At 72.1% G+C, this 57,671-nt stretch carries 37 protein-coding genes, 1 tRNA gene and 1 pseudogene (2 of these 39 cut by a window edge); 18 read left to right on the forward strand and 21 right to left on the reverse strand.

What is annotated here, in order from left to right:
- The 3 genes in view from R9X44_RS23590 to R9X44_RS23600 are tightly spaced (each overlapping or abutting the next) and all read left to right on the forward strand, a layout consistent with a single transcriptional unit that may run on beyond the window.
- Window positions 1-115: the end of an ATP-binding protein gene (locus R9X44_RS23590; RefSeq protein ID WP_319816437.1), read on the forward strand. 1,028 nt of this gene lie to the left of the window's left edge; 115 of the gene's 1,143 nt are visible here — the last part of the coding sequence; its start codon lies beyond the left edge, outside the window; it ends in the stop codon at window positions 113-115.
- The gene (locus R9X44_RS23595) at window positions 112-3,594 is read left to right on the forward strand and encodes a vWA domain-containing protein (RefSeq protein WP_319816438.1); all 3,483 of its coding nucleotides are present in this window, start codon (window positions 112-114) and stop codon (window positions 3,592-3,594) included. Before R9X44_RS23590 ends, R9X44_RS23595 begins: the two co-directional genes overlap by 4 nt.
- Window positions 3,591-5,384, forward strand: a complete 1,794-nt coding sequence (locus R9X44_RS23600) for an SWIM zinc finger family protein (RefSeq protein WP_319816439.1) — start codon at window positions 3,591-3,593, stop codon at window positions 5,382-5,384. Before R9X44_RS23595 ends, R9X44_RS23600 begins: the two co-directional genes overlap by 4 nt.
- Here the strand turns inward: R9X44_RS23600 and R9X44_RS23605 are convergent.
- The gene (locus tag R9X44_RS23605; protein WP_319816440.1) at window positions 5,381-6,394 is read right to left on the reverse strand and encodes a YafY family protein; all 1,014 of its coding nucleotides are present in this window, start codon (window positions 6,392-6,394) and stop codon (window positions 5,381-5,383) included. The two genes, R9X44_RS23600 and R9X44_RS23605, sit on opposite strands and share 4 nt — an antisense overlap.
- Before the next feature lie 75 nt (window positions 6,395-6,469).
- Between R9X44_RS23605 and R9X44_RS23610 the strand changes: the two genes are divergently transcribed.
- Together R9X44_RS23610 and R9X44_RS23615 are read left to right on the forward strand one after the other, a co-directional pair.
- Window positions 6,470-7,462 (forward strand): ATP-binding cassette domain-containing protein, encoded by a 993-nt coding sequence (locus R9X44_RS23610; RefSeq protein WP_319816630.1) that lies wholly within the window; start codon window positions 6,470-6,472, stop codon window positions 7,460-7,462.
- Between the two features lie 692 nt (window positions 7,463-8,154).
- Complete coding sequence (locus R9X44_RS23615; protein WP_319816441.1) at window positions 8,155-8,964, forward strand: ABC transporter permease; 810 nt, start codon at window positions 8,155-8,157, stop codon at window positions 8,962-8,964.
- A 339-nt stretch (window positions 8,965-9,303) separates the two neighbouring features.
- On the opposite strand, the pseudogene R9X44_RS23620 reads toward R9X44_RS23615, so the two are convergent.
- The 4 genes and pseudogenes from R9X44_RS23620 to R9X44_RS23635 form a co-directional block, all read right to left on the reverse strand.
- Window positions 9,304-10,026 (reverse strand): annotated as a pseudogene (locus R9X44_RS23620) (LLM class flavin-dependent oxidoreductase); the annotation flags it as partial.
- 193 nt (window positions 10,027-10,219) lie between these two features.
- Window positions 10,220-10,293 (reverse strand) — tRNA-Lys (locus tag R9X44_RS23625).
- 79 nt (window positions 10,294-10,372) lie between these two features.
- The gene (locus R9X44_RS23630; RefSeq protein WP_319816442.1) at window positions 10,373-11,176 is read right to left on the reverse strand and encodes an enoyl-CoA hydratase; all 804 of its coding nucleotides are present in this window, start codon (window positions 11,174-11,176) and stop codon (window positions 10,373-10,375) included.
- A gap of 22 nt (window positions 11,177-11,198) precedes the next feature.
- Window positions 11,199-21,194, reverse strand: coding sequence for a non-ribosomal peptide synthetase (locus R9X44_RS23635; protein ID WP_319816443.1), 9,996 nt, complete (start codon window positions 21,192-21,194; stop codon window positions 11,199-11,201).
- Between the two features lie 298 nt (window positions 21,195-21,492).
- Between R9X44_RS23635 and R9X44_RS23640 the strand changes: the two genes are divergently transcribed.
- Window positions 21,493-22,413: a chlorophyllase/cutinase-like alpha/beta fold protein gene (locus tag R9X44_RS23640; protein ID WP_319816444.1), complete on the forward strand. Its 921-nt coding sequence runs from the start codon at window positions 21,493-21,495 to the stop codon at window positions 22,411-22,413.
- 184 nt (window positions 22,414-22,597) lie between these two features.
- Window positions 22,598-23,785: a cytochrome P450 gene (locus R9X44_RS23645; protein WP_319816445.1), complete on the forward strand. Its 1,188-nt coding sequence runs from the start codon at window positions 22,598-22,600 to the stop codon at window positions 23,783-23,785.
- Between the two features lie 4 nt (window positions 23,786-23,789).
- Here R9X44_RS23645 and R9X44_RS23650 read toward each other — a convergent pair whose 3' ends face one another.
- The 9 genes from R9X44_RS23650 to R9X44_RS23690 all read right to left on the reverse strand — a co-directional run bounded on the left by R9X44_RS23650 (window position 23,790) and on the right by R9X44_RS23690 (window position 34,541).
- Window positions 23,790-25,001, reverse strand: coding sequence for a cytochrome P450 (locus tag R9X44_RS23650; protein WP_319816446.1), 1,212 nt, complete (start codon window positions 24,999-25,001; stop codon window positions 23,790-23,792).
- Complete coding sequence (locus tag R9X44_RS23655) at window positions 24,998-25,609, reverse strand: GTP-binding protein (RefSeq protein ID WP_319816447.1); 612 nt, start codon at window positions 25,607-25,609, stop codon at window positions 24,998-25,000. Before R9X44_RS23655 ends, R9X44_RS23650 begins: the two co-directional genes overlap by 4 nt.
- Window positions 25,590-25,946 carry a DUF742 domain-containing protein gene (locus R9X44_RS23660; RefSeq protein WP_319816448.1) on the reverse strand — a complete coding sequence of 119 codons (357 nt, stop codon included), beginning with the start codon at window positions 25,944-25,946 and terminating at the stop codon, window positions 25,590-25,592. Before R9X44_RS23660 ends, R9X44_RS23655 begins: the two co-directional genes overlap by 20 nt.
- Window positions 25,943-26,368 (reverse strand): roadblock/LC7 domain-containing protein, encoded by a 426-nt coding sequence (locus tag R9X44_RS23665; protein ID WP_319816449.1) that lies wholly within the window; start codon window positions 26,366-26,368, stop codon window positions 25,943-25,945. Before R9X44_RS23665 ends, R9X44_RS23660 begins: the two co-directional genes overlap by 4 nt.
- 17 nt (window positions 26,369-26,385) lie before the next feature.
- Complete coding sequence (locus tag R9X44_RS23670) at window positions 26,386-27,966, reverse strand: ATP-binding protein (RefSeq protein ID WP_319816450.1); 1,581 nt, start codon at window positions 27,964-27,966, stop codon at window positions 26,386-26,388.
- 285 nt (window positions 27,967-28,251) lie between these two features.
- Window positions 28,252-29,526, reverse strand: coding sequence for an ammonium transporter (locus R9X44_RS23675; RefSeq protein WP_319816451.1), 1,275 nt, complete (start codon window positions 29,524-29,526; stop codon window positions 28,252-28,254).
- Between the two features lie 34 nt (window positions 29,527-29,560).
- Window positions 29,561-31,237: a hypothetical protein gene (locus R9X44_RS23680; protein WP_319816452.1), complete on the reverse strand. Its 1,677-nt coding sequence runs from the start codon at window positions 31,235-31,237 to the stop codon at window positions 29,561-29,563.
- Window positions 31,230-33,539, reverse strand: a complete 2,310-nt coding sequence (locus tag R9X44_RS23685; RefSeq protein WP_319816453.1) for a hypothetical protein — start codon at window positions 33,537-33,539, stop codon at window positions 31,230-31,232. Before R9X44_RS23685 ends, R9X44_RS23680 begins: the two co-directional genes overlap by 8 nt.
- Before the next feature lie 12 nt (window positions 33,540-33,551).
- Window positions 33,552-34,541: a hypothetical protein gene (locus R9X44_RS23690; RefSeq protein ID WP_319816454.1), complete on the reverse strand. Its 990-nt coding sequence runs from the start codon at window positions 34,539-34,541 to the stop codon at window positions 33,552-33,554.
- Between the two features lie 185 nt (window positions 34,542-34,726).
- On the opposite strand from R9X44_RS23690, the gene R9X44_RS23695 reads away from it, so the two are divergent.
- On the forward strand, window positions 34,727-36,220 hold the full coding sequence (locus R9X44_RS23695) for a DUF4407 domain-containing protein (RefSeq protein ID WP_319816455.1): 1,494 nt from the start codon (window positions 34,727-34,729) through the stop codon (window positions 36,218-36,220).
- Between the two features lie 5 nt (window positions 36,221-36,225).
- On the forward strand, window positions 36,226-37,311 hold the full coding sequence (locus R9X44_RS23700) for a serine/threonine-protein kinase (RefSeq protein WP_319816456.1): 1,086 nt from the start codon (window positions 36,226-36,228) through the stop codon (window positions 37,309-37,311).
- A 1,002-nt stretch (window positions 37,312-38,313) separates the two neighbouring features.
- Here R9X44_RS23700 and R9X44_RS23705 read toward each other — a convergent pair.
- The 3 genes from R9X44_RS23705 to R9X44_RS23715 form a co-directional block, all read right to left on the reverse strand.
- Entirely contained in the window at window positions 38,314-41,451 is a 3,138-nt protein-coding gene (locus R9X44_RS23705) for an efflux RND transporter permease subunit (protein ID WP_413774977.1), read from the reverse strand.
- 120 nt (window positions 41,452-41,571) lie between these two features.
- Complete coding sequence (locus tag R9X44_RS23710) at window positions 41,572-42,234, reverse strand: response regulator transcription factor (protein WP_319816458.1); 663 nt, start codon at window positions 42,232-42,234, stop codon at window positions 41,572-41,574.
- Window positions 42,231-43,394, reverse strand: a complete 1,164-nt coding sequence (locus R9X44_RS23715) for a sensor histidine kinase (protein WP_319816459.1) — start codon at window positions 43,392-43,394, stop codon at window positions 42,231-42,233. Before R9X44_RS23715 ends, R9X44_RS23710 begins: the two co-directional genes overlap by 4 nt.
- A 185-nt stretch (window positions 43,395-43,579) precedes the next feature.
- On the opposite strand from R9X44_RS23715, the gene R9X44_RS23720 reads away from it, so the two are divergent.
- The 7 genes from R9X44_RS23720 (at window position 43,580) to R9X44_RS23750 (ending at window position 50,121) form a co-directional block, all read left to right on the forward strand.
- Window positions 43,580-44,458, forward strand: coding sequence for an alpha/beta hydrolase (locus tag R9X44_RS23720; RefSeq protein ID WP_319816460.1), 879 nt, complete (start codon window positions 43,580-43,582; stop codon window positions 44,456-44,458).
- A 569-nt stretch (window positions 44,459-45,027) separates the two neighbouring features.
- Window positions 45,028-45,627, forward strand: a complete 600-nt coding sequence (locus R9X44_RS23725; RefSeq protein WP_319816461.1) for a restriction endonuclease — start codon at window positions 45,028-45,030, stop codon at window positions 45,625-45,627.
- A gap of 44 nt (window positions 45,628-45,671) precedes the next feature.
- Window positions 45,672-45,980, forward strand: coding sequence for an MTH1187 family thiamine-binding protein (locus R9X44_RS23730; protein ID WP_319816462.1), 309 nt, complete (start codon window positions 45,672-45,674; stop codon window positions 45,978-45,980).
- A gap of 199 nt (window positions 45,981-46,179) precedes the next feature.
- Window positions 46,180-46,863 carry a Crp/Fnr family transcriptional regulator gene (locus tag R9X44_RS23735; protein ID WP_319816463.1) on the forward strand — a complete coding sequence of 228 codons (684 nt, stop codon included), beginning with the start codon at window positions 46,180-46,182 and terminating at the stop codon, window positions 46,861-46,863.
- Between the two features lie 34 nt (window positions 46,864-46,897).
- Window positions 46,898-47,677 (forward strand): hypothetical protein, encoded by a 780-nt coding sequence (locus R9X44_RS23740; protein WP_319816464.1) that lies wholly within the window; start codon window positions 46,898-46,900, stop codon window positions 47,675-47,677.
- A complete protein-coding gene (locus tag R9X44_RS23745; RefSeq protein WP_319816465.1) occupies window positions 47,674-49,800 on the forward strand; it encodes a hypothetical protein in 2,127 nt (708 codons plus the stop codon). The genes R9X44_RS23740 and R9X44_RS23745 overlap by 4 nt, the downstream gene beginning before the upstream one ends.
- 81 nt (window positions 49,801-49,881) lie before the next feature.
- Window positions 49,882-50,121 carry an EF-hand domain-containing protein gene (locus R9X44_RS23750; protein ID WP_319816466.1) on the forward strand — a complete coding sequence of 80 codons (240 nt, stop codon included), beginning with the start codon at window positions 49,882-49,884 and terminating at the stop codon, window positions 50,119-50,121.
- A 54-nt stretch (window positions 50,122-50,175) separates the two neighbouring features.
- On the opposite strand, the gene R9X44_RS23755 is transcribed toward R9X44_RS23750, so the two are convergent.
- Window positions 50,176-51,990 (reverse strand): ABC transporter ATP-binding protein, encoded by a 1,815-nt coding sequence (locus tag R9X44_RS23755; protein ID WP_319816467.1) that lies wholly within the window; start codon window positions 51,988-51,990, stop codon window positions 50,176-50,178.
- A 264-nt stretch (window positions 51,991-52,254) separates the two neighbouring features.
- Between R9X44_RS23755 and R9X44_RS23760 the strand changes: the two genes are divergently transcribed.
- Together R9X44_RS23760 and R9X44_RS23765 are read left to right on the forward strand one after the other, a co-directional pair.
- A complete protein-coding gene (locus tag R9X44_RS23760) occupies window positions 52,255-54,120 on the forward strand; it encodes a tannase/feruloyl esterase family alpha/beta hydrolase (protein ID WP_319816468.1) in 1,866 nt (621 codons plus the stop codon).
- A 157-nt stretch (window positions 54,121-54,277) separates the two neighbouring features.
- Window positions 54,278-55,426 (forward strand): acyltransferase family protein, encoded by a 1,149-nt coding sequence (locus R9X44_RS23765; RefSeq protein ID WP_319816469.1) that lies wholly within the window; start codon window positions 54,278-54,280, stop codon window positions 55,424-55,426.
- A gap of 37 nt (window positions 55,427-55,463) precedes the next feature.
- Here R9X44_RS23765 and R9X44_RS23770 read toward each other — a convergent pair whose 3' ends face one another.
- The 3 genes in view from R9X44_RS23770 to R9X44_RS23780 are tightly spaced (at most 48 nt apart) and all read right to left on the reverse strand, a layout consistent with a single transcriptional unit that may run on beyond the window.
- Window positions 55,464-57,068 (reverse strand): AAA domain-containing protein, encoded by a 1,605-nt coding sequence (locus R9X44_RS23770; protein ID WP_413774978.1) that lies wholly within the window; start codon window positions 57,066-57,068, stop codon window positions 55,464-55,466.
- Window positions 57,069-57,116: 48 nt separating this feature from the next.
- Window positions 57,117-57,434, reverse strand: a complete 318-nt coding sequence (locus R9X44_RS23775; protein ID WP_319816471.1) for a helix-turn-helix transcriptional regulator — start codon at window positions 57,432-57,434, stop codon at window positions 57,117-57,119.
- Window positions 57,431-57,671, reverse strand: partial view of a type II toxin-antitoxin system RelE/ParE family toxin gene (locus R9X44_RS23780; RefSeq protein WP_319816472.1) — the 3' portion only. 125 nt of this gene lie beyond the right edge of the window; only the last 241 of its 366 coding nucleotides appear in the window; its start codon lies off the right edge, out of view; the stop codon is at window positions 57,431-57,433. The genes R9X44_RS23775 and R9X44_RS23780 overlap by 4 nt, the downstream gene beginning before the upstream one ends.

The raw sequence follows: 57,671 nt of genomic DNA on the forward strand, positions 1-57,671 counted from the left end.
CCCCGCCGACCACGACAGGCTGCTCGGCTACTGGGACGGCCCGGTCCGCCGCCGCGCCGAGGAGGGCTCCGCCCTGTGGCGTCGCCTGTGGGACCTGCGGGAGACCCTGCGTTGACCGCCGAACCGCGCGCGGCAGTCGAGGCGCTCGCCGGGGGCGCGCGCCCGTACCTGCTGGGGGTGCGGCACCACAGCCCGGCCCTCGCGGCGGTGGTCCCCGCGCTGCTCGAGGCGGCGGCCCCCGACGTCGTCTGCGTCGAGCTGCCCGCCGACTTCCAGCCGTGGCTGACGCATCTGGCCGCCCCCGGCACCGTCGCGCCCGTCGCCCTGGCCGGGGCGCAGAGCGACGGCGGCCTCGGCTTCTACCCCTTCGCCGACTTCTCTCCCGAGCTCGCGGCGCTGCGCTGGGCGCGCGAGCACGGCGTGCCCGTCCTGTGCTGCGACCTTCCGCTGGGCGACCCCGGCTGGTCGGCGGGCGAACGGCACGGGTCGTCCGCCCGCCGTTACGCCGACGGCCTCCAGGCGACGGCCACCGGCCGCGAAGGCGACGACATGTGGGACCGCTCGGTAGAAGTCTTCGCCCCCGGTTGCTCCCCCGAGGAGGTAAGGCGGGCTGCCCTTGCCGTCGGGTGGGCGCTGCGCGCAGACGCCGAGGAGGGGGAGGTCTCGGCAGTCGACCTCGCCCGTGAGGCGCACATGCGGGCCGTCCTGCGGCACGCGGTCTCCGACGGACGCCGTGTCGTCGCCGTCGTCGGGTCGTTCCACGCTGCGGCCCTCACCGAGGAGGCTTGCGCGGGGGACACGGCGACGTTCGACCCCGCCGCCGAGCGACCGGGCGAGGGCGCGACCACGTCACTCGTGCCGTACGCGTTCGACCTTCTCGACTCGCGCTCCGGCTATCCGGCGGGCATCCGCGACCCGCGCTGGCAGCAGGCCGTCTACCTCGCCGGAGGAGACCCGGGCGCGCTGCGCGACGCGGCGGCCCGCGCGATCACCGACGTGTGCCGGGCGCTGCGCGGCGCGGGCCACCCCGCGGGCACCGGCGAGGCCGCCGAGACCCTGCGGGTCGCCGAAGACCTCGCCGCGCTGCGCGGGCTGCCCGCGCCGGGGCGCGGCGAGCTCGTCGAGGCCGTCACGACGGTGCTCGGTCAGGGCGAGACCCTCGGGCGCGGCCGCGCCCTCGCCAAGGCCCTGGAGACAGTCCTCGTCGGCGCGGAAAGGGGCAGGACGGCCCCGGGCACCCCGCGCTCGGGCCTCGGCCCGTCGGTGGAGGCCGAGCTGAAGGCGCTGCGCCTGCCGGGGCCGCACGAGCCCGAGTCGCGCGAGATCAGGCTCGACCCGCTGCGGTCCGACCTCGACCGCCGCCGCGAGATCCTGCTCCAGCGTCTCGACGTCTGTGGCGTCGGCTACGCGCGCGCGCTTGAGGTCTCGGGAACCGGCGACGCGTCAGCCCTCACCACCAAATGGCGGATGACCTGGACGCCGTCGGTTGCCGCCCGCCTCGACCTCGCGGGCGTGCGCGGAGTGACCGCCGCCCAGGCCGCCGCAGGCACCCTCGCGGAGGCACATCGCAGGCAGTCCGCCGAAGGAGGCGCGACGAGCGCCGCAGTCCTTAGCGGACTTGAGGCCGCCGCAAGGTGCGATCTTCCGGAGCTCGTTGAGGTACGGCTCGCCGAGGCGGGCGAGGTGCTTCCGGCGTCGGCGACGCTGCCCGAGCTGATCGGCGGACTCGACCTCACCGAGGGGCTGCGGCGCGGCCACCTGCCCGGCGCGACAGAGCCGCTGCGCGAACGCGCGACCGCGCTCGCCGAGGTGCTGCTGGAGACCGCCGTGCAGGCCCTGCCCGGCCTCGCGGGCGGCGACCGGCCCGAGGACGCGGCGGCCGTCGTGGAACTCGCCGTCCGGGCCGCAGAACACCGGCTCGGCCTGCGCATGCGCGCGGCGCTCGACCACCTGGCCCGCGAAGGCTCCCCGCTGATGCAGGGCGTCGCCCTGGCCGTCCGGGTGCTGCTCGAACTCGAGGACGCGCCCGCGCTCGGCGCGCGCGTCGCGGGCTGGGTCGACGGCGCGACCGCGCCGGAAGGCAGGCGGTCGCTCGCGCGGCGGCTGCGCGGCCTGCTGACGGCGGCGGGACCGCTGCTGCAGAGCGCGTCGGCGGCGCTCGACCCGCTGATGGAACGGATCGAGGAGCTGCCCGACAAGGCGTTCCTCGACCGGCTGCCCGCCCTGCGCGACGGCTTCGAGGCGCTGACCCCCGCCGCGCGCGGACGGCTGCTCGACACCGTCGCCGAGCGGCTCGGCGACCGCGTCATGACCGACCTCGACGCGCCAGCCGAGCTCCTCGCCCGGTGGACCGCCGCCGACGTGACGGCCATGTCCGCGCTCCGGTCACTCGGCCTCGCCCTCCCCGAGACGGCTTCCGCGCCGGATGAGGCGGTTGAAGGCGACGACGTCAAGGAGACCGAAGCCAAGCCCGTCACAGGGATTCAGCCCGCCGACCGGTGGAGGCTCCTGCTCGGCAGACAGAGCGAGAAGCTTCCCGACCACCTCCGCCGTCATGCGCGCGCGCTGGACGAGCTGTACGGGGCCGGTAAGGGCGAGGGCGCGTCCGACTTCGCCCCCGCGGGCGGAGGAGCGGGCAACGAGGAGTCCTTCCCGACGGCACGCGAGTGGGCCGACGAGCTCGAGGCGCTGTTCGGCGCTGAGGTGCGCGAGGAGGTGCTGGGCGAGGCCGTCGACCTCGGCCGCACCGACGTCGTCGCGCAGCTCGACCCGGCGTCCGTGCGGCCGTCGGTCGAACTGCTGACCTCGGTGCTGAACCTCGCGGGAGGCATGCCCGAGCAGCAGCTCGCCAAGCTGCGCCCGCTCGTGCGCAGGCTCGTGGACGAACTGGCCAAGGAGATGGCGACAAGGCTGCGGCCCGCCCTCACCGGCCTGGCCAGCCCGCGCCCGACCCGGCGTCCCGGCGGGCCGCTCGACCTCCCGCGCACCCTGCGCGCCAACCTCGCGCACGCCCGCACCCGCGAGGACGGGACGACCATCGTCATCCCCGAGAAGCCGGTGTTCGCCACGAGGACCCGCACCGAGTCCGACTGGCGGCTCATCCTCGTCGTCGACGTCTCCGGCTCGATGGAGGCGTCGGTCATCTGGTCCGCGCTCACGGCCGCCGTCCTCGGCGGGGTGCCCACCCTCTCGACGCACTTCCTGGCGTTCTCCACCCACGTCATCGACCTCACCGACAGGGTCGCCGACCCGCTGTCGCTGCTGCTCGAGGTGCGCGTCGGCGGCGGCACCCACATCGCGGCGGGGCTCGCGCACGCGCGCAGCCTCGTCACCGTGCCGAGCCGGACCCTTGTGGTGACCGTCAGCGACTTCGAGGAGGGCGCGCCCCTTTCCGCGCTCCTCGGCGAGGTGCGCGCGCTCACGTCGTCCGGCGTCCACCTGCTGGGCTGCGCCGCCCTGGACGACACGGGCAAACCGCGCTACTCCCTGCCCGTCGCCCGGCAGCTCGCCGCCGCCGGGATGCCCGTGGCAGCCCTCAGCCCGCTCGCGCTGGCCCGCTGGGTCGGCGAACGCCTTCGCGGAGACACCCGATGACCGATTCCCCGCTCCCTCCCGCCGCCCCCGGCGTCGTCGCGGAAGCCGTCGAGGCGCTGACGACGCGGCTGCGCAAGAAGCTCGACGCGGCGGTGGCGCAGTACGCGGCGTTCCCTGTGGCGTCGGACGGCGACGGCGTCGTCCGGATCGTCTGCGGGGAGGACACGACGGTCACCTTGCGGCCGGGGCCTACGGGCGTCGTGGCGGACGCGTCACAGGCGGAGTGCTCGTGCCTGCTGTCGCCGCGCTGCCTGCACCGGGCCGCCGTGCTCAGCCTGTGCCCGGTCGTTGAGGCCGTGGAGGCTCCGGCCAGTACGCCTGAGGTAGCCGAGTCGCCTAAGGAGGAGGCTGCCGCCGCGCCCGTTGCGGAGCCGCCCTCCGCCCGGCAGGTACGCGCGGCGCACGACCTCTTCCGCGCCGCCGCGACGATCCTCGCCGCCGGGGTCCCGGCGGCGGGGGCCGTGCCGCAGGCCGAGCTGCTGCGCGCCGCGCACACCGCGCGCGTCGCGGGGCTGCACCGGGCCGAGGCCGCCGCGCTGCGCGTCGTGCGGGGGCTGCGGTCGGCCCGCGCGCGCTATGACGGGCACCGCCTTGGCGATCTCGTTACGGCGTTGCGTGAACTGCTGCTCACGAGCGCGCTCCTTGCCGAGGCGCACCCCGATCCCGCGCTCGTCGGCACCGCGAGGCGCGCCTACCGGCCGGGCGGGAGCCTGCGCCTGCAGGGCGTCTTCCGGGAGCCGGTGGTCAGCGCGACCGGGTACGGCGGCGTCGTCACGCACCTGATCGGGCCGGACGGGGCCTGGTACGACCTCGGGGACGTGCGGCCCGGCGGGGTGGCGCGGGCGCGCAGCGCGGGCACCGCCGCCGTCGAGCTCGCGGGCGGGGTCCTGGACCACGCTCGGCTCGCGCGGACCGGCGTGCTCGTCACCGGCGCGACGGTCTCGCACGACGGCCGCCTCGGCGCGGGCAAGGGCGTGCGCGCCACCGAGGTGCAGGGCGACGGCTGGGACACGCCAGGACTTTTCGGACGGACCCTCGCCGAGTGCGTCGCGGAACGGCTCGGCGGCTCCGACGCCGCCGACCCGGAGGACGCCGAGCGGCGCGCCCGCACCCCGCTCGGCTGCGACCTGGTGATCCTCGGCCCGGACGGCGACCACGTCCTGGCCAGGGAGGAGCTGCCGGACGGCGCGCCGGGCACGGTCGTGCGGCTGCTGCCCGCGCAGCGCAGCCCGGAACTCGGCCACCTGGAGAACCTGCGCAGGATCGGCGACCATCCGGGGCTGCGGCTGCGCGTCGTCGCGCGGATCGAGCCGGGACGCGCCTCGGCGCTCGTGCCCCTGGCGGTCGCCCCCGCGCCGTCCGGGGAGGCGACCTTGACGCTGCCCAAGGAGTGGGAGGGCCACGCCGACCTCGGCTACGACCGTCTCCAGGGCAGGCACTTCCCCGCCGAGCTGCCCGAGCCGCCCTTCGGCGCGCCGCCTGCGGACCCGCTGGCCGACTCGCCTCTGTGGCGTATACGCCGCCTGGTAGAACTCGCCGTCTCCGGCGGCCGCAGGGCAACGGCCCAATCCCTGCGCGGAGACGCCGACCCCTCCCGGCTGCGCCGTACGGGCTTCCCGGGCGCGGCGACCCTGGCGGCTTCCCTCGCCGAGGAGGCCGACCGACGCCCACGCGACGCCTTCGGCCGCCTCACCGACCCCGACCCCGCCCCCTTCGCCCGCGCCTGGCTAGCCTCCGCCGTCCACCTCCACCTAGCCGAACGCACCCTAACCCGCACAGCCTGGAGCTAACCCTCCGCGCCCCCGCCCGCGAGCGGCGCGGGGGCGTCGAGGTGGGTCAGGGAGGTTTCGGCGGCGGCGAGCATGCGGGTGGCGTGGTCGCGGAGGAACTCGAGGTAGGCGCGGTCGGCTTCGATCTCGTAGGAGACGCCCTCGGGGATCCATACGAGGGCGGTGGTCATCGTGCGGTGGTCGTCGCCGCCGAACGGCCACGACGTGCGGGCGGCGTCGACCGCGACGGCGTTGCGGCCCCACGGGCCGAAGTGGGACAGCGTCTCCTCAAGCGTCATGTCGAGGATCGCGCTCGCGGTCTGCCTGACCTGGTAGGACGTCGACGCCATGACGAACTCGGCGGCGTCCTCCTCGGACAGCTCACGCGGCTCGGTCCGCACGCCCGTGCCGACGAGCTCGCTGATCCGGTCCACCCGGAAGGTGCGCCACGCCTCGCGGCCGAGATCCCACGCGACGAGGAACCACTTGCGGTCGCCCGACCGCAGCGAGTGCGGCTCGACATGCCGACGCGTCTCGTCGCCGTTCGCCGCGGTGTAGGCGAACCTGACCCGCTCGTGGTCGCGGCAGGCCAGCGCGAGCGCGCCGAGCAGCTCCGACGGCACGGGCCCGCCGCGCGGCGCGCGCGGCTCGATCGAGCGGCCGAGCGCGTTGACCCGCTCGCGCACCGCGGGCGGCAGCACCTGCTCGAACTTCGCCAGCGCGCTGAGCGCGGTGTTCTCCCCGTCGACGATCCCCGTCGCGGCCGCGACCCGCAGGCCGACGGCGACCGTCACGGCCTCGTCGTCGGTCAGCAGCAGCGGCGGCATGCGGGTGCCGGCCGCGAGCCGGTAGCCGCCGCCGAGGCCCGGCGTGGACTCGATCTCGTAGCCGAGCTCGCGCAACGCGTCGACGCGGCGGCGCACCGACCGCGTGGTGACGCCGAGGCGGGCGGCGAGTTCCTCGCCCGGCCACCACCGGTGCGCCTGGAGCAGGGTCAGAAGGCTCAGTGTCCGTGCGGTGCTCTCTCCCATGTCCCTCAGATTAGGCGTCATCGAGGACGTGAAGCGTCCGCGTCTCTTCCTACTGTTGCCGGCATGGACACACCGATCATCACGGCCCGTGGGCTCAGCAGGACCTTCACCGTCGCGCGGGCCACCGTCACCGCGGTCGAGGGGCTCGACCTCGACGTCGCGGAAGGGGAGCTCGTGGCGTTCCTCGGGCCGAACGGCGCGGGGAAATCCACGACGATCAAGATGCTGACGACGCTGCTGCCCGCCACGTCGGGCACCGCGACCGTCGCCGGGCACGACGTGTCCGCGCAGCGGGCCGCGGTGCGCCGCGCGATCGGGTACGTCGGCCAGGGCAACAGCGCCGGGCACAACCAGCGCGTTCGCGACGAACTGCTCAGCCAGGGCGCGTTCTACGGGCTGTCCGGCCGGGAGTCCGCGCGCCGCGCCGACGAGCTGATCGACTCGCTCGACCTCGCGGCGCTGGTGAAGCGGCCCGTGTCGGGGCTGAGCGGCGGCCAGAAGCGGCGCGTCGACATCGCGCTCGGGCTGATCCACCGGCCGCGCGTGCTGTTCCTCGACGAGCCGTCGACCGGCCTCGACCCGCAGAGCCGCGCGAACCTGTGGCAGCACATCCTCGACCTGCGCCGCTCCCACGGCACGACGGTCTTCCTCACGACCCACTACCTCGAGGAAGCCGACCAGTACGCGGAGCGGGTCCTGGTGATGGACCACGGCCGCGTCATCGCCGACGACAGCGCCGACCGGCTGAAGGCCGAACTCGCCGGCGACACCCTCACGATCGGCTTCGGCACGCCCGAGGACGCCGAGGCCGCCGCGCCCGTCATCGGCAAGCTGACCGCGCGCACCCCCGAACGCGTCGACCCGCTGACCCTCCGCGTCTCCGCGGACTCCGCGGCCCCCCTCGTCCCGGAACTCACCCGCGCCCTCGACGCCGCCGCGGCCCCGCCGCACCGGATCGCCCTCCGCGAACCCACCCTCGACGACGTCTTCCTCGCCCTCACCGGCCGCACCCTCCGCGACACCGGCGACACATCCCCCACAACCCCAGAACCCGCCCCAACCCCCTAACCCGCGCCCCCGTCCCGCAACCCCCGAGCCCCCGTCCCGCAACCCCCGAGCCCACGTGCCGCAATCCCCGAGTCCGCAGGCCGCGACCCCTGAGCCCGCGTAACAGGCGTTAGGGCGCCCGCGACGGAGGAGCCCGCGCGACCGCGTCACACGCGTCCGACGCGGGCCCGGGAGGGCGTAGCGCACGGCCGGGAAGCCCCGGAGCACGTGAAGCACGGTCGGAACCGCGATCCGGCGGTCCGCGCGACGCGACCCCTGAGCCACGCACGACCGCGTGGCGCACGCCCGGGAAGCCCCCGAGTGCGTCAAGCGCGGCCGGAACCGCGACCCGGCGGTCCGCGCGACGCGACCCCTGAGCCGCGCATGACCGCGTAGCGCACGCCCGGGGGAGCCACGGAGTGCGTGAAGCGTGGTCGGAACCGCGATCCGGTGGTCCGCGCGACGTGTGCCCGCGCGACGCGACCCCTGGGCCGCGCACGACCGCGTAGCGCACGCCCGGGGAGCCCCGGAGTGCGTGAAGGGCGGTTGGAACCGCGGTCCGGTGGTCCGCGCGACGGGTGCCCGCGTGTCGCGGCCCCTGGGCCGCGCACGGCCGCGTGGCGCACGCCCGGGTGCCGTGTTGCGGGGGCCGGGAGTTTGATCTTGTTCTTGTCTTCGGCGTCGCTTGCGACGCCCGGTGTGAAGGAGTCCTTATGTCTGTCGCCTCTGTCGCCTCTGTCGCCTCTGTCGCCTCTGTTGCCGTGGTGCGGGAAAGGCCGTTGCGGGACACGTGGCACGTGTTCGTGCGGGAGATGCGGCCCGTGCTGCGCGACCCGTTCTCGCTGATCTTCAGCCTGCTGCAGCCGCTGGTGTTCCTCGGGCTGTTCGGGCCGCTGCTCGTCGGGTCGGCGGGCGGGACCGCCGCCGACACGCTCGTCTGGTTCGTGCCGGGCATCCTCGTGATGACCGTGCTGTTCGGGGCCGGCGCGACGGGTTCGAACCTGCTGTTCGAGGCGCAGACCGGGTCGCACGAGCGCACGCTCGTCGCGCCGATCTCCCGGTCGGCGCTGCTGGTGGGCCGCGCGCTGAAGGAGATCGCCCCGATCATCGTCCAGTCCGCGCTGATCGTCGCGGTGGCCCTGCCCTTCGGCTACCGCGCCGACCCGCTCGGCCTCCTCGCCGGTTTTGTCCTGCTCGCCCTGTTCGGCGTGGGCCTGGGCAGCCTCAGCTATACCCTCGCCATGGCGAGCCGCAAGACCGACTGGATGTTCTGGGCGGTCCAGCAGTCCCTCATCTTCCCCCTCATGATCCTGTCCGGCATGCTCCTCCCGCTGGACGACGGCCCCGCCTGGATGCGCACCGCCGCCTCGATCAACCCCATCAGCCACATCGTCACCGCCGAACGCGCCCTCCTGGCCGGCGACGTCCTCACCACCAAGGTCCTCTACGGCTTCACCGCCGGCCTCGCCCTCGCCGCCGTCGGCCTCCTCGTCGGCATCCGCGCCATGCGCCGCCAGTCCTGACCCCGCACCCCAGGACGAGCCCGGCCACACCGGGCTCGTCCTGCCGCGGCATAAGGACGGGGACCAGCCGAGGGCGGGAGCGAGGCGTTCCGCCATGTCGGTGAGGATCTGGATGTAGTCCTCGTGGGCGAAGGTGAACGGGAGCGCGAAGGCGACCTCGTCGACTTCGGCGAAGGCGGGGTCGGCGGCCAGGCGTTCGGCGAGGTCGGCGGAGTGCCCCACGAGGTCGGGCGCGAACATCATGCGGGCCGGGCCCTGCGGCGACCTGGTCCGTGGCGTGCGGGCCTCGGCATAGGCGGCGTACTTGGCGCGCTGGGCCGCCGTCGCGGTGTCGGTGGGGATGACGACCAGCCCCTGCGAGACGCGGGCGGCCTCCCCGTCGGGATGGGCCGCGCGGAAGGCGCGGATGTGGGAGAGCTGGATCGCCGAGAAGTCCTCGGACTCCTCGGCCCGCACGACGCTGCTCGTGAGCAGGTTCATCGCGTTCTCGCCCGCCCACCTGGCCGACCGCAGGCTCCCGCCGCCGTACCACAGCCGCGAGGCGAGCCCCGGCGAATGCGGCTGCACCCGGTCGGAGAAGACCTCGAACCCCTGCGTACCGCCCGTGCCGAGCGGCTTCTCCCCGCGCACCAGGTCGAGGAACCTGCTCACCCGCTCATAACTGAAGTCCTCGATCTCGGCGGTATCCGGATACAGCGCCTCCTTGACGCTCTCCCACCGCATCGGCGGCCCGACGCTGACGCCCGGGTTCAACCGCCCCCCGGACAATACGTCGACCGTCGCCAGGTCCTCCGCGAGCCGAAGCGGGTTCTCCCACCCGAGCGGGATCACCGCGGTCCCCAACGCGATCCGGCTCGTCCGCTGCGACGCCGCCGCCAACACCGCCACCGGCGACGAGATCCCGTACTGCAGATGCCGGTGCCGCACCCACGCACTGTCGAACCCCAGCCGTTCCCCCAGCTCGATGATCTCCAGCGTCGCCTCATGCCCCGCCCGGGGATCATCCCCGTCGAACAACCCGATCGTCAGAAACCCTAGCTTCCGCAGCCTGCGCCCGCTCATCTCCAGCCCTCCCCGCCAGCAGCGAACCCCCGTGGACCCGCGACGGCCCCACCGTGGGCCCGTCCACTCGCGATTCTCGCACCGGCCGCCCGAACCCGGAGATCACGCCTGTGGATAACCCACCTGATGGGAAACCGAAGCCCGGAAAAGCAGTTGGGCCCGTTCCGAAAAGGAACGGGCCCAACTGAGAAGGTGCGCCGCCAGGGACTCGAACCCCGGACCCGCTGATTAAGAGTCAGCTGCTCTAACCAACTGAGCTAGCGGCGCGGGTGTTGAGCGGTGTGCCGCTCGACGTGGAGAACATTACCAGGAGGTGGAGGGGTGTGCGAATCGGTTCGGGGAGGGGTCAGTCCTCGAAGAGCGGGGGACGGGACTCGCGGCGGGCGCGGACGGCCTCCTCGAAGTTGCGGGTGGTGAGGCGGACGAAGAGCTGGGCGTAGGTCTCCTGTTCCATGTGGGACTGGAGGCTCGCGGCGTCAAGGGAGGACCAGAGGAGGCGCTTGGTCATCTCGGTGCCCACGCGGCTGAAGGAGGCCATGCGTTCGGCGAGGTCTTCGGCCGTCGTGAGGAGGTCGTCGGAGGGGACGGTTCTTGAGACGAGCCCTATGCGGTCGGCTTCGTCGGCGGTCACGTCGCGGCCGGAGAGCATGATCTCGAAGGCGCGGGAGGAGCCGACGGCGCGGGGGAGCAGGTAGGACAGGCCGAGTTCGGCGGCGGTGAGGCCGTTGGTGATCCCCGCGGCGCGGAAGACCGCGGTCTCCGAGGCGATCCTCACGTCGGCGGCCATGGCAAGGCAGAAGCCGCCGCCTATCGCGGGGCCGTTCACCGCGGCTATGACGGGCTGGTGGGCCTGGCGCAGGGCAAGGACGGCGCGGTCGAGGATCTCCATGGCGCGCCGGGCGATCGACGGGATCGTCAGACCGTCGATGCCGGGGGGAGGGCCGGGGTCGGTGAGGTCGGCCCCGGAGCAGAACCCGTCGCCCGCCCCGGTCAGCACGATCGCCCTGACGTCGTTGTCGGCGGACGCGCTCTCGATCGCGTCGCGCAGCGGGACCATGACGTCGAAGGCCATCGCGTTCATCCGCTCGGGCCGGTTGAGCGTGATCCGCGCGATCCCCTTGCGGGGCCTGTCCACCAGTACGTAGCTCACGCCCACCAAACTAGAACACGTTCTACCTATTGCGCCAGGCCGTCTGGAGGGCGTCGATCTCCCTCTGGTCGAGGTCCACGAGGAGGTCTGAAGAGGTGAACCCTCCGGCGTCGCCCTTACGGACGTGCTCTACCAGCCCGTACAGGGCGGTGGAGAGGTCGTCGGCGAGGGCGCGGACATCGGACGCGGCGAGTACGTCCGACGGCCAGGTCAGCGTGACGCGCAGTACGGGCCCGCCCGGACGGTCCTCGGTGACCGCGTTGATCTCCAGCACGTGCGCGACCGCCATACCCGGGTCCTCGCCCGGCGGCAGCTCCTCCGGCGCGGGGCTCCAGTCGTCCTCCGACGCCGCCACCCTGCCGAGGTAGTTGAACACGATCTGGGCCCGGGGAAGGTCGCGCAGTTCCTCTGCGGTCTCCTCGTTGAGGTACCTGAGGAGGCCGAAGCCGATCCCGTTGTCGGGGACCTTGCGCAGCTGTTCCTTGACGGCTTTGAGCGCGCGCCCGGCCGCCGCGCCGCCTGTGGCGACGTCCTGCCAGTCGGCCATGCCGGGGTCAAGCCGCACCGGGTACAGGCTGGTGAACCAGCCGACCGTACGGGAGAGGTCAACGCCGGACACGATCTCCTCGCGGCCGTGCCCTTCGAGGTCGAGCAGGACGCCGCTGCCGCGTCCGCCGCGCGTCCTGCGCCAGTGGCCGACGGCGAGGGACAGGCCGGTGAGCAGGACGTCGTCAGGTCCCGCGTGGAAGGCCGTGGTGACGTCGGACAGCAGCGGCCCCGTGGTGTCGGCCCCGATCTCGACGGTGTGCCGCAGCGTCGTCGCCGCGGTGTCCCTGACGGGATCGAGCGCGCGGGCCCCGAGCCGAGGGTTGGGCCCTTCGACGAGGTCGAGCCAGGTGTCGAGTTCGGCGGTCCGAGCGGGTTCCGCGGCCTCGGCGGTGAGCTTCCCTGCCCAGCGGCGGAACGAGGTCGGGACGGGCGGGAGCGGCCCGTCCGACAGCAGCGCGGTCACCAGGTCGGGCAGCAGGATCCGCCAGGAGACCCCGTCGACCGCCAGGTGGTGTCCCATGACCAGCAACCGTCCCTGCGCGGCTCCAGCGTCGAACCAGACGGCCTGGACGAGCGTTCCCGCGTACGGGTCGAGCCTCGACGCGGCAGCCAGCGTCTCGGCCTCCAGGGCGTCAAGGCCGGTCACGCGGCGGACGAGCGGGGTGGCGTCCACCGACCCGGGCGGCGCGACGACGAGCCTGTCGTCCACGAGCCTGGCCCGCAGCACGTCGTGGTGGTCGAGCACGGTTTGCAGCGCGTGGACGAGCCGCTCCCGGTCGAGCCCGGGCGGCACCCGCAGCAGCACCGACTGCTGGAACGAGGTGATGTCGCCGCCGCGCTCGAGCAGCCACGCGACGATCGGGGTCAGCGGGACGGTCCCGAGCCCCGCGCCCTCCTCCTCGCGCTCCACCGCGTCGTCCGCGCCGGCGGGCCGGGCCGCCGCGGCGAGGGCCGCGACCGTCCTGAGCTGGAACACCTCGCGCGCGGTGACGACGAGCCCGGCCTGACGGGCCCGCGCGACGAGCTGGATCGCGACGATGGAGTCGCCGCCGAGGTCGAAGAACGCGTCGTCCGCGCCGACCTCGGCCACGCCGAGCACCTCGGCGAACAGCGCGGCCATCGTCTCCTCCGCCTTGCCCGAGGGCGCGCGGCCGGAGACGCGTTCTGGCGCGGACGGCTCGGGCAGCGCGGCACGGTCGAGCTTGCCGTTCGCGGTCAGAGGCAGCCGGTCGAGCACCTGGAAGAGGGCGGGCACCATGTGCGCGGGAAGGGCCTCGCCGAGGGCGGCCCGCAGATACGCGACGTCAAGGGCGGCCCCCCTGGCGACGGCGTAGGCGACGAGCCTGTTGTCGCGCGCGACGACGGCGGCGTCGGCGACCTCGGGAAGCGCCGCGAGGGCAGCCTCGATCTCGCCGAGCTCGATCCGGAACCCGCGGATCTTCACCTGGTGGTCGGCGCGGCCGAGGTAGTCGAGGTTCCCGTCCGGCAGGTGCCGCGCGAGGTCCCCGGACCGGTACATGCGGCTTCCGGGCGGCCCGTAGGGGTCGGCGACGAACCGTTCGGCGCTGAGCGCGGGCCGGTTCAGGTACCCGCGGGCGAGGCCCGCGCCCGCGATGTACAGCTCGCCAACGACGCCGGGAGGCACCGGCCGCAGGCGGTCGTCGAGGACGTAGGCGCGCAGGTCGGGGATGCCGACGCCGATGACGGATCCGGGAGCGGTCGCGCAGGTGAGCGGGTCGAGGGCCGCGTAGGAGACGTGCACGGTCGTCTCGGTAATGCCGTACATGTTGACCAGGAGGGCGTCCCGGCCGTGCGCGTACCAATCGGTGAGGCGCTTCAGCTCAAGGGCCTCGCCGCCGAAGACGACGTACCGCAGGGGGAGCGGCCTGCCGTCGTCGCAGGCCATCAGCTGGTAGAAGGCCGAAGGCGTCTGGTTGAGGACGGTGACGCGTTCGCGGTCGAGGAGTTCCAGGAAGTCTTCCGGGCTCCGGGAGACCGCGTAGGGGACGACGACAAGGCGGCCGCCGTACAGCAGCGCGCCCCACAGTTCCCAGACGGAGAAGTCGAACGCCGTCGAGTGGAAGAGCGTCCAGACGTCGTCGGGGCCGAAGGAGAACCACCGCTCGGTGGCGGACATCAGCCGCAGCACGTTCGCGTGGGGCACGACGACGCCCTTAGGCAGCCCGGTGGACCCCGAGGTGTAGATGACGTAAGCGGGATGCCTCGGGTCGACGGGTACGCCGGGGTCCGCGTCCGGGTAGGCGACGGCCTCAGCGAGCACCGAGGGGTCCACGGTGAGGACTGGCGCGCTGTCGGCGACCGTGTACGCGATGCGTTCCGCCGGGTAGTCGGGGTCGATGGGCACGTAGGCCGCGCCCGACTTGAGGACGCCGAGGATCGCCGCGACGAGCTCGGCCGACCTGGGTAGCTTGACGGCCACGAACCGCTCGGGTCCCGCGCCGCGCTCGATCAGCAGGGCGGCGAGCCGGTTCGCGCGCCGGTTCAGCTCCCCGTAGGTCACCTCCACGCCCTCGTACGTCACCGCGACGGCGTCGGGCGTGCGCGCGGCCCACCGCTCGAACGCCTCGCCCACCGACCGGTCCCCGCCGAGCGAGGACCCCCGCCCGGTCTCCACGGGCGTAAGCGCGGAAGCGGAGGGCGCGCGGTTGAACGCCTCGTCCATCGACCGGGCCCCAGCAGGGGAGGACTCCCGCACAGTCTCCACCGGCGTAGAGGGCTCGTGGTTGGACGCCTCGTCCGTAGACCGGGCCTCGGCGGGGGAGGACTCCTGCGCAGTCTCCAGCGGCGCAAGCGCAGGGGTGGAGGGCGCGCGGTTGAACGCCGTAGACCGGGCCCCGGTGGGGGAGGACTCCCGCGAGGTCTCCAGCGGCGTAAGCGCGGAAGGAGAGGGTGCGCGGTTGAGCGGTTCGTCCGTTGACCGGGCCTCAGAGGGGGAGGGCGCCTGTGCGGTTTTTGCTTGCGTAAGGGTGGGGGTGGAGGGTGCGGGGTTGTTCGGGGGGAGGGGCGGGTGGGGGAGGGGGGTGAGGTTTCCGGTTGCCCAGGAGGCGAGGATGACGGTCTCCTCGGCGGGCGTCAGCAGCCGGTGGGAGGCGAGCGGCGCGTCCGGCGCGTCGAGAAGTGCCTCAAGGAGGAGCGCGAAGCGCGCGGCGAAGGAACGCGCGGTAGCCGGGTCGTAGAGGTCGAGGGCGTATTCGAGGTCGCAGACGAGCCCGTCAGGCGAGCCGTCGGGGGTGTGCGTCTCGTTGAGCGCAAGGAGCAGGTCGAAGCGGGCGACGGCGGCGTGCAGCGGTTCCACGCGCGCGGTGAAGCCGTCGAGGTCGAGGCGCGGTTCCGGGTTGTTCTGGAAGGTGAGCCCGTGCTGGAACAGCGGGTGGCGGCCCAGGTGGCGGGGCGGGTTCAGCGCCTCGACTATCCGCTCGAAGGGCAGGTCCTGGTGGGCGTAGGCGGCGAGGTCGGTCTCGCGGACGCGGGCGAGCAGTTCCCGGAAGGTCGGGTCGCCCGAGGTGTCGGTGCGCAGGACGAGCATGTTCACGAACATGCCGACGAGGTCGTCGAGGGCGGCGTCGGTACGTCCGGCGACGGGCGATCCGACCGGGATGTCGGTCGCGCCGCTCAGCCGGGACAGCAGCGCGGCGAAGGCGGCGCGCGCGACCATGAACTCCGAAGTACGTGTCTCGCGGGCGAGCGCGGAGAGCGCGGCGTGCAGGCGGGCCGGGAGGGTGAAGCGCAGGGTTCCGCCCCGGTAGGTGGCCTGTTCAGGGCGCGGCCGGTCGGCGGGCAGAGGCAGTTCCTCGGGAAGTCCGGCGAGGGCCCCGGTCCAGTAGGCGAGCTGGCGTGCGGCGAGGCTGTCCGGGTCGTCCTCCGCGCCGAACAGCTCGTGCTGCCACAGCGTGTAGTCCGCGTACTGGACGGGCAGGGGCGACCAGCCGGGCTCCGCGCCGGACGCACGCGCCGCGTAGGCGGCGATGAGGTCGCGCGCGAGGGGCGCGAGCGACCACCCGTCCCCGGCGATGTGGTGCAGCACCAGCAGCGCGACGTGCTCGTCGGGGGCGAGCCGGAACAGGTGGGCGCGCAGCGGGGGTTCGGCGGCGATGTCGAAGCCGCGTCCGGCCGCCTGGGCGAGCAGGACGGGCAACGTGGCCTCGGTGGCGTCCACGACGGCCAGGGCGGGCACGGCGGTGCGCGGGTCGAGGATCTGCTGGCGCGGCACGCCCGCGGTGTCGGGGAAGACCGTGCGCAGTGACTCGTGCCGCGTGACGACGTCGCCGAGCGCGCGCCGCAGCGCCTCGTGTGAGAGCTCCCCGGTGAGGCGCAGCGCCATCGGCAGGTTGTAGGTGGCCGACGGCCCCTCGAACCGGTTGATGAACCACAGCCTCGCCTGCGCGTACGAAAGCGGGATCGCGGAGGGCCGCACGGCGGGCAGCAGCGGAGGCCGTGCCGGGACGGCGTCGGCAAGAAGCCCGGCGAGTCCGGCGACCGTAGGCGTCTCGAACAGCGCGCGCACGGGCAACTCGACGCCCAGGGCAGCCCTCGCCCGCGACGTAACGCGCATCGCAAGCAGCGAGTTGCCTCCGAGCGCGAAGAAGTCGTCGTCCACGCCGACGCGTTCGACGCCTAGCAGCTCGCCGACTATCCCGGCGAGGACGCCTTCGGCCTCGGTACGCGGCGCGCGGTACGCGGTGGTGGCGAGCGCCGAAGGGTCGGGCGCGGGGAGGTTCTTGACGTCGACCTTGCCGTTGGCGGTCAGCGGCAGCGCGTCAAGGACGGTCAGCGCGGACGGGACCATCGACTCCGGCAGGTGCTCGCGCACGAACGCCATCAGCTCGGCAGGGTCGATGGACGCGCCCGGAGCGGGCACCACGTACGCGACGAGCCTCGGGTCGGCCTGCTGTGCGACCCGCCTGCGGACGGCGTCACGGGCCTCCGCGGCGCCGGGAAGGTCGATGTCCTCCACGCGCACCGAGGGGTCGGCCGCGACGGCGGCGAGGACTGCGTGCAGCCAGTCGCCGAGCCGGGCCGCGGTCTCGGGGGCGAACAGGTCGGCGGCGTACTCGACCGAGCCGAGCAGGACGCCGTCGGGACCGGGCTCGAACTGGACCTCGAGGTCGAACTTGGCGACTCCGGGGTCCACCGGCTCGACCGAGACGGCCAGGCCGTCCACCTCGACGCGGGCCGGAGGGTTGTTCTGGAGGGTGAGCATCACCTGGAACAGCGGGTGCCTGGCCAGGGACCGCGCCGGGTTCAGCACCTCGACAAGGCGCTCGAAGGGCAGGTCCTGGTGGGCGTACGCGGCGAGGTCGGTCTCGCGGACGCGGGCGAGCAGGTCGGTGAACTCGGGGTCGCCCAAGGTGTCCGCGCGCAGGACGAGCGTGTTGACGAACACGCCGACGACGTCGTCGAGGGCGGCGTCGGAACGTCCGGCGACGGGGGAGCCGAGGGGGATGTCCGTGCCCGCGCCGATACGGGTGAGCAGAGCCGACAGGGCGGCTTGCACGACCATGAACAGGCTCGCCTGCGCGCCTCGGGCGAGCGCGTTGAGCGCGGCGTGGAGGTCGGCGTCGATGGTGAACCGGTAGGTGCCGCCCTTGTACGACGCGACGGGCGGCCGGTCGTGGTCGAGCGGGAGGGGGAGCGTGTCGGGGAGCCCGGCCAAGGCGTCCCGCCAGTACGCGGTCTGCCGTGCGATCAGGCTTTCCGGGTCGTCGTCCGCGCCGAAGACCTCGTGCTGCCAGACGGCGTAGTCCCGGTACCGGACCGCGGGCTCTTCCCAGTCGGGGACCTTCCCGGCCGCGCGTGCGGTGTAAGCGGCGATGACGTCACGGGCGAGCGGGGCCATCGACCATCCGTCGCCGGCGATGTGGTGCAGGACGAGCAGCAGCACGTGCTCGTCAGGCGCGACGCCGAAGACCGACGCGCGCAGCGGTATCGAGGACTCGAGGTCGAACCCCCGCACGGCCTCCGCGTGCAGCTCCGCGCCGAGCCTTTCCGGCGCGGTCTCGACGCTGCGGAACAGCTCCCCGAACGCCGCGCCGTCCGACGCGGGGTGGACCCACTGGCGTGGCTCGCCGTCGACCTCGGGGAACGTCGTGCGCAGCGTCTCGTGCCGCGTGACGACGTCGCGAAGGGCCGCGCGCAGGGCGGCGATGTCCAGCGGCCCGGAAAGGCGCAGTGGGATCGGCATGTTGTATGTCGCGGCCGGGCCTTCGAGCCGGTTGAGGAACCACAGCCTGCGCTGCGCGTACGACAGCGGGGAGAGGTCGGCGTGCTCGATCCTGCGCAGCGGCGGGAGCGCGGCCTCGCGGGAGGCCGCCGAGGCGAGGCCCGCGACGGTCGGGTGCTCGAACAGGTCGCGCACGCTCAGCTCGACGCCGAGCGCGGCCCGCGCCCGTCCGACGAGCCGCGCCGCGATGAGCGAGTCGCCGCCGAGGGCGAAGAAGTCGTCCTCGACGCCGACCTCGGGCAGGCCGAGCAGTTCGGCGAAGATCCCGGCGAGGATCTCCTCGCGCGCGGTGCGCGGCGCGCGCGAGACCGTCGCGGCGAAGACGGGTTCGGGAAGCGCGCGTACGTCGAGCTTGCCGCTCGGCGTCAGCGGCAGCGCGTCCAGAACGACGAACGCGGCCGGGACCATGTGCTCGGGCAGTTCGGCCGCCAGGAACGCGCGCAGCGCCTCAGCGGCGATCTCAGCCGCCGGCACGAGGTACGCGACGAGCCGCCTGACCCCGCCGTCCTCGCGCACGACCACGTGGCCGCGCACGACGGCCGGGTGCCTGCGCAGGACGGCTTCGATCTCGCCGAGCTCGATCCGGAACCCGCGCACCTTGACCTGGGCGTCGGCGCGGCCGAGGTAGTCGAGCACCCCGTCGGGCCGCCGGACGACGAGGTCGCCGGTGCGGTACATGCGCGCGCCAGGCGTGAACGGGTCGGCGACGAACCGCTCGGCGGTGAGCGCGGGCCGTCCGAGGTACCCGCGCGCCAGGCCCGCCCCCGAGACGTACAGCTCGCCCGGCACGCCCACGGGGACGGGCCGCAGCGCGGAGTCAAGGACGTGGTGGCGCGCGCCCCGCACCGGCGCGCCGATGGGCGCGCCCGGGCCGTGCGGCAGCCGCCCCATCGCGGTGACGATCGTGGTCTCGGTCGGCCCGTAGGCGTTGAGCATCCGACGCCCCGGCGACCACAGCTCCACAAGGTCGGGCGGGCACGCCTCCCCGCCCACGGACAGCGTGCGCAGCCCGGGAAGCGGCCCCTTGGGCACCGAGGCGAGAACCGACGGGATAAGGAACGCGTGCGTCACCCGGGCCAGCCGCTCGCGCAGTTCCCCGCCGACGTTGACCCCCGCCGGCGCGACCACAAGGGTCCCGCCGGGCGCGAACGCCAACAGCATCTCCAGCACCGAGGCGTCAAAGCTCGGCGAGGACCCGCCCAGCACCCGACTGTCAGGCCCGACGTCGTACAACTCGACCTGATGGTCGGCAAGCGAAGCCAGCCCCCTATGGGTGACGACGACCCCCTTGGGCCGCCCCGTAGACCCCGAGGTGTAGATGACGTAAGCGGCCTCATCCGGCCGAGCCACATGGGAAACGAACCCTCCGGAAGAGGGAGCGGCCTCGTCGTGACGCGCCACGTGGGCGACACGGGTTGTGGCAGAAGGGGCTGCCTCGTTGGGACCCGCCGCGTAGGAAACGTGGGCCTCGTTAAGGCGCGTCGTGTGGGCCGTGGGCGCTGTAGGAGACGGCGTGTGGGAGACGGACCCTGCGGGGGAGGAGGTGGCCTCGTTGGGGGTGAGCCATTGGCGTGGGGGGAGGGAGGGGATGTCTTCGGGGTGGGCGAGGGCGAGGAGGGGGTGGCAGTCGTCGAGCATGTAGCTGAGGCGGTCGGTCGGGTAGGCGGGGTCCAGGGGGACGTAGGCCGCGCCGGTTTTGCCCACGGCGAGGATCGCGGTGATCAGGTCGGCTGAGCGCGGGAGCGCGAGGGCGACGAGTTCGCCGGGCCCGGCCCCGCGGGCGCGGAGGAAACGGGCGAGGGCGTCGGCGGCGGCGTCGAGCTCGGCGTAGGTGAGCGTTTCGGTGTCGGTCTCGATCGCCGGGGCGTCGGGGCGGGTCAGCGCGTGGGCGGCGACGTACGACGCGAGCGTGCGCGGCGGAGCCTCGGCGGGGCCGACGAGCGCGTCAGGCGACGGCCCGAGGGCGAGCCGCCCGAACGGGGTCTCGGGCGACGCGGAGGCGAGCGCGTCAAGGACGGCAAGGTAGGACTCGCGCAGGGCGGTGAGGCTTTCCCGGGTGTAGAGCGCGGGGTTGCCGTCGAAGTCGATGCGCAGGTCGGCTTCGAACCCGTCGTAGACGTTGATGGCGAGGTCCTGGGTGGGGCCCAGAGACAGGACCCGCAGGGTGAGCCGCGCGTCCGGCATCGTGATCGGCCGGTCGAGCCGCAGGATGTTCACGACGGGCCCGTACAGCGGACGCGGGTCGGCCGCGAGCCCGAGATCGCGGCGCAGCTCCTCGTACCGGTACTTCTGACGGCGCAGCAGCGCCCCCGCGTCAGCGGTGACCGACCGCACGAACCCCGCGACGGTCAGGCCGGGATCGACCGCCGTCCGCAGCGGCAGCACGTTCGACATCATCATCGGCGTCCGCCGCGCCACCGGCGTGGTCCGCGCCGCGACGGGCACGCCGAGGCTGACGTCGTCGGTCCCGGTCACCCGCGCGGTGAACGCGGCGGCCGCGGCCAGCAGCAGCCCGGGCACGTTGGTGCCCAGCGCGCGGGCGGCCCCCGAGAGGTCAGAGGTGAGGACCCCGCCGACCCTGTGGAACTCGGCCGAGGGCGCGACGGCCTCGGTCCGCCCGGACGGGCTGCGCACCTCGGGCGGCTCGGCGAAGCGCTCGGTCCAGTACGCCCTGTCCCGCGCGTGCCGCTCCGACGACGCGTACGCGACCTCCCCCGCGACGGCGTCGGCGAGCGACCCGAAGTCGACGACGGGTTCCTCGCCCCGCAGTACCGCCGCGTACGCCTCGACGGCCTGTCTGATGATGATCTGGCCGCCGTACCCGTCGACCCCGATGTGGTGGGACCTGAGGTAGAAGTACGCCCGCCCGGGGCCGAGGGTCAGCAGCGCGAGCCGGTACAGGGGATCGGTCCCGAGCTTGAGGGGGGCGGCGAGATCGGCGCGCATCCAGCTGCGCGCGGCGGCCTCGGGATCGGATTCTCCGGAGAAATTTACACGGGTCACCGAATTGTCAAGACAATGGCCTGGCGTCTGCCCGGGAACCCCGTCCACGGTCTCGATCCGCACATGCAGGGCCTCGATTTCGCTCAGTATCCGACCGGCCACGGAGCAGAGTTCTTCCGGGTCGAAGCCGCCCTCCAGATCCGCGTAAAGGCCGATCTTGACGGGGAGTTCCGGTGCAAGCTGCTGTGCCGCCCAGATGCTGAACTGCGCCGGCGAGAGGTCCATGAATTCAGGACCGTACAGCGGCCTAAGTCGCCTGGCAACCGCGCCAAATGGCGACATACGGCCTGCGCATCCGGCGACAAAACCGCGTGCTGTTTCTGTCGGTAATTGAGCTAGCGCCGCGCCCGTTCGCCGCCCTTCGCCCGCGCCCGCCCCGCCGTCGCCGGGCGGCGTCCCGAGATCTGTCACGCCCTGTTACGGCCACGTTTCCTCCCTTGACCGCAGCCGTATCCGTCAGGGAAACTTCGTATGCCCGAGTGGAACGCTGTTCCGCAAATGGAACTCTCTTCGGAGGAAGCCCGTGCGTCTTGGACGTACCTCCCGTCTCGCCGTGGCCGCCGCTCTCGCGGCCGGGCTCCTGTCCGCCTTCCAGGCCCCCGCGGCCGCCGACCCCGCCGTCGCCCACTACTCAAGCCAGGTCAAGAACGACGGCGCCGACGTCTACTACCCGGCCGGGGCCACCGGCCGCCTGCCCGTCGCGCTGCTCATGCAGGGCGCGAAGGTGCACCGCCAGTACTACTCCGACTACGCCGAGGCGATCGCCGCGTACGGCTTCATCGTCGTGGTGCCCAACCACAAGCGCCTCGTGTTCTTCGACAGCGACTACTACCCGTCGCAGAAGATGCCGGCCGAGGCCGTCGAGTGGATGGACGCCGAGGACGTGCGGGCCGGCTCGCCGCTCAACGGCAAGATCGACACCGACAAGCTCGTGCTGCTCGGCCACTCCTTCGGCGGCGCGGCCGCGCTGGGCGTCGCCGACGGCAGCTGCGGCATCCCGTTCTGCACCACGCTCGGCTACACCAGGCCGAGCGAGGTGAAGGCCGCCGCCCTGTTCGGCACCAACAACAAGCTGCCGGTCTTCGGCACCTTCGCCAGCATGAACAACGGCATCCCCGTCCAGCTCCTGCAGGGCACGGTGGACGGCGCGGCCCTGCCCGCCGACGCCGAGACCTCCTACACCAAGCTGCAGAACGGCCCCAAGCAGATCGTGCGGATCGCCGGGGTCAACCACTACGGCATCACCGACGTGCAGAGCCCGCCCGGCGCGGAGGCCGAGACCTCCACGCAGACCGTCACCCAGGCCCAGAGCATCGAGACCACCGCGCGCTGGGCCGCGCTGTTCCTCAAGGCGCAGCTCGGCGACGCGGCCGCGGCCCAGTACGTCTACGTGACCGGCGACGCCGCCGACCCCGGAGTGACGGTCACCAGCCAGACCTCCTGACGCCGCAGAGCTTTAATGCTCAACTTGCGTTAATCGCCGACGAGCCGTCATCCGGAGTCAAGGAGACTTCGGGTGACGGCTCGTCACTCAAGCAGATCTGGATCTTGGCCGGAAATGTCCTTAGGGTGAATCTCGGAAACTTCCCCGACGAGAGGCCAGATCCGTGACCGGGACAATTCCCGATATGCTGTCTCCGGAATTCGCCGCTGACCCCTACAGCGCGTACGCCGTCTTCCGCGAGCAGGCGCCCCTCTTCTACCACGAGGCCATGCAGTCGTACGTGGTCTCGCGTTACTCGGACGTCGAGCGGGTCTTCAAGGACTCGGTCTTCACGACCGCGAACTACGACTGGCAACTCGAACCCGTCCACGGCAAGACCATTATGCAGTTGAGCGGCCGGGAGCACTCCGTGCGCCGTGCGCTCGTTGCCCCCGCGTTCCGTGGAAGTGAACTCCAGGAAAAGTTCCTGCCGATCATCGAGCAGAACTCGACGGCGCTCATCGACCGTTTCCGGACGTCCGGATCGGCGGATCTGGTCGCCGACTTCGCGAACCAGTTCCCGATCGGCGTCATCGTCGACATGCTCGGCCTCGACAAGGCCGACCAGCCGAAGTTCCAGAAGTGGTACACCTCGATCATCGCGTTCCTGGGGAACCTCAGCGGCGACGAGCAGGTGACCGCCGACGGCATCCAGACCAAGACCGAGTTCGCCGAGTACATGCTCCCGGTCGTCAACGCCCGGCGCTCTGCCCTCGGCGACGACCTGCTGTCCACGCTGGTCAGCGCCGAGATCGACGGCGAGACGATGAGCGACGAGGACGTCAAGTCGTTCTGCAGCCTGCTGCTCGCCGCGGGCGGCGAGACCACCGACAAGGCGGTCGCGAGCATGTTCGCGCTGCTGCTCGCGCACCCCGAGCAGCTCGCCGCCCTGCGCGCCGACCGCAGCCTGATCCCCGCGGCGTTCGCCGAGACCCTGCGGCTGCGCCCGCCGGTCCACATGATCATGCGCCAGCCCGCCGAGGACGTGGAGATCGCCGGGGGCACCATTCCCGCGGGCAGCACGGTCACCGCGCTGATCGGCTCGGCCAACCGCGACCCCGAGCGCTACAAGAACCCGGACGCCTTCGACATCTTCCGGGACGACCTCAGCACCACCAACGCGTTCTCCGCCGCCGCCGACCACCTCGCGTTCGCGCTCGGCCGCCACTTCTGCGTCGGCGCGCTGCTGGCCAAGACCGAGGTCGAGGTCGCCACCAACCAGCTGCTCGACGCCCTCCCCGACCTGAAGCTGGCCGACGGCTTCGTCCCGGTCGAGAAGGGCGTCTTCACGCGCGGCCCGGCCGAACTCCGGGTGGAGTTCACCCCGGCCTGACGCCCTAGAAGTCCACCCTCGCGGTGGGCGTGAAGGTGACGGGCAGGGTGAACAGGCCGCGCATCCACAGCGACGGCCGCCACTGCAGCTCCTTCGCGTCCACCGCGAGCTCCACGTCGGGCAGCCTGTCGAGCAGCACCTCGATCGCCGTCTTGGCGATGACCTCGCCCAGCTCGGGGCCGGGGTAGGGGCAGCCGTGCTCGCCGTGCCCGAACGACATGTGCGCCCGGTTCGTCCCGGTGTGGTGGTAGGACGGGGACACCTGCGGGTCGCGGTTCGCCGCCGCGTAGCCCATGACGAGCAGGTCGCCGCGCTTGATGCGCCGCCCGCCCAGCTCGCAGTCGTGCACCGCCCAGCGGCCGATGAAGTTCTGCGTCGGGGTGTCCTTCCACAGCACCTCGTTCAGCGCGTGCGAGACGCTGGAGCGGCCGCCCTGCAGGGACACCGAGAACTGGTCGTCGATCAGCATCAGCCGCAGCGCGTTGCCGATCCAGTTGCCGACCGGGGCCTGGGCCGCGGCCATCACCACGAGCAGGTCGATGACGATCTCGTCGTCGGTCAGCGCGGCCTCGTGCTCGAGCAGCCGCGACGGGACGTCTGGGCCGGGAATGACCCGCTTGTCCTCGACCAGACGGCGCATCCGCTCCTGGATGCGGCCGTGCGCGAGCGCGGCCTTCTCGTCAACGTCCAGCGACTCCGCGACGTCCTGGACGAGGATCGGGATGTCCTTGTCGGGCAGGCCGAACAGCTTCGCGATCACGTGCAGGGTGATCTGCGACGCGAACTGCTCGATGAGGTCGGCCGAGCCGTCGCCGGAGAACTCGTCTATGAGCAGGTCGGCGGCCCGCTCGCAGATCGCGGCGACCTCGGTGCGGTCGAAGATGTCGAGGGCGTCGCCGATCGCGCCCGCGCGCCGCTGGTGCTCGGGGCCCTCGGCGAACATCACCGACGGCGTCCAGCCGACGTACGGCATGAGCGGCCAGCCCTCGTCGATGTGCTCCCACTGGTTCCAGCGCCGCGAGTCGCGCGCGAACAGCTGGGGGTTGCTGGTGATGTGGTGGGCCTCCCGGTACCCGATGACGAACCACGCGGGCACGTCGTCGTCAAGGAGGATCGGCGCGACCGGCCCGTAGGAGCGCCGGATCTCCTCGTACAGGTCGGTCGGGTCGGCCGCGATGTGCGTGCCGTAGAGGCGGATCGGCTCTTCCGCGGTCATGGCTTTGCCTCCGAGATCTTGGCCTCCGAGAGACGGGTCAGATGACGGACCAGCGTGATCAGGACGAGCTTGCACGACTCGCGCATGCGCGCGTCGCAGTCCAGCATGGGGACGTCGGGCGAGAGCGACAGGGCGTCGCGCACCTGGTCCAGGGTCGGCTCGTGCGGCTCGAAGCGGTTGACGGCGACCACGAACGGCATGCCGTGGTGCTCGAGCCGGTCGATCGCGTACCACGAGTCCTTCAGCCGCCGCGTGTCCACCAGGACGACCGCGCCTAGGCTGCCGGAGAACAGCTGGTCCCACAGGAACCAGAACCTGTCCTGGCCGGGCGCGCCGAAAAGGTAGAGCACCTGCTCGGCGTTGAGGGTGATGCGGCCGAAGTCGAACGCGACGGTCGTGGTCCGCTTGCTGGAGACCTTGCCGATGTCGTCAACGCCGACGCCGGCCTGCGTCATGATCTCCTCGGTGCTGAGCGGGCTGATCTCGCTGACCGCGCCGACCATCGACGTCTTGCCGACCCCGAAGCCGCCGACGACCACGATCTTGAGACCGTCCGTTGCCGTGCTGCGCAGCGGGGTGCGCACGGGGTCAGAGACTTTGGAGTCCAAGGAGCACCTGCTTCAGCGTTTCCATGTCGGGGAGTTCGGAGCGGCGGCGTGCGGCGGGGCCGCGCACCGACAGGCGTCCGGTGTCGATGAGGTCGATCAGGAGGATCTTGACGACGCTGATCGGGAGTTTGAGCTCGGCGGACAGCTCGACGACGGCGACCGGCGCCTCGGCAAGCCTCAGGATCTGGGCGTGCTCGGACTGCATGCCGGGGGTCGGCGCGGACTCGGTGATGACGAGCGTGACGATGTCGAGCCCGGTGTCGCCCGCGTCGGTGCGGCCGCCGGTCACCGTGTAGAACCGGTCGGGGTCCTCCGCGTCGAGCCGCCTGGGGGTCACGGCGCGGGATCGGGTCGGCGGGGCGCTGCGGTGAGGAACCCGCCGATCTGCTCGACGAGTTCGCTCATGTTGTGCCCGACGACCCCGACGTCGGAGTCCTCGTCGGCGACGACGGCGAGGTGCGCGCCCTCACCGGCGGGGACGATCAGCAGGACGCCGCCGAGGAACTCGACCATGGCCTGGCCGGGTCCGAGGCGCTGCCCGAACTCCGCGGACGCGCTCAGCGACAGGCTCTGGATGCCCGCGGAGATCGCGGCGAGCTGGTCGGCCTTGTCGACGCCGAGTCCGGTGGTGTAGCACATCTTCAGGCCGTCCTTGGACAGCACGAGGATGTGCCGGATGCCCGGGGTGCGCTGCCGCAGGGCCTCCAGGAGCCATTCCAGGGTCTGCTCCGTGGCACTTGTGGAGTCGATGGTGCTCATATCGGGGAAGCCGGTTCCTATCGTTCGTCCTGGTTCTGCGACGCGTCTTTCCCGGACCGCCGGAATGCGGCGAACCGGGCCCCGGACTCGCGAAGGTCCGCCGCGGGGGCGGGCTCGGCCGGGAGATCGAGGTGGCCCGAGGCGGCCAGGGCGGCGCCGCGCGGGCGCTTGGGCAGGTCGCTCCAGTCGCCCCCGGGGGACGCCGCGGCGGCCTCCAGCGGGCTCTGGGACGCGGGCGGGGGCGTCACCGGGCGGGAGGACAGCGCGGCGGGCGGGTTGTCCGGGCGCGGCTGGGTGACGAGCTGGCGCGGGATCATCATGACGACGCCGGTGCCGCCGCGCGACGAGGGCCGGAAGTTGACCTTGAGCCCGTACTTGGCGTTGAGGCGGCCGACGACGGCGAGGCCGAGGCGGGTGCCGGGCATCGTCCGCAGGTCGTAGGGGCCGGACACGAGGGACTCGGCGCGCTGCCGTTCGCGCTTGCGCATGCCGAGGCCGCTGTCCTCGATGGTGATGATGACGCCCGCGTCCTCCTCCTCGAGGTAGACGTGGACCTCGCTGCCGTGCGCGGAGAACGTGGTGGCGTTGTCCATCAGCTCGGCGAGCGCGTGCATGACGCCCTCGGCCGCGTAGCCGACCACGGCGGCCTTGCTCGTGTTGTGCAGGCGGACGCGCCGGTAGGCGTCGATCCTGCCCATCGCGCCGCGCAGGATGCTCTCCATGACGATCGGCTTGGTCCAGCGGCGGCCGGTGCGGCCCCCGCTGAGCAGGGCGATGGAGTCGGCGAGCCGGCCGAGCTGGGAGACCCGGTGGTCGATCTCCAGCAGGTCGGCGAAGACCTTGTCGTCGCCGTACCTGTGCTCCATCTCGCGCAGTTCGGCGAGCAGGCTCGTCGTCTGGGCCTGGACCCTGGCGGCGGCGTTCGCGCAGGCGGCCATCGCCGCGCCGCCGCGCCGCTCGCCGCTGGTGACCGCCTCGGCGACGGCTTCGAGCAGCCTGCCGAGTTCGGCGTCGCCGGGCCGGTCGACGGCGGCGAGGACTGTCTCGTAGGAGGCGCGCTCGTCGCGGGCCAGGCGGACGATCTCCGGCAGCGCGGCGTCGGTGAGCGCGCCGACCTCCGTGCGGTGGTCGGCCGCCGCGACGGCCGCGGCGGCGGTGCGCTGCTCGGCCGCGTGCAGTTCGGCGGCGACGGTGTGCAGCAGCCGCTGGAGCGTGACGTTGGCGGGGCGGTGGATCTCGCCGAGCATCGCCTCGAGGGCGACGCCGTCGCGGGCCCGTCGCACGAGGGTCGGCAGGGACTCCTCGCCGATCCGGTACAGCTCGGTCTCGATCCCGTTGAGCTCGGTCGCGGCATGCGCGACGCGGGCGGCGTCCCAGCGTCCCCTTGCGGCGAAGTACACGGTGAGCGCGCACGACAGGCACAGGACGAGGGCCGCGCCGCCGCCTCCCCACGCGGTGACCTCGCGGAGGTCGCGCGGCACGGCGGTGACCGCCCAGACCCACCCCGCCCCCGCGGCGAGGACACAGCACAGCCAGGCGAGCAGGGCCCGTTCGACCGGCGGACGGGGGGCTTTGGCGGGTGGGGAAGCCGTAGACATGGACCAGGTCCTCATCACGCGACGGACACGATTTCTTACGCAGGTGGCAGCATGCCGTATTCGGCAGCCCGAAGTGACATTTTCTGTTATCTGCCGGAGGCCGCAGGGGTCTAACGCGATGCAGTACTTCGGGGGTCTTGGGGTGAATTGTCACGTTCCACGGAGGGGAGGCGCAGGTAGGCGCGTCTTTGGGATTCGCGTGCCGGGCGCGCGTTAGTGTCGTAGGTCATACTCGGGGGTTTGCGTTATCTGTTGGACTTAGGGTGAAAAGTCCGATTGGTGGGTTTATGTCCGCTCGTCCTCGTGCCCCTGGCGGGCATAGGCGCGCTCGTTGTGCAGGGCGAGGTCGAGGCCCGTCCGCTCGTCCTGGGTGGAGACCCGGTTGGCGCGTGCGAAAGGCAGCCGGTCGAGCGCCTTCACCAGCAGATAGGTCGCGCCGAACGAATAGCCGGAAACCGCGCCGACCACCACGAGCTGGACGAGCAGCTGGTGGTATCCGCCGCCGTAAAGGAGGCCGTCGGCGCCCGCCGGGTTGATCCGGGCCGTCGCGAGCAGGCCGACCATGAGGGAGCCGACGAGGCCGCCCGTCAGATGCAGGCCCGCGACGTCGAGGGAGTCGTCGACCCGCAGGACGCCCTTCAGCGGCACGACGAGGACGCAGCACAGGCCCGCCGCGACGCCGACGGCGAGCGCGCCCCGGACGTCAACGAAGCCCGCGCACGGGGTGATCGCGACGAGTCCGGCGATCGCGCCGGAGGCCGCCCCGACCGTCGTCGGGCGTTGGGCGAGCGCGCGTTCGACCGCGATCCAGGTGAGGACGGCGGCGGCCGTCGCGGTGTTGGTGTTGAGGAACGCGTATCCGGCGATCGCATCGGCTTTCAGGGCGGAACCGGCGTTGAACCCGAACCAGCCGAACCACAGCAGGGACACGCCGAGCAGGATGAACGGGACATTGTGCGGGGCGGACTGGCGGCGCGGCCAGCCGTCCCTGCGGCCGAGCGCCACCGCGAGCGCGAGGCCCGCCGCGCCCGCGTTGCAGTGCACGACGGTGCCGCCGGCGAAGTCGAGCGCGCCCATCTCGTACGCCCAGCCGTACGGCGAGAACACCCAGTGCGCGATGGGCGCGTACACGATGAGCGACCAGATCAGGGTGAACGGGAGGAACGCGCCGAACCGCCAGCGTTCGACCGCCGATCCGGTGATGAGCGCGGGGGTGATCACCGCGAACATCATCTGGAAGACGACGAACGCGACGGGCGGCACGGTCAGGGCTTCCAGGCCGGGCACCGGGGCGTCGGGACGGGTGAGGAACGCCGCGTCGAAGTCGCCGACGAACGCGTCGCCCTTCCCGAAGGCCAGCGAGTAGCCCAACGCCACCCACGAGACGCCGACCACCGCCATCACCGCGAAGCTCTGCAGCATCGTGTTGAGCACGTTCTTCGCGCGGACCATGCCGCCGTAGAAGAACGCGAGTCCCGGCGTCATGATCAGCACGAGCGCCGCGCTGGCGAGCACCCACGCGGTGTCGCCCGCGCTCACCTCGGGGGCGTCAACGGACACGGGGGTCTCCTTTCTGCCGTCGTCTGGTTCGTCGCTATCCCTGCTCGTCCTGGCGGGCCCAGCCTCGGCCGACGCGGGGGAGCCTGCCGACGCGTCCGCGCCGGGACCTCGCGCGCTCCAGCAGGTCGTGGAGCAGCCGTTCGGCGTCTTCGAGCACCTCGAGTTCCTCGACGCCAAGGCGGCCCCCGCCTTCCTGGGCCGCGGCGAGCAGTTCGAGGTGGAACGCCAGGCCCGAGGCCGCGGCGGCGACCATGGCCGCCCTGCCCTCGTCCCGCTCGGCGAGCCCCCTGGCGAGCGCGACCGCGCGGCGCTCGGCGACGTCCGGCCGCACGCCGAGCGCCCGCAGCTCCTCGGGCAGCGCCCTGACCGCCTCGGCCGCCGCCTCGGCATCGGCCCGCCGCAGCCCCCGCAACACCGCGTCGACCGACGCCCCGCCCACAAGCCGCCCCGCCACCCCCGCCGCGCCCGACATGCCGGACGGGCGGCCTGTGTCGCCGTTCGAGACGGCCTCGCCCCGGCCCGACGCGCCGGTCGGGTAGGGCTCCGCCGGGCCCGATACGCCGCTGGGATCGGGCCACGCTCGGCCCGCCGCGCCCGCGACGTCCTCGGCCCAGCTTGACGGGCTGTTCGCGAAGGGCTCGGCCGGGCCCGACATGCCGGACGGGCGGCCTGCGACGCCGTTCGCGACGGGCTCCGCCCAGCCTGACGGGCCGGGCGGGTAGGGCTCGGATCGGGGTGGCGCGGCGGGCGGGTCGGGGCGGGCTTGGGGTGGTGCGGCGGGCGGGGTGGGATCGTCGGAGGGTGGGGGGAAAGGCGGGTATTCGTGGATGGGGAGTCCGGTGGGGGAGGGGGGCGGGTCGCGGTCCTCGTGTGGGAGGCGCCATCGGGGTTGTGCGGGATGTTCGGGTGTTCTGAGGGCCGCGAGGGCGGGGGCGGGGTCGGTCAGGTGGAGGGGGCGCGCGGACGCCGTCATCTTGGCGGTGAGCCGGACAAGGGCGGGTCTGTCCGGGATGCGTGCGGCGAGGAGTGCGGCGTACTCGCGGGCCGGGGGAGTGCGCGGGGCGGGGACGCGCGTCCCGTTCCAGTCGAGTCCGACGCCGCCGGCGGGCGCGAGCCGTCCGAAGCCGAAGGCGATGCGCCGGGGCGCGGCGTGGTCGACCCCCGTAGAGGCCGTCAGCCGGAAGCGGTAGCCGTACGGAAGGAGCGAGGTGACCGCGTCGAGGTAGTGCAGGCGCTGTACCGCACCCGTCCCTTCGGCCCCCGTGACGGCGACGTCACGCCCGTCGAGCAACAGCGCCGCCACGGCCCCGACGTTCTGCACCCCGTACTCGACGAGTTCGGCGGCCCTCCCCTTCGCCTCCTCAACCGGGACGCTGACGGGCTCGCCAAGGTCCACGTCACAGAGCGCCAGATACAGCGCCAGGTAAGACACGGGGTTGTCTTGGAGCGCGCGCCAAGGCAGACAGACGTATCGCGCCTTGCCGTCCCGCTCGATGAGCATCCCCAGGCGGGCTTCGCTCTCCCGTCCCACCCAGCTGACCGTGACGCGCGGTTCATCCTCCGCGAGCGGCCCCGGATCGAACCTCTCGAGCACCCGCGCGTACTGCTCCGCGCTCAGCCCCTGAGGCCCGCACTCCTCGACCTTGTACCCGCCGTCCCCGCGCCGGGTGGCGACCGCCCAATCCGCCAGCACGGTCAGCGTCTCACCCATGCCCGCCCCCGTCCTCGCGGCCCAGCCGGAGGAGTTCGTTGAGCAGCTCGGAAAGCCCGTCGTGCCGCTGCCTGACCTGCTCCGAGACCCGCATCCCGAGCATCTCCTCCGCGAGCCGCCTCACCGCCGCGGCTTTCGTCTCGAAGTCCTCGTCGGAGAAGACGCCGTGTCCTGCCTCGGCGAGGAGTTCCCGGTCCGTCGCGGGCCCGCCGAGCAGCGCCCCGGCGTTCGCGCTGGTGACGCCGCCCAGCCACGCGGTGTCGACGCCGTCGCGCGCGGTCGGCGCGGCGGGCAGGGCCTCCACCCGCGTCTCCGCCACCGGGTCGGGGTCGGCGGTCGGCTTGCGCGGGAGCGGCTCGGGGTCCTGCCCGTGCGCCGCCCGCGTGAGGGGACCGCCCGCCTCGCCCTCGATCCCGAAGGCGAGGCGCCGCAGCCCTTCGGCGAGTTCCGCGGGCAGGCCGGAGCCCGCGTGGCGCAGGTAGAAGACGAAGCAGTCGCCGTCCGGGCCGTCGGCGGCCTCGGGCGCGCACACGAGCCGCATGACGCCGAACGCCGCCGACGCCAGGTCGTTCCACGGGCTCTGCATGTCGAGGAGCGTGTGCCAGTGGTCCTCCCCGGCGCGCTCCGCCCGCGTCGCGACGAACCAGGCGAGCAGCTCGGTGACGGTGTGCGGCGGGAGCGTCAGCCACAGGTGCCGGGTGAACCTGAGCAGCGCGTGGACGCGCGGCGCGGCCGAGGCGAGCGGGCCGCGCACACAGTCTTTCGCGACCTTCGGCTTGCGCTGGAGGAGGCCGTCGAACGGGATGAGCCGCCCGTCGAACAGCGTTTTCAGGACATCTCTCACCTTGTCCGGCTGAGCGGGCCACCGCTCGGCGGCCTGCGCGGCGCACTCGCACGCGACGTCGAGCGCGTCGCCGAGCAGGGCGGCGCGCAGCTTCGGGAGGTCGGGAAGCCCGGGGACGTCGGCGAGCTCGAGCAGCAGCGCCCCGGCCCTCGGGAGGCCGGACGCGAACCGCGCGGGGTCGTCCGGCGGGGTGAGGAGGCGCGCGAGGTAGTCGTCGTGGGGCGGGATCGGGGGGAGCGGCGGTTCCTTGACCGTCTGCTCCGCGGGCCACAGGACGGGCCGGTAGCGCGCGGCGAGCGCCTCCCAGGGCTGATCCTCGGTGCGGGCCCACCCCGCAAGGATCGCCTCCTCGTCGCCTTCGTCGCCCTGCTCGATCAGGAGGGTGAGCGTCGCCGTCCGGTTGCCCGCCGACAGCCGTGAGAACGCCCAGAGGTCGTCGGCGAAGGCCGCGCGGGCGTCGGCCAGGGTGCGCGCGGCGGGCAGCCGCGCGGCCCACAGGGCGCGGCGGTGGCCGTCGAGGACGCGCAGGGCGTGGTCGTCGTCCGGCAGGCGCGGGTCGGTCTCCTCGGCGAGCCTGGTGACGAGCTCGCACAGGACGGCGCGGCGTTCGTCATCGGAAAGCCCGGGGAACGCCGGGGGGCCGTCGGGCCGGGGATATCCGAAGATCTCCCGCAGTATCCCGATATGCCGTTGCTCGCGCGAGTCCGCAAAAACGGGACGGGGTTGGGCCGGCGAGAGGTTCACCCGGTTGTCCGCCGTCGCGGGCCGGTCGGCGAAGAACAGCAGCAGAGGGTGCCGCGCGGAAGGCGACGCCCAGGTGCCGCCGGAGAAGTGGGCGCGGTACCCGTACGGCAGGAGCGCGAGGGCGGCGTCGAGGAAGTCGAGCCTGCTCCGCACGCCGAGGCCGTCCGGCGAAAGGCACACCTGACGCGGCCCGAGCAGCAGCGTCGACGCCGTCATGACGGCGGGCAGGGCGAAGCCGTCCGCCCAGCGCGCGGCGAGCTCCGCGACGCGTCCGGGATCAAGCGTCCTGACCGGCACATGCAGCGGCTCGGCGCGGCGGCCTTCGGTCACCTCGTCCGAAAGCGGGGCGAGCGCGTCGAAGAGGTCGGCGTAGGCGACGGGCCGCGCGCTCAGCTGCTCCCAAGGCACGCAGAAGTGGTAGGTCGGCGGTACGGGACGTCCGGCCCCGTCACGTACGCGTGACGCCTTCTGCACCGAGAACCCCACCGACGGCCGCTTCCCGCCGACCCAGCTCAGCACCGCCCTCGGCAGCGACCTGTCGGAGTCCGGATTGCCGGAAGCGAAGTAGCGGAGCATCTTCGCGAACTCCGCCTTGCTGTACAGCCCCCTGCTCGCGTTCAGCACGCTGAAGTCCTCACGCGTGCCCTGCTGCTTGCTCCACAGCGCCCAGTGGACGGTCAGCGTCGTGGTGCCCGCGCCCTCTTGCGGTGCCATGCTGCCCCCCTCCTAGCGGGCGGCCTGGCCGTCGTCGCCGAGCCACAGCAGCGGCTCGAGGATGTTGATCGGACGGATCGGGCCGCGGATGCGCAACTCGTCGTCGTGCTCGCCAGGCTGCACGTTGCTGAAGTCGCGCATCTGGAAGTGCTGCGCCAGCGGGTCCTTGTAGAAGCCGATCGCCGACGAAGCGAAGTAGCGGATACGGCGCCGGTGGAAGAACGTCTTGATCGTCTCGTGGACCTGCACCGCGCCGCCGCCCGACGACACCCGCAGCAGGTCGCTGTACAGGTTCTCGGCGTGCTCGGGGATCAGCACGGGGAACCTGTGCGGGTCGGCGGGGTCGTAGGTGAGGTACTTGCGCTCGTAGGCGGTGCGCAGCACGCGGACGTCGTCGAACTTGGTGACGCACACCGCGATCTTGTGCGGCAGGTACTGGCCCTGGAACATGCCCTTCTCCTCGCAGATCTGCGCGATCCGCTGGAGCACGTTCTGGAAGTAGCGGAACTCGTTGCCCATGTCCCGCTCGCGCACCGGGTCGTACAGGTACAGGATGCCCTCGCAGCCGACGAGCCTGTCGACGAGTTCGTCGAAGCTCGCCGCGGTGCCGCCGCCCTTGCCGTCCTCGGCGGGGTAGCCAAGGTCGTCCTCGTCCTCGGGCGGCTGCTGGCCGAGGCCGAACAGCATGCCGGGGGAGTCCATCAGGTCGAGCCGGATCGTCGTGGGGCGCGGCGCGGGCGCGCCGGGCAGGTGCGCGCCCCTGTGCGACGTGCCCCGCAGGATCCAGCTCATGTTGTCGATGACGAACGTCGGCGGCGGGAACCTCCGCTGGTACAGCAGGTCGGTGTTGGCCGTCATGAAGTCGGTCGCCGTGCTGTCGGTGCCCACCAACGCCCACTTCGCCCGCGCCGCCGCGATGAACAGCGACGCGAGATATGTCGTCTTGCCGCAGCTCGGCGCGCCCCAAAGGCCGATCCTGCGCATGGGCTCTGGACTGCTCAAAGGTTCACCTCTTGGGGGGAGCGGACGACGGGTAGGCGTGTCGCGCGAGAAGGATGTCGCGTTTGGGAGACCTGGAAACCCTCGTCTGAGGGGATGCGGACGCCGTCTCCCGTGAGAGCGTCGCCCGGCAGACGGGGGCGTCGGCAGGGCGCCGGGCGAGAACGAGGCCGCGAGGAAGAAGCGCTGTGAAGACTGATCTGATCTGGCTTTCCGGGGTCTCCAGGGAGGACCTCGAACGCAGCCCGGGCGACCGGGCGAGGTACGAGGGGGTCGGCGGCGCGATCCTCATCACCGCGTCCATGGCCGCGCTGTCGATGGCCGCGGCGCTGCGCATCGTGTTCGACGCGCCCTGGCCGCTCGCGGTGGTCGGCGGGTTCGCGTGGGGCTGGGCCGTCATGACCCTCGACCGGTGGCTCGTGACGTCGATGCGGCGGTCGAGCGGCGTCCTGCGGAACCTGTTCCTCATGGTGCCGCGGCTGTTCCTCGCGCTGCTGTTCGGCGTGATCATCTCGACCCCGCTGATCCTCGCGATCTTCGACGACGAGATCGGCCGCGAGCTCGACACGATGCGCGTCACCGCGTCCGACCAGTACCAGCAGCGGCTCAAGGAGGGCGACACCGGCAAGGAGATCGCCCGGCTCGAACAGCAGCGTGACGCGCTCAAGCAGGTCATCGCGAGCAAGGGCGACGCGCCCAAGGACGTCGAGGACGATCCCAGGCTCGTCGGGCTGCGCGCCGACCTCGACGCGGCGCTCGAGGTCCGCACGAACGCCGAACTCGACATGCGCTGCGAACAGCAGGGCACCGACCGCCAGGGCCGCAAGTGCGAGAAGGGCGACGGGCCGCTCGCGGCGGCCGCCGAGGACCGCTACGACCAGGCCGCCAAGCGGGTCAGGCAGATCGAGCGGGACATCGCCGACCGCACCGACGTCCTCACCGCCGACGACGCCGACAGCCGCGCCACAAGGATGAAGCACGCCCAGGAGGACCTTCCCGGCATCGAGGACAGACTCGACGTCCTCACCGCCGGACAGAAGGACCTGCTCGAGCGGTTCCAGGGCAACAACCAGCAGGAGGGCGGCCTCCTGCTGCGCCTCGAGGCGCTTGACAAGGCCACCGCGGGCAACGGCTCGCTCCAGGCCGCACGGCTCCTGCTGTTCCTGTTCATCACGACGATCGAGTGCCTGCCGATCCTCGTCAAACTGCTGATGACGATCGGGCCGCGGACCAACGTCGAGGTCATCGGGGAGATGCGCGAGCGCGAGGAGCTCCGCAAGGCCGAACGCGACATCTCCGGAGGATCGGGCCGTCCCGGGCATGACGACCTCGCCGACGTGTGGGAGGACGCGGGACCCGTCCAGCAGCGGAACCGGCGCGCGGCGAGCCCCCAGGCGAACCTCGCGGCGATCTGGGATCCGGAACCCGTCCACCGGCCCGCGCCCGCCCACGACGAGCTCGAGAGCGTCTGGGGCAAGGGGCCCGCCCCCGCGCCGCCCGAGCCGCGCACGCCGCGCTCCGCAGAACGGCTCGACCGGATCTGGGACCCCGCCCCCGTCGGCGACGCCGCGGTCCCCGACGACCTCGCCGACGTGTGGGGGCCGGCCGGACCGTCGATCCCCGCGCCGCGCGACGACATGTGGGGCGACGGGCCGGAAGACCGCCCGCTCGGCCGCGACTGACCGCGATGGGCGTCCCCGGACGGCCCGTCGCGGGCCGGTACCTCCTCGAAGAGCCCCTCGGACAGGGCGGCATGGGCAGCGTCTGGCGCGCCCGCGACCTCGCCCTCGACAGACCCGTCGCGCTCAAGGAGATCCACCTCGGCCAGACGAGGACCAAGGCCGAACTCGAGACCGCGCTCGCCCGCGTCCGCCGCGAGGCCCGGGCGGCCGCGCGGATACGGCACCCGAACGTCGTCGTCGTCCACGACTACGTCGAAGGACGGCCTCCAGACGACGGGCCGTGGATCGTCATGGAACTCGTTGAGGGACGCACGCTCAGCGACGTGCTCGACGCGTCGCCGGGCGGGCTGCCGGAACGCGACGCCGCGGTGATCGGCCGCGCCGTCCTCAACGCGCTCACCGCCATCCACGGCCAGGGTGTCGTCCACCGCGACGTGAAACCCGCCAACGTCATCCTGCGGGACTCGTCCGACGACCTCGGGGCCGCGGTGTGCCTCGTCGACTTCGGCACCGCCACCATCACCGGATACCGGACCATCACCGTCAAGGAGCTCATCGGCACACCCCACTTCATGGCCCCCGAACGCTTCACCTCCGCGGCCGGCCCCGCTTCCGACCTGTGGTCCCTGGGCGTCCTCCTCTACGTCCTCATCGAGGCCCGCTACCCCTTCCCCGGCCGCACCTTCGGCGAGATAGCCGCCTCCGTCCACCGCGACCCCCCACTCCCCACCACCAACGCCCACCTCCTCCGCCCCCTCCTCACCGCCCTCCTCACCAAATCCCCCACCACCCGCCTCCCCGCCCCCGCCGCCTCCCTCCTCCTCACCGCCGCCACCCACCCGCCGCAGCCCAACCCTCAACTCCCGCCACCGACCCCACCCCCAGAGCCCGACCCCCCAAAGCCCACCCCGCAGCCCACAGCCACCCGCGACCCCGTCGCGGTAATCCTCGACAAGGTCTTCGGCGGCATCGCCCCCACCCACCCCCACCCAACCCCCGGCCCAGCCCCAGCCCCAGCCCCAGCCCCTGGCCCAGGCCCAAGCCCAGGACAGGGTCCTGACCAAGGACCCCGTCCCACCCTCGGCCCCTGACCCGGCCCCCGCGCCGCCCCCGGCCCCTGACCCGGCCTCCGCGCCACCCCCGGCCCACGACCCGTCCCCTGCCCACGACCCGTCCCAGGCACCCGCCCCGGGCCCGGCACCCGCCCCGGGCCCAGCACCCGCCCCGGGCCCAGCACCGCCCCCAAGCCCAGCACTCGCCCCGGATGAGGTCTCGACCGAGGCCCCCGCCCCGCCCCCACCACCCGTCTCCAACGGCTTACCCGAGGACCCCCGAGGACCCGCCGAGCGTCAAGGACCGACCGAGCACCATTGATCCCGCCCCCGTCCAGCCGAACGAAAGCCCCCGGGCATCCGGCCAAGTCGGGCAAGCCGAGCGAAACCGCTCCCCGGCACCCGTCCGGGGCGGGGAAGGCGAGTGAATCCGCGCCTTGGGCACCCGTCCGGGCGGCGAAGCCGAGCGGAAGCCCGCCCCCGACACTCGTCCGCGCGGCGAAGCCGAACTCCGCGCACTCGGCCGGGGCGGGGAGCCGGACGGGACCCCGCCCGGGCCCTCGGCCAGGGCGGGGAAGCGGGACGAGGCCGCGTCCCGGGCAGTGGGCCGGGGTGGGGAAGCGGGACGAGGCCGCGTCCCGGGCAGTGGGCCGGGGTGGGGAAGCGGGACGAGGCCGCGTCCCGGGTAGCGGGCCGGGGCGGGGAAAGCGGACGAAATCGCGCCTTGGGCATCTGTCCAGGCGGCGAAGCCGGGCGAAGCCCCACCCGGGCACTCGGACGGGCGGGAAGCCCTGGCTGACCGCCCATCTCTCGCCGGGAGGTACCGGCTCGACAGCGGAAGCTCCCCGGGCACACGGCCAGGGCGGCGAGGCCGAGTGAAGCCGAGCCCGGGCAGCTGGCGGGGAGGGGAAGGTGGGGAGACCCGACCCTGGGCGGTCGGTTGGGGTGGGGAAGGTGGGTGAAGCGTTTGGGTGGTGGGGCGGGGTGGGGGGAAAGGGGAGGCCCCCGCCGGGAGGGCGGGGGCCTGGAGGTAGGGGCTGGTTAGGAGACGGGTTCTAGGGCGGGGGTGGGGGTGGGGGGTGGGGTGGGCTTGGCGTGTTTGGCTTCGCGGCGGGACTCGACCATGGTGTAGAGGGTCGGGATGAGGATGAGGGTGAGCAGGGTCGAGCTGAGCAGGCCGCCGATGACGACGATGGCCAGGGGCTGGGAGATGAAGCCGCCGTGGCCGGTGATGCCCAGGGCCATCGGGACCAGGGCGAAGATGGTCGCCAGGGCGGTCATCAGGATCGGGCGGAGCCTGCGGCGGCCGCCCTCCACGACCGCTTCGTGGACGCCCATGCCCTGCTCGCGGTAGGTGTTGATCAGGTCGACGAGCACGATCGCGTTGGTGACCACGATGCCGATCAGCATCAGCAGGCCGATCATCGCGGCGACGCCCAGCGGCACCCCGGTGATGAGCAGCAGCAGGATCGCGCCGGTCGCCGCGAACGGGATCGACACAAGCAGCACAAGGGTCTGGCGGATGCTGCCGAAGACCGCGACGAGGATCAGGAAGACGATCAGGATCGCCGCGAGGATCGCCAGGCCAAGCTGGGCGAAAGCCTCCTCCTGGTCGGCGGTGACGCCGCCCAGGGTGAAGGTCGCGCCCTCGGGCGGGGTGAGCTTGTCGAGCTCGGCCTGCACGGCCATGCTCGCCTTGCCCAGGTCGTCGCCGACCGGGGTCGCCGAGACGGTAGCGGTGCGCTCGCCGTCGAGGCGGCTGCGCTCGACCGAGCCGTCGACCTTGCTGACGTCGGCGATGTCGCCGAGCTTGACGACGCCGCCCGCGGTCGGGATGGCGAGGTCGCGCACCGCCGCCACCGAGGCCGGCTTGTCCGCGCCGCTCTTGATGACGACGTCGGTCTCCGTGCCGTCGACGGTGACCGTGGAGACGGTCGAGCCCTGGATCGCCTGGCCGACGATCTGGGCGATCGCGACCTCCGAAAGCCCGGCCCTGGCGGCCTTGACGTTGTCGGCGCGGATGCTGATCTGCGGGGCGCTCTCGGCGAGGTCGGTGGTGACCTCCTTGAGCTCCGGCAGCCCGGCGAGGGCCGCGCGGATCTGCTCGGCGCCGGCCTTGAGGGTCTCGTCGTCGGCCGCGTTGACCAGGATCTGGATGTCGCTGCTGCCGCCGAAGCCGTTGTCGGCCCCGACGCTCAGCTCGCCCACGGACTCGCCGAGCGCCGCGAACTGCTCCTCGAGGGTCTCCTGGACCTTGACGGCGTCGACCTCATCGCCGAGCGCGACGGTGAAGCCCGCGGTGTTGGTGCCGCCCCCGCCGAACATGCCGCCGCTGCCCTCGCCGACCACGGCCTGGTAGGACTCGACGCCCTCGGTGCCCTTGATCAGCGCCTCGACCTTGTCGGCCGCGGCGTCGGTGGTGGCCAGGTCGGTGCCGACCGGCAGGGTCTGGGTGACGCGCAGCGCGTTGTTCTCGGACTCGCCGATGAAGCTCGTCTTCAGCCCGCCCGCCATCGCGAAGGTGGCGACCAGGATGACGACCGCGCCGATCAGGACCGTCTTACGGGAGGACACCGCCCACTCGATGACCGGCACGTAGTAGCGCTGCAGCAGGCCGCCGCGCTCCTCCTCCTCGACCTTGGCGCGGAACGCCGCGACGTCGCCGCCGGTGTCGGGGACCTTGAGGAACCAGAAGGCGAGCACCGGGACGATGGTCAGCGACACGATGAGCGAGGCGACCATGGCGACGGTGACGGTGATCGAGAACGGCCCGAACAGCTCGCCGACGAATCCGCCGACCAGCGCGATCGGCAGGAACACCGCGACGGTGGTCGCGGTGGACGAGGTGACCGCGCCCGCGACCTCCTTGACCGCGTCCATGATCGCCGCGCGCTTCTCCTCGCCGTAGCCGAGGTGGCGCTTGATGTTCTCCAGGACGACGATCGAGTCGTCGACCACCCGTCCGACGGCCATGGTGAGCGCGCCGAGGGTGAGCATGTTGAGCGAGTAGTCGTAGAACTTGAGCGTGATCAGCGCGACGATCAGCGACAGCGGGATCGAGATCGCGGTGACCGCGGTGGAGCGGCCCGAGCGCAGGAAGACCACGATGACCAGCACGGCCATGATCAGGCCGAGCAGGCCCTCCTCCACCAGGCCCTGCACCGCCGAGGCGACGGGTGGGCCGGAGTCGGAGATCACGGTCAGCTTCGCGCCGTCGCCCAGTGCCTTCTCCAGGTCCGGCAGCATCGCGGTGACCTCGTCGGAGACGCTGGTGGCGCTGCCGTCGTGCTTGAGGGTGACCGACAGGCCGAGGCTCTCGGCGCCGTTGGTGCGGGTCAGCGAGGTGGCGTCGGTGTCGGCGAGGGTGACCGCGGCGATCTGGCCGAGCCGGACCGGCCCGCCGGACGCGCCCGCGCCGCCCGCGCCGCCGGGTGCGGCGGCCGGGGTGACCCACAGGTCCTGGACGTCCTTGACCGAGGAGATCGGGCCGCCGACCTGGACGCTGAGGTTCTGGCCGTCGGCCGCGATCGAGCCGCCGGGGACGGTCTTGCCCGCCGCGCCGAGCGCCGCGGTGATCGCGGACGGATCGAGCCCGCGCGAGGCCATCGCCGCGGCGTTCGGCACGATCTGCACGATCTGCTCGCGCTCACCGCTGACGGTGACCTCGTTGACGCCGTCGACCGCCTGGATCTCGGGCACGACCGAGCGCTGCAGCTTGTCGGCCAGGTCGCGCAGGCTGGAGCCGCCGGACGCGGCGAGGGTGAGGGTGGGCAGATCGGCGGTGGAGCCGGTCATCACCTGCGGGTCGACCGAGGCGGGCAGGCGCGCGGACAGCCGGTTGATCGACTGCTGCACGTCGCCGACGATGCGGTCGGTGTCCGTGCCGAACTCGAACATGAGCAGGATGCTCGCGACGCTCTGCCGCGAGGTGGAGGACATGGAGTCCAGCCCCTCGGTGCCCTTGACGGCGTCCTCGATGGGCTTGACGATCTGTTCCTCGACCACCTCGGGGGAGGCGCCGGGGTACACGGCGGTCACCGACACCGCGGGGAAGCTCAGGTTGGGCAGGAGCTGCTGCTTGAGGGTCGGGATCGCGTAGGCGCCCACCGCGAGCACCGCGAGCGTGATCAGGACGACCAGCTTGCGGTGCTTGAGACTGATTCTCGACAACCAGGACACGGGGGATTGCTCGTTTCACGGGAGTTCGGACAGGACGCTATTAACTTTGCCGCCCGAGACCGCCCGCCGAATCGGAGCACGGCGGGTATTCCACCTACCGCACCCGCGGTATGCGGAGAGTCACCTCTCGCCCGGACGGACGAGTCCGGTCTCGTAGGCGATGACCACGAGTTGGGCCCGGTCGCTGACGCCGAGCTTGGACATGGTCCTGTTGATGTGCGTCTTTACCGTATGCGGACTCAAGTGGAGTCTGAGCGATATGTCGTCGTTGGACAGCCCCCACGCGACGAGCGAGAGCACCTCGCGCTCACGCGGAGTGAGATCGGCGAGGCGCTCGAGCCCGTATCTGGGCGGGTTTCCGGGGCTTTCGCGGAAGCGCGCGATGAGCGCCTTGGTGGCCGCCGGCGAGAGCAACGACTCGCCCGCGGCGACGGTCCGGATGCCGTTCAACAGGTCGACGGGCTCGACGCCCTTGCCGAGGAACCCGCTCGCCCCCGCGCGCAGGGCCTCGAAGACGTACTCGTCGAGTTCGAACGTGGTGAGGATGAGCACCTTGCAGGCCGGAAGGGCCTCCTTGAGCTTGCGGGTCGCCTCGAGGCCGTCCATGCCGGGCATCCGGATGTCCATGATCACCAGATCCGCGCGCGCCTCGACGGCCAGGGCGATCGCCTCGCCGCCCTCGGACGCCTCGCCGACCACCTCCATGCCCGCCTCGCGGCTCAGCAGATACCGCAGCGTGCCGCGCAGGAGCGCCTGGTCGTCGGCCAGCACCACCTTGATCATCGCACCCCCAGGGGAAGCTCGGCGTCGATCTTGAACCCTTCACCTTCGCCCGGGCCCGCCGAGATCCACCCGCCGACGGCGGCGGCGCGCTCCCGCATGCTCAGCAGCCCGCGGCCGACGCCGTCGCCGGAGGGCGCGCCGCCGGGGCCGTCGTCCTCGACGGTGATCCGCAGCGCGTCCGGCGCGTAACGGAGGCGCACCCTCGCCTCGTCCGCGCCCGAGTGCTTGCGGACGTTGGTGAGCGCCTCCTGGATGATCCGGTAGCCCGACACGTTCACCGCCGACGGTAGCTGTCGCGGCTCGCCGTCAGTCGAGATATCCACAGCCAAACCTGCCCGTCTGAACGATTTGGCCAGATCGTCCAGTCGTTCGATTCCGGGGATCGGCGCGCGCGGGGTGTCCGACTCGTCCTCACCGCTCCCGAGAAGCCCGACGATGGCCCGCAGCTCGGTCAGCGCCTCGCGCGAGTCGTCCTTGATGTGCGCGAGCACCTCCGCGACGTGGCCCGACGCCTCGTTCAGGTGCAGGGTGACGGCGGCCTGCGCGTTGATCAGCGTGAGCTGGTGGGCGACGACGTCGTGCAGCTCGCGCGCGATGCGCATGCGCTCCTCGGCGACGCGTCGGGCGGCGACCTCGTCACGGGTGCGTTCAGCGCGCGCGGCGCGCTCCACAAGGGCGGCGACGTAAGCGCGCCGGTTGCGTATGGCGTCGCCGAGCGCGACCGCGAGCCCCGCGCCGGTGAAGACGCCGAGGAGCTGCGGCTGCCAGTCCCAGCGGCCCGCGACGGCGATCATCAGGACGCTCCAGCTCGCGCTGGCCGCCCCCGCGAGCCAGCCGCGCAGCCTGTCGGTGCGCAGCGCGACGCTGTAGATCGCGACCTGGATGGGGAGCGCGACGAACTCGCCGCCCGGCAGCGCCTGATGCGCGGACGTGACGGCCGTCACCGCGACGAGCACGCCGATCGGCCACCGGTCCCGCAGCGCCAAAGGCAGCGTGCACAAGGCGGCGAACACGACGTTGACGGGGAGGATCTCGCGGATCTCCCCGTGCGGGTCCATCCGCAGCAACATCAGCGAGAAGGCGAAGACGCCGAGGCAGAGCACCGCGCTGACCAGCGTCGGATGCCCGTCCCACCAGCGCTTCCACCCCAGCGATCGCACCCGACCACGGTAAGCGACATTTGTCGTGATTTGGGGTGTGATCTAGGTTTCGGACCGGTCCAGAACCGGGCGCGGGACGGCAGGTCGTTTCGCCGATGCCCCGGAGGCGGCCGCGCCCCAGACTTCGGGACGAGCGCCCGCGGCAGCACCGCCCCATCCGCCGCGGCGACGAGAGGAGTCCCCCCATGTTCGGCAAGAGCCTTGACGCTTTGCGCCTGCTGCCGGCCGCAGCCGCCGTGGCGGCCCTGAGCCTGTTCGCGGCGGCCCCCGCGCAGGCCGCGGCCAACCCCTACGAGCGGGGTCCCGCGCCCACCAACTCCAGCATCGAGGCGACCCGCGGCTCGTTCGCGGTGTCGGAGACCTCGGTGTCGAGCCTGTCCGTCAGCGGCTTCGGCGGCGGCACGATCTACTACCCGACCTCCACCAGCGCGGGCACCTTCGGCGCGGTCGCCGTCTCCCCCGGCTACACCGCCTACCAGTCGAGCATGGCGTGGCTCGGCCCGCGCATCGCCTCCCAGGGCTTCGTGGTCTTCACGATCGACACCAACACCACCCTCGACCAGCCCGACAGCCGCGGCCGCCAGCTCCTGGCCGCCCTGGACTACCTGACCCAGCGCAGCTCGGTGCGCACCCGCATCGACTCCTCGCGCCTCGCCGTCATGGGCCACTCCATGGGCGGCGGCGGCGTCCTCGAGGCGATCAAGTCCCGGCCGTCGCTGAAGGCGGGCATCCCGCTGACGCCGTGGAACCTGACCAAGAACTGGTCCGGCAACCGCGTCCCGACGTTCATCGTCGGCGCCGAGAACGACAGCGTCGCCTCGGTCTCCAGCCACGCCGAGCCCTTCTACAACAGCCTTCCGTCCAACCCGGACAAGGCGTACCTCGAGCTGAACAACGCCTCGCACTTCGCGCCGAACAGCTCCAACACCACGATCGCCAAGTACTCGATCTCGTGGCTGAAGCGCTTCGTCGACAACGACACGCGCTTCGAGCAGTTCCTGTGCCCCGGCCCGGCCCGCAGCACGGCCGTCGAGGAGTTCCGCAGCACCTGCCCGAACGGCTGACCCGACGCCCTCGCGGCCCCGTCCCGGTGTATCCGGGGCGGGGCCCTCGCGCGTCCGGGGGCCGTCCGGATTGCTGGATGAGAGTTTCCGTGATGTAACACTCGTCACAATCCGGCCATGCATGGGGCCTACAGCGAGGTTGACCCGCGTCGAGGGGGTCTTTACCGTCGGTTGCTAGAACATGTTTCAGGCAAGTTGTCTGATCGGGCAAGAACGGTGTCCCTGTGCCCGGTTCGGCGTAAATCTTACGCTCGGACCGACGAAAACGCGGGGTCGCCGCCGCCCACCCGATGAGGGCGGAACGGCCCCGTAGGGTTCCCGCCTGCCAGGCGGGAACCCGTTCCGTATTCGGGGGCGGGTGTGGCGGTAAGCCTGTCGTCACCCTCCGGGAAGTTTTTTCCGGCAAGCGCGGGCGTTTCGGCAGATTGCTGTACTTGCGGGTGCTTCACTCTGACTCGGTGTGAATTGTAAGTACCCGAGCGTGAGGAGGGGTCATGCCCGGTTGGCGCGTGAGCCGGGCAGGTCGGCGACGGGCCCCTCGGCGCAGGGGACTGAGGCTGAGACGGCCCGTGGGCGCGGGGCAGTGGGCCGCCGTGGTCGCGGGGGCCGTGCTCGGCGGATGGCTCCTCGGAGGGATCATCCTCGCGGTCGTCGTCGTCTTCACCCGGCACCCTTCGGCGATCGTCGTCGGGGTGTTCTTCGCGGTGAGCGGCGTCCTTTATTACGCCGAGCGCCTTACCGCCTCCTGGACGGAGGAGGAGGCCGAGGCCGCGCTGCGCAGTCCCACCCTCGCCGACCTCGACGCCCTCGACGGCCCCGCGCTGACCCTCGCCGTACGCGACCTCGTCCGACGCGACGGCTGCGCCGCAGAAGCCGGGTCGCGAGGGCTGCTCGCCGAGACCCCCGAAGGGCGACGCCTCCATATCCGCGTCGAAAGCGCGCGCACGGACGCCGACCTTGACGCGCGCGCCGTCCTCGCCGCGCGTGACGCCGCCGCCCGGGGACGCAGAAGCGCCGTCGTCGTCACGAACGGGTCCTTCACCGTGCACGCGCACGCGCAGGCCGCGACGTCCGAGGTGCACCTCGTGGACCGTGAGCTGCTGCGCCGCTGGTGTGAGGAGGGCAAGGCGCTCACCGACCTCCTGCCTCCGCGGCGGGCCCACGGTTAGCCTTGGGCCCGGCGTCATGCAGCGTCATGAAGAAGGAGGGCCCCGTGCTCGTAGCGTTCTCGATCACCCCGCTCGGCGTGGGCGACAGCGTCGGCGACCTCGTCGCGGACGCGGTGCGCGTGGTCCGCGAAAGCGGCCTGCCGAACCGGACGGACGCCATGTTCACCACGATCGAGGGCGAATGGGACGAGGTCATGGCGGTCGTCCGGCGTGCCGTCGCCGAAGTGGAGAAGTCGGCTCCCCGCGTCAGTCTCGTCCTGAAAGCCGACATTCGCCCGGGGACCGCCGACGCGCTCAACGCGAAGACCGCGCGGATCGAGTCGCTTCTGTCCGAACCGCGGGAGACCGCCTGATCCGGGCCTCTCGATAGGGCGCTGGAGTGGGCGCGCGTTCTCGAAGAGGAATCCCTTAACGCTAATTCCCCTGGTCTTGTGGCGGCTTTCCTGGAGTGTCGCGGGAAATGCCGGGAAACACCGCGCATGCCTCCCGAAAAGGTGTTGTCATGAGGGTCTGTTCTGGCCCGATTGAGTGCAGCCCGGAAGGACACGGGAAGTGGACGGCACCGCGGAATTGCGCGACGCGCTGGAGCGGGAGGGCGTCAGGGTCAGGTTCGCCGCCGGACAGACCCTGATGCATCAGGGCGATCCGCCCACCCATGTGGCGCTGCTCCTGAGCGGCGCGGTGAAGGTCGTCCTGCACCTGCCCGAGGGCGAACGGCTGCTCCTCGCCGTCCGGGGCCCCGGCGAGATCCTCGGCGTCATGGGCGTGCTCGGCGCGGCCCCGAGGTCGGCCACCGTCGTCGCGGCGCTGCCCTGCGCCGTGCGGGTGCTCGCCGCCGACCGCTTCCGCGCCCTCGTGCGCGCGGAGGGCGAGGAGGCCGCGCTGCTGCGGGGCGCGCTTGAGCGGCTGCGTGAGGGCGAACGCTGGCGCGCCGAGACCGCGACGCTCCCGGCCGTGCCCAGGGTCGCCAGGGCCCTCCTGTGCCTCGCCCTGCCCGGCGACGCTGACGGCCCGCCCGTCGTCGTGCTCAGCCAGTCGGAGATAGGCGCGGCCGTCGGCATGTCGCGCGGCGCTGTCGCCGCCGAACTCGCCCGGCTGCGCGCCGCGCACCTTGTCGACACGGCGGTGCGCAAAGTCGTCCTCACTGATTCCGCAGGGCTGCGCGCGCTGGCCGGACCGGGCCGCCGCGGTGTCGTCTCGATGACACCGCGCCGCCCCGCCTCCCGGCACGGTTGACGGCATCGCGACCCCCTCCCGAAAGGCCGAAGACATGGACAAGCACCGCGCGCTGGTGACCGTCGACGCCGAGCAGTTCAGCGCCCACCCCGGGGCGCTCCAGCCCGACCTGCACATGGCGATCCGCCGTACCGTCGCCGAGGCGTGCGGGCGCGCCGGACTCGCCGACGCCTGGGGCGCGGCCAGGTTCCTGCAGAGCACCGGCGACGGCCTGCTCGCCGTCCTGCCCGCCGAGACGCTGCCCGCCCTCGTCGACCGCTTCCCGCGCGCCCTCCAGGACGCGCTCGACGAGGCCGCGCCCGGCCTGCGCGCGGCGGGCGTCAGGCTGCGGCTGCGCGTCGCGCTGCACGTCGGGCTCGTGGACGACGAACGCGACGAGGCACCCGGTATCGCGACAGTTACCAACGAGGTGTGCCGCCTCGTAGACAGCAAGCCCGTACGCGACGCGCTGAACGACAGCGACCCCGACGTGACGTACACGGCGGCCCTGTTGTCGGAAGAGGTGTTCCGCACCTACGTCGCCGACGGCCACACCCGCCTACGGCCGAGCCAGCTCACCGAGGTGAAGGTCGAGGTGAAGCAGTTCCGCCGTAACGCCTACCTGTGGGTGCCCACTCCGTCCCGCCGCCCCGACGGCGAGACGCCCCCCGCAGGCGACGCCCCTTCGACCCCTCCCAGCGACCCGCCCTACACCCCGCCCGCGGGGACCGTTATCAACGGCGTCACGATCAGCGGCCAGGCCACGCGCAACCAGATCGGCAACACCTTCCACGGCCCGACGACCTTCGGCGACGTGCGGACCGGCTCGTCGTGACCGTCATCCAGGGCGTCGACATCTCGGGCGACGACTCGCAGAACGCGCTGGGCAACACCGTCGAGGGCGACCTCGTCATGCAGATGATCCGGATCGCCCGGGAGCGTCCGAAGTTCGTGCTGTCCGAGGGCGAGGTGAACGCGCGGGCGCGCACCTACGTCAAGGCGCGCGACCACGACCTCATCGCCAAGGCCCTGGAACGGGACAGGGTCGTCGCCCTGTCCGGCCCGCCGGGCGCGGGGCTGGAGACGACGGCCATCGTGTGCCTCGTGGGCCTGCTGCCCGCCGCCGAGATAAGGCTCTTCTCCACAGACGACGACATCGAGGAGATCGGCCTGATGGGCGCTACGGGTCTCCTCCTACGCGCCCGCGACCAGGAACCGGCACGACTGCGCACCCTTGTCGAGTCCGTACGGGCGTCCCAAGGGTTCGCCGTCGTCTTCGGGACGCCCGCCGAGACCAGACCCTTCGCGGAGTTCCTGACCCCCGTCACCGTGCAGCCGCCTCCCGCACTCGACGTCTACCGAAGGCATGTGACGGATCTGGGCCGGGAGGGGTGGGCCGACTGGCAGGTCGGCGCGCACTTCCTGCGCAAGGCGACGCCCTCGGACGCCGTCCGCCTCGCCAGGCTCGTCCGCGACATCACCGCCGAGGGCGGCGACGAGGCGGAGGTGGCCCGCGCCTACAAGCGCTGGTCCGACGAGCTGCACACGTGGTTCGGCGAGCACCTCGACCCGCTGGAACGCGCCCTGCTGATCGCGGCGACGACCGTCGCGCCCGCCGACGACATGAAGATCTACGGCGCGGCGCTGTCGCTGGCCAGGCGTCTGGAGGCGACGCCCACCGGCGGCGGCCTCGCCTGGACGCCCACCGCCGCCCTGCAGGTGCTGCTGAAGGCCGAGCGCGCCGACGACAGGATCGGCTTCCCCCGGCACGGCTATGCCGACTCCGTCGTCGACCACGTGTGCGCCGAGTACCCGCTGGCCCAGACCGACCTCGTCACCTGGCTCGGCGACCTGCCCACCGACGCGGGCCTCGCATGGGCGGAAGCGGAACGGCACAGGCTCGCGCGCGCGTTCGCGAGCCTCGCGGTCCGCTGCGACGCGCCTGAGCGGATCGCCTCGAAGACCGAGGAATGGACCGGGGGGAGCGGCGACAACGTCGACCTGGCTTACATCGTGCTGTCCGAGACCTGCCTTGACCCCGTCGTGGGCGGGCGTATCCGCAGGCAGCTCTACGACTGGTCCCGGAAGAGCCGGATGTCGGCGTCGCTGAAGCTGACGGTCGCGCGCGTCTGCGAGGTCGTCGGCCAGACGTACCTCTCGCAGGCGCTCACCCGCCTCAGATATCTCGGCACCTACGGTGGCCCGCAGATCCGCCAAGAGGTCGCCGCGGTAGCGGTCGCCCTCGCCGAGCGCAGCAGGGGCACGGTCTTCGCGACGGCACTGCGCTGGCTGCGCGACGCCCCCGCGCTCGGCCACATGGACGCCGCACGCCGCGTCGACACGTCCCTGCGCGTGCTGAGCGCGCTCGTCCACGGCGTGGCGGAGGCGCGCACTGTGCTCGAGGAACTCGACTCGGTGCTCCAGCGCGCGGACACGAGGCTGCACCGGCACCTCCAGACCTGGGCGCGCAGGCTGGCGCGGGACCACCCGCTGACGGTCGCCTCCCTCGCCCTCTACCAGGCCGCGGACGCCGACCGCCCCTTCCGGCGCGCCTTCGGCACCGAGCTGTACCTGTCGCTGCTCGCCGCCGAGGACGTCCCACGGCGCGCCGAGCTCGTCGGCCTCCATCCGCCGGCGGCCGCCGCGGTCTGGGCGACGGCTCTGCAGCGCCCAGCGGCCTTCAGAGACACCGAGACGGCCCTGGGGGTGTGGTTGGACACCGCGGTGACCCATCCGCGCCTGTCGGGCGATCTGGTGGCCTCGATCGTCACGGGGGCGCGGCCGAGCCACGTCCGGCGCGAGGCGGCGGTCGCGCTGACCCGCCGCTGGTCGGCTGGCGCGCCCGGTCGGCGGCATGTGGCCGAGTCCGTCGTGATCCGGCTGCTTCTTCCGGAATGGAAGCGCTGGCTGTTGTTCGCCTGGGTATGGCTGCGTTCGTCCCTCACCGGACGCCGGTGACGCCGCGGCCACGCGGAGCCGACCCGCGTAAGGCGAGTGGCTACCATCAGTGAGCCGGAACGCTGGGGAGGAAGGGGAACCATGTCCGAGCAGTACGAGGCGGTGTTCGCGCGCTACGACACCGACGGAGACGGGCAGCTCACGGTCGAGGAGGTCACCGCGGCCATCGCGGGGATGTTCCCCGCCGCCGAGGTCGCCGACCTGTCGGGCATCGTCAGGGCGCTGTTCGCCGAATACGACGTGGACCGCAACGGGCTGCTGTCGGTGGCGGAGTTCGTCCCGTTGGCGAAGAACCTCCCGGAGCTCGGCTCCGACGACTGACGCCGCACGCGCCGCTCGGCCCGTCTCCCCGCGTGGAGACGGGCCGAGCCGCGTTCACGACTTCGCGGCGGCGACGTCGTCGTCGGTGAGGAAGCCGCCCGACTGGTGCCGCCACAGCCGCGCGTACGCCCCGTCGAGGTCGAGGAGTTCGCTGTGCGACCCCTGCTCGACGATCCGGCCCCGGTCGAGCACGACAAGCCGGTCCATCCGGACGACGGTGCTCAGCCGGTGCGCGACGACCAGCGCGGTCCGGTCGCGCATCAGCCGCCACACCGCCTCCTGGACCAGCGCCTCGCTCTCGGAGTCCAGCGCGCTGGTGGCCTCGTCAAGGAGAAGGACGGGGGAGTCGCGCAGGATCGCGCGGGCGAGCGCGACCCGCTGCCGCTGACCGCCCGACAGCTTGACGCCGCGCTCCCCGACGAGCGTGTCGAGGCCCTGCGGCAGCGCGTCGGCGAACTCGGTGACGTGCGCGGCCCGCGCGGCCCGCATGATCTCCGCCTCACTCGCGTCGGGGCGGGCGAAGGCGATGTTCTCGCGGACCGACCTGTGGAACATCGCGGGCTCCTGCGGCACGTACGCGATGAGCGCGCGCAGGTCGCTCTGCCGCATCCGCGCGATGTCCTGGCCGCCGATGAGGACGCGGCCGCCCTGGACGTCCATGAGGCGCAGCAGGAGCCGTGTGAGGGTGGTCTTGCCGCCGCCCGACCTGCCGACGAGCCCGATCTTCGTGCCGTCGGCGACGGCGAGGTCGAGCCCGTCGAACAGCGGCGCGGCCCCGGGGTGGCCGAAGGTGACCCGCTCGAACCTGACGCCCGCGCCGGACTGACGCGGCGGCTCGGGGTCGGCGGGGTCGAGGACCGTCGGCGGGGACAGGAGCAGCGCGGTGAACTGGGCGGCTTCGGTGAGCGTGCTCTCCAGGCGCCGGTACACCTGGTTGAACTCGAACATGATGCGGGTCGCGCTGGAGTAGTAGGCGAAGGTGACGACGATGGCCTCCGGGCCGAGCCCGCCGCGCAGCGCGACCGCGAGCAGGAGCCCTAGCGCGCTGGTCAGGACCGACATCGGCGCGACGACGGTGTCCACCCGGAGGTTGCCGTAGTCCCAGGACCGAAGGGAGAGCCGCTGTTGCTCGGCGAGCCTTACGCGGTACTCGGCGGCCTCCCTGTCTTCTGCGGCGAAGGCGCGGACGGTCTCCATGTTCGTCACAATGTCTGCGACATGTCCTGACACACGCGCTTTCGCCGCTTCGCGGGCGTCGACCAACGCCTGCCTGCGCCGGATGAACGGAGCGACCATGAAACCCGTGACGACGATGAGCCCGACCAGCACCAACACGAGCAGCGGGTCGTAGTGCCACAGCACGACCGAGGCGAACGTCACGGGGATCAGGCTCGCCATGACGGAGAACGTCAGCGTGTCGGCGAAGTGCTCGAACCCGCCCGAGTAGCTCAGGACGCGCTTGGTCAGGGACCCGGCGAAGGACTCCTGGAAGAACGCGGCGTCCTTGGCGAGCAGTTCGTCCATGCCGTGCGCGCCGAGGTGCTCGATGCCGCGCGCGTCGGCGCGGTTGAGGAAGTGCAGGCCGCAGCGCCACAGCGCCTCGCCGACGAGCAGCGCGCCCGCGAAGCCGAGCACGTAGGGCATGAGGTCGCCGACGGACGAGTCCCCGCCTTCGGCGAGCCGTCCTACGAGGGCTCCCACGCAAAGGGAAGCCAGGTAGGTGATGAAGATGTTGCCCAGCGCGGGCAAGAGGAACATCGGCAGTGTGATGCGCCACTGTCGGCGGATCTCCCCGCAGTAGCGGCGCACCACAAGGCGCACCGCCTCCTTGCCCGCCGACTTCCCGTCGGCCTCCCCGTCCCCCGTCATCGAGCCCTCCCCTCGAGCAGGCGAAAAATCCCATCCTGCCGCGCGTCCGGCGCGGGGGTCGAACCGTTTATCGGCTACAGAGGGCTCGTCGCGGCGGTAGCCGACTGTGACCGTCCGGTTTCGGGAGTGGGCGGAGGTGAGCGCCGGGTGTCCCGAACCTGAACGTAATCCATACTTTTTCTGTCTATAATATGCGCTTTATGCGGCCCGCCAGCGGCGTCATTCTTAGGGGGCCGCGGTCTGTGTATGGGGAAGCATCTGTTCATGCGTGGGATCTTCGGTCCGGGCGACCGACGCGGTCCGGCCGCCCGTGGGCGCGCCCGTGCCGGGTCGCTAGTCCGTGTGCTCGCGGCCGTGGCGCTGCTCGCGGCGTCACTGTCGGCATGGGGGGACGACCCTCCCGAGGCGCTGCCCATGACGCAGCCCAAGGGCCCGTCCGTCACCGCCGACGGCCTGCTTGAGCTGCCCGCGCTCACCCCGGTGATGCACTGCGCGGCCCTCGTCGGCCTGCCCCTCGACGGCGTCACCGACGCCCCCGCGAAGATCACCTCGGCCACCGTGACGACCAAGGGAAGGTCCGCCCCCTACTGCTCGGTGCGAGGCACGATCGCCCCCGCCAACACGATCGTCCTCCGGCTGCCCGTCGAAGGCTGGACCCAGAGGTACGTGCAGACGGGCTGCGGCGGTAGGTGCGGCCGCGCCGTCATCGCCTACGGACAGGCCGACGACTGCGCGCCCGTACGCGCGGGCACCCTCGCCACCGCCACCACCGACATGGGACACCAGGGCCGTAACGACGGCTCATGGGCCGACGGCGACCCGCAGGCGCAGATCGACTTCGCCTACCGCGCCACGCACGTGACGGCCCAGGTCGCCAAGGCGATCATCACGAAGTTCTACGGCAGCCCGCCCGCCTACTCGTACTTCATCGGCTGCTCCGACGGCGGCCGCGAGGGCCTGATGGAGGCCCAGCGCTACCCCGACGAGTTCGACGGCGTCGTCGCCGGTGCCCCCGCCAACAACCTCCTGGTCCAGAACTTCTTCCACCACGGCTGGAGCATCCTCGCCAACCGGGACAAGCGCGGCGACCCGATCCTGCGCGCCCACCGGCTCCCGCTGCTGCACAAGGCCGTCCTGAACGCCTGCGACTCCCTCGACGGCCTCGCCGACGGCGTCCTCGACGATCCGCGCCGCTGCGACTTCGACCCCTGGACGCTGCGCTGCGCCCCCGGACAGGACCGCGCGACCTGCCTGACCGCCGCCGAGATCGGCGCGGTCCAGCGGCTGCACGCGGGCGCGGTGGACGACAAGGGCGTGCGGCTCGAACCCCACGTCGCGCACGAGTGGGGGTCGGAGCTCGGCTGGAGCCTGTTCGTCCCGTCCAGAAACGGTCAGTCGACGTACAGCGAAAGGTCGGTGCTCGCTTACGGCAGATATCTGGGCCGCACGAACGTCGCCGACCCCGACTGGGACCTGTCTGACCTGAAGTTCACCGCCGAGACCTTCTGGGACCTCGTACGCTCCTCGTCCTACCTGTCGGCCATGGACCCCGACCTCGGCGAGTTCCAGCGCTCCGGAGGCAAGCTGCTGCTCTGGCACGGCTGGAACGACCAGTACATCGCCCCCAGAAGCACCCTCGCCTACTACGAGGCCATGCGCGCCGCCATGGGCGGCCAGGCCGTCGACGCCTTCACGCGGCTCTACCTCTTCCCCGGCCTCGCGCACTGCGCGGGCGGCGAGGGCCCCAACGACTTCGACGTCCTCACCCCGATGATGGCCTGGGTGGAGAGCGGCAGGGCCCCGGGGGAGATCATCGCGACCCGCCAGGGCGACGAGCCCGTCACGCGGCCCGTGTACCCCTACCCCGCGGTGGCGCGCCACGACGGCAAGGGCGACCCCGACGAGGCGGCGAGCTTCACGTCGGTCACCCTCCCCGACGAGCCTTTGACGGACCTCGAGTGGCTCGGACGACGGCTCTACTCAGGCGACTACCAGACGACGTGCGAGGCGGACGACGACGAACTCGTCTGCCGTCCCTCGGACACATGGCTCAGCCGTTCCAGGCCCGCCCTCGAGGTGCAGCGCACCGATTCCCATGACCGGCTGTTGCCGCATATTCCACTTTCGTGAATTTTCCTGCCAGGGAGCTCCCGATTAAGCCTTGCGAACGCCCCTCCCGAGGGGGCCTTAACTCCAGTCCTGATCTGCTTATAGCCTATGCTCCCTCGGAGCCAGGCGGCAGAGGTCACCGTCCGCCCTGGGCAGTCATCGGCAAGCGGGGTGTGTCTTGAGTCGTCCGTCGAGTCGCGAGGCGTATTTCGACAACGCCAAATTCATCATCGGCTGCCTCGTCTTCATCGGCCACGCCTTCACCTGGATCGACCTCGGCCGGTGGTTCACCGCCTTCGAGGCGATGGGCTCGTCGTTCCGGATGCCCGTCTTCGCCTTCCTCGTGGGCTACTTCAGCCAGGGCTTCCTGCGCTCCACCGGACGCGCCCGCAGGCTCATCGCGAAGATCGCCCTCGCGTACCTGATCTTCGACCTGCTCTACCAGATGCTCGACGCGTTCCTCGGGCTGCGGCCGTTCGAGTTCAGCCCGCTCGCGCCGTACACGCACCTGTGGTTCCTCACCGCGATGTTCCTTTGGCGGGGGAGCGCCCCGATCTGGTGGCAGATGAAGTACCCGTTCGCCGTGTCGGTGTTCGTCTCGCTCGTCGCCGGTCTGTCGGAGATGGGGATCTTCACGAAGATCCTCTCGATGCTCCCGTTCTTCGTGCTCGGCCTGATGATCAAGCGTGAGCACTTCGACGTGCTGCGCCGTCCGAGCGTCAGGGTCGCTGCGGTGGGCGTCCTGTTGGCGGAGTTCGCCCTGCTCGCCGCACTCGTGGGCAGATTCGACGGCCGTGACTTCTTCCGCGCCCTGTGGAACCGCTCCTACAAGGTCGCGGAGTTCGGCCCGCTGTTCGGCCCCGGCCTGCGCTTCCTCGCCATCTTCGGCACGATCGCGGTGGGCGCGTCGATCCTCGCGCTGATCCCGACGCGCGCGGGCTTCGTCTCCCGGCTCGGCAGCCGCTCCCTGTACATGTACGTCCTGCACTACGGGATCATCCGCGTCTGCCTCGCCCTCGGCGTCTTCAAGTTCGTGCCCTCGGGCAACCTCGGCGCGGTCATCACCGTCGCGACATGTGTGGCCCTGGGCGTCGTCCTGTGCAGCCGTCCCACCCAGCTGGTCTTCCGCAACCTCCTGGAACCCCCCACCGACTGGCTCTTCCGCGCCCGCCGCAAGCCCACCCGGCCGCAGACCCCCCAGCCGGCCGCCCGGACCGCCCCCAAGCCCCACCCCATCCCGTCCCCCTCCCCACCCCTGGACGCCCCACCCCTGGACGCCTCCCCCACCCGCACAACCCCCGACCGCACTCCAAGACCCGTCAAGTAGCCGCCCTCCGGGGCTAGCCGCAGGCCCCCACCTCCGCCTAGCCCCGCAGCCCTTCCGCACACGCCGCGCAGTGGACGAGCCACCCTTGCGGGCCCGCTACCAACTCTCCGCCTTGCGCCGAGACCCACACCGAGCAGAGCGCACACCGTCCGGCAAACCCGTTACGACGCCCCTTCCCGCTGCCCGCCCGACGCTCCCGCCCACCCGTCGCAGTCGGCTCCTCACCACGGGCCCGCCCCACGATCTGCTTGACCCTGGCACACGACACCCGACTGCTGATCCGCATCATCAGATCCGTCGGCCCGCCGTTGGCGAGGAGGTTGAGTGACCCGTGCCAGAGGATCTCGTCGTCCACGATCATGACCTTCTCGTGCATCCGCGGCCTGGCGACGACCTCGCACCCCGCCTCGCGCAGCCGCGCCGTCAACCTGCCGCCCTTCTCCTCCGGCGGGTGCTCACGCGTGTACACCACGACCCGCACCCCCGCCTGCACACGCGGCCGCAGCCGCCCGATCCAGTAGGAGACGGCGCGGTCGTCAAGGAACGCGCAGTAGATCTCGACGGACGCGGCGGCCCGCTCGATGTCCCACTCGACGGCACGCCGCACCTCGTCCTTGGGAAAGAACGCGGGCCGGACGAGCTCGTCCTCGCCGAGTCCGGCAAGCTCCGACGCCATCCGGACGGGCACAAGATCACCGACCGGCAGCCGGCTCGCGTGGCGGAGCAGGTAGTCGAGCATCCGCCTGGTCTCGCTCCCCTGCGGGAGCGTCCTGGTCAGGAACTCGACGTCGGCGACCACCACAAGATGGTCCTGCGCGCGGCTCAGAGCCACGTTGAGCAGTCGGCACGTGTGCGACGACAGCCCGGACCCCTCATAGAAGTACCCGGGCCTGTCGCCCGCCCCCGCGACCGTGTCGATGACGACCACCGGCCGCTGGCTCCCCTGAAACCGGTGCACGGTGTCGACGAGCCCGTCGAAGGACCCCCCGAACCGCTGCGACACGCTCTTCTGCAGCGACACCACCTGATCGCGATACGGCGCGATGACGGCCATCCGATCCGTCGGCGCCCCCTCCCCCCGAAAGCCCGGCAGAACATCACCGGCCTGCAGCCCCCTGACCAGCTCGTGGATCACCGCCTCGTGGACCGGGTTGGTCGTGTGGCCGCCGCGCCTCGGCCTGAGCGACAGCGCCCTGCGCTGCTCCCCGGTGTCCACCAGCACAAGCGGGCCGCCGAGCAGCTTGGACGCGGGCAGGCGGCTGACGTCGTCGCGCCCGGTCAGCAGCGGCGCGTCGGGGTAGGCGACGGCGTTCACCACGGCGCAGATCGCCGGCCGCATCCGATACTGCTCAACCAGCGAGACGAGCCGCCCATCACGCCGAACCGTCCCGCCCGGATCCACGAGTCCCGCCGCGTGAAAGACGTCGCGGTCCATCCACTCCCGTGAGTGAGCCCTGTCCGCCTCACTTGCCTCCCGGTCCCCGGAGCCCATGGTGACGGCGGGCAGCTGCCGAAAGTCCCCGGCCACCACAACGCGCTGCCCGGCAAGCCCGGCGAGATACCACGCCGACGGCAGATCGACCATGCCCGCCTCATCGATCACGACCACATCGACCTTGTCGAGCAACCGCCGAGACTGCACGGCCTTGGCGACCGTAGCCCCCACCACCCGACACCGCCCGCGTACTGGTCAAGCGATTGCGGTGATGTCTCCGTTGTCGAAGTAGATGGCTTGGTGAAGGCGTCCGCCGAGGGCGGTGGCGTAGCGTGCGAGTACTTCCTGGCCGGAGATCTTGCCTTGTTCGATCTGGGAGACCCGCCCCTTGGTCACGCCCATGCGTTCGGCGACCTGTTCCTGGGTGAGCCCTCGGGCGCGCCGGATCTCCGCGAGCCGATGCCCGAGGACTTCGGCGAGGAGTTCCCTCTTGCCTTCGGCTACGGCGGCTTCTCCGCCCGCCCGTTCGACGTGCTCGGCCCGGATGTCCTTCCACCGCGAGTAACCGCTCATCGCCTGTCCCCTTCCTCCTCCGCACGAGACCGCAGGTAGATCCCGTACCGCTCTTCGGCCAGCGGAATCGCCTCTCTGTACCATTCGTTCCACCGTGCGGCCTTGTCACCGGCCACCAGCAGGATGCTGGATCTCCAGGGATCGAACGCGAACAGAATCCGTACGGTGCCCGGCCTCAACTCCTTGAGATTCTTGATCGTCGAGTTGGTGATCGTGTCCACCAGGGGCCGTCCCAGG

Origin of the sequence: Actinocorallia sp. A-T 12471 (assembly GCF_033875155.1) — a bacterium.
Taxonomy (GTDB): Bacteria; Actinomycetota; Actinomycetes; order Streptosporangiales; family Streptosporangiaceae; genus Actinocorallia.

Bases quoted from the DNA above. Each gene is read 5' to 3' on its own strand.
- R9X44_RS23775 (WP_319816471.1), bottom strand. From the start codon at position 57,434: ATGAGCGGTTACTCGCGGTGGAAGGACATCCGGGCCGAGCACGTCGAA.
- R9X44_RS23600 (WP_319816439.1), top strand. From the start codon at position 3,591: ATGACCGATTCCCCGCTCCCTCCCGCCGCCCCCGGCGTCGTCGCGGAA.
- R9X44_RS23605 (WP_319816440.1), bottom strand. From the start codon at position 6,394: ATGGGAGAGAGCACCGCACGGACACTGAGCCTTCTGACCCTGCTCCAG.
- R9X44_RS23670 (WP_319816450.1), bottom strand. From the start codon at position 27,966: ATGTCTACGGCTTCCCCACCCGCCAAAGCCCCCCGTCCGCCGGTCGAA.
- R9X44_RS23700 (WP_319816456.1), top strand. From the start codon at position 36,226: ATGGGCGTCCCCGGACGGCCCGTCGCGGGCCGGTACCTCCTCGAAGAG.
- R9X44_RS23710 (WP_319816458.1), bottom strand. From the start codon at position 42,234: ATGATCAAGGTGGTGCTGGCCGACGACCAGGCGCTCCTGCGCGGCACG.
- R9X44_RS23645 (WP_319816445.1), top strand. From the start codon at position 22,598: ATGCTGTCTCCGGAATTCGCCGCTGACCCCTACAGCGCGTACGCCGTC.
- R9X44_RS23760 (WP_319816468.1), top strand. From the start codon at position 52,255: ATGCGTGGGATCTTCGGTCCGGGCGACCGACGCGGTCCGGCCGCCCGT.
- R9X44_RS23680 (WP_319816452.1), bottom strand. From the start codon at position 31,237: ATGGGTGAGACGCTGACCGTGCTGGCGGATTGGGCGGTCGCCACCCGG.
- R9X44_RS23635 (WP_319816443.1), bottom strand. From the start codon at position 21,194: ATGGACCTCTCGCCGGCGCAGTTCAGCATCTGGGCGGCACAGCAGCTT.
- R9X44_RS23740 (WP_319816464.1), top strand. From the start codon at position 46,898: ATGGACAAGCACCGCGCGCTGGTGACCGTCGACGCCGAGCAGTTCAGC.
- R9X44_RS23750 (WP_319816466.1), top strand. From the start codon at position 49,882: ATGTCCGAGCAGTACGAGGCGGTGTTCGCGCGCTACGACACCGACGGA.
- R9X44_RS23615 (WP_319816441.1), top strand. From the start codon at position 8,155: ATGTCTGTCGCCTCTGTCGCCTCTGTCGCCTCTGTCGCCTCTGTTGCC.
- R9X44_RS23650 (WP_319816446.1), bottom strand. From the start codon at position 25,001: ATGACCGCGGAAGAGCCGATCCGCCTCTACGGCACGCACATCGCGGCC.
- R9X44_RS23755 (WP_319816467.1), bottom strand. From the start codon at position 51,990: ATGACGGGGGACGGGGAGGCCGACGGGAAGTCGGCGGGCAAGGAGGCG.
- R9X44_RS23665 (WP_319816449.1), bottom strand. From the start codon at position 26,368: ATGAGCACCATCGACTCCACAAGTGCCACGGAGCAGACCCTGGAATGG.
- R9X44_RS23685 (WP_319816453.1), bottom strand. From the start codon at position 33,539: ATGGCACCGCAAGAGGGCGCGGGCACCACGACGCTGACCGTCCACTGG.
- R9X44_RS23720 (WP_319816460.1), top strand. From the start codon at position 43,580: ATGTTCGGCAAGAGCCTTGACGCTTTGCGCCTGCTGCCGGCCGCAGCC.